General features: G+C 68.6%; 54 protein-coding genes, 4 tRNA genes and 1 pseudogene (1 of these 59 cut by a window edge). 33 read left to right on the top strand and 26 right to left on the bottom strand.

Annotated elements, in window-relative coordinates; translation table 11 throughout:
- Positions 1–155 precede the first annotated feature (155 nt).
- Genes mtnC through KBY95_RS03255 form a run of 3 tightly spaced genes read right to left on the bottom strand, consistent with a single transcriptional unit; the run spans position 156 to position 2642 of the window.
- Positions 156–1511, bottom strand: a complete 1356-nt coding sequence (mtnC, locus tag KBY95_RS16360; protein WP_315858885.1) for an acireductone synthase — start codon at positions 1509–1511, stop codon at positions 156–158.
- A gap of 45 nt (positions 1512–1556) precedes the next feature.
- A complete protein-coding gene (locus tag KBY95_RS03250) occupies positions 1557–2405 on the bottom strand; it encodes a DNA-formamidopyrimidine glycosylase (RefSeq protein ID WP_254963293.1) in 849 nt (282 codons plus the stop codon).
- A 27-nt stretch (positions 2406–2432) separates the two neighbouring features.
- Positions 2433–2642, bottom strand: coding sequence for a photosystem I reaction center subunit IV (locus tag KBY95_RS03255; protein ID WP_254963294.1), 210 nt, complete (start codon positions 2640–2642; stop codon positions 2433–2435).
- Positions 2643–2782: 140 nt separating this feature from the next.
- Here KBY95_RS03255 and KBY95_RS03260 point away from each other — a divergent pair, with 140 nt between their 5' ends.
- Entirely contained in the window at positions 2783–3814 is a 1032-nt protein-coding gene (locus KBY95_RS03260) for a hypothetical protein (RefSeq protein ID WP_254963296.1), read from the top strand.
- Positions 3815–3889: 75 nt separating this feature from the next.
- Complete coding sequence (locus KBY95_RS03265) at positions 3890–5386, top strand: ATP-dependent DNA helicase RecQ (protein WP_254963297.1); 1497 nt, start codon at positions 3890–3892, stop codon at positions 5384–5386.
- A gap of 22 nt (positions 5387–5408) precedes the next feature.
- On the opposite strand, the gene KBY95_RS03270 is transcribed toward KBY95_RS03265, so the two are convergent.
- From KBY95_RS03270 to KBY95_RS03295, 6 genes are all read right to left on the bottom strand, one after another.
- Entirely contained in the window at positions 5409–6440 is a 1032-nt protein-coding gene (locus tag KBY95_RS03270; protein WP_254963298.1) for a LysM peptidoglycan-binding domain-containing protein, read from the bottom strand.
- An 83-nt stretch (positions 6441–6523) separates the two neighbouring features.
- Complete coding sequence (locus KBY95_RS03275) at positions 6524–7948, bottom strand: aldehyde dehydrogenase family protein (RefSeq protein WP_254963299.1); 1425 nt, start codon at positions 7946–7948, stop codon at positions 6524–6526.
- Positions 7949–8006: 58 nt separating this feature from the next.
- Complete coding sequence (locus tag KBY95_RS03280) at positions 8007–8588, bottom strand: hypothetical protein (protein WP_254963300.1); 582 nt, start codon at positions 8586–8588, stop codon at positions 8007–8009.
- Between the two features lie 50 nt (positions 8589–8638).
- Positions 8639–9376, bottom strand: a complete 738-nt coding sequence (locus KBY95_RS03285; protein WP_254963301.1) for a GAP family protein — start codon at positions 9374–9376, stop codon at positions 8639–8641.
- Positions 9377–9490: 114 nt separating this feature from the next.
- A tRNA-Thr gene (locus KBY95_RS03290) sits at positions 9491–9562 on the bottom strand.
- An 11-nt stretch (positions 9563–9573) separates the two neighbouring features.
- Positions 9574–9655: transfer RNA gene (locus KBY95_RS03295), tRNA-Tyr, on the bottom strand.
- Between the two features lie 42 nt (positions 9656–9697).
- Between KBY95_RS03295 and aroQ the strand changes: the two genes are divergently transcribed.
- Entirely contained in the window at positions 9698–10135 is a 438-nt protein-coding gene (gene aroQ, locus KBY95_RS03300) for a type II 3-dehydroquinate dehydratase (protein ID WP_254963302.1), read from the top strand.
- Positions 10132–10728 (top strand): tRNA-(ms[2]io[6]A)-hydroxylase, encoded by a 597-nt coding sequence (locus tag KBY95_RS03305; protein WP_254963303.1) that lies wholly within the window; start codon positions 10132–10134, stop codon positions 10726–10728. Before aroQ ends, KBY95_RS03305 begins: the two co-directional genes overlap by 4 nt.
- Before the next feature lie 9 nt (positions 10729–10737).
- On the opposite strand, the gene KBY95_RS03310 is transcribed toward KBY95_RS03305, so the two are convergent.
- Positions 10738–11307 carry an acireductone dioxygenase gene (locus KBY95_RS03310; RefSeq protein ID WP_254963304.1) on the bottom strand — a complete coding sequence of 190 codons (570 nt, stop codon included), beginning with the start codon at positions 11305–11307 and terminating at the stop codon, positions 10738–10740.
- A gap of 100 nt (positions 11308–11407) precedes the next feature.
- On the opposite strand from KBY95_RS03310, the gene cobI reads away from it, so the two are divergent.
- Both cobI and KBY95_RS03320 read left to right on the top strand, forming a co-directional pair.
- Positions 11408–12118 carry a precorrin-2 C(20)-methyltransferase gene (cobI, locus tag KBY95_RS03315; protein ID WP_254963305.1) on the top strand — a complete coding sequence of 237 codons (711 nt, stop codon included), beginning with the start codon at positions 11408–11410 and terminating at the stop codon, positions 12116–12118.
- A 43-nt stretch (positions 12119–12161) separates the two neighbouring features.
- Complete coding sequence (locus tag KBY95_RS03320) at positions 12162–12800, top strand: DUF4079 domain-containing protein (RefSeq protein ID WP_254963306.1); 639 nt, start codon at positions 12162–12164, stop codon at positions 12798–12800.
- Here KBY95_RS03320 and dusB read toward each other — a convergent pair.
- Positions 12760–13809, bottom strand: a complete 1050-nt coding sequence (gene dusB / locus KBY95_RS03325) for a tRNA dihydrouridine synthase DusB (RefSeq protein WP_254963307.1) — start codon at positions 13807–13809, stop codon at positions 12760–12762. The genes KBY95_RS03320 and dusB overlap by 41 nt on opposite strands.
- A 17-nt stretch (positions 13810–13826) precedes the next feature.
- On the opposite strand from dusB, the gene KBY95_RS03330 reads away from it, so the two are divergent.
- From KBY95_RS03330 to proC, 7 genes are all read left to right on the top strand, one after another.
- Positions 13827–14375, top strand: a complete 549-nt coding sequence (locus tag KBY95_RS03330; RefSeq protein WP_254963308.1) for a DUF1823 family protein — start codon at positions 13827–13829, stop codon at positions 14373–14375.
- A 27-nt stretch (positions 14376–14402) separates the two neighbouring features.
- Complete coding sequence (gene der / locus KBY95_RS03335; protein ID WP_254963309.1) at positions 14403–15767, top strand: ribosome biogenesis GTPase Der; 1365 nt, start codon at positions 14403–14405, stop codon at positions 15765–15767.
- 26 nt (positions 15768–15793) lie between these two features.
- Positions 15794–16747, top strand: a complete 954-nt coding sequence (locus KBY95_RS03340) for an energy-coupling factor transporter transmembrane protein EcfT (RefSeq protein ID WP_254963310.1) — start codon at positions 15794–15796, stop codon at positions 16745–16747.
- A 22-nt stretch (positions 16748–16769) separates the two neighbouring features.
- Positions 16770–17036, top strand: coding sequence for a PipX family protein (locus KBY95_RS03345; protein WP_190545283.1), 267 nt, complete (start codon positions 16770–16772; stop codon positions 17034–17036).
- Positions 17036–17722 carry a YggS family pyridoxal phosphate-dependent enzyme gene (locus tag KBY95_RS03350; protein WP_254963311.1) on the top strand — a complete coding sequence of 229 codons (687 nt, stop codon included), beginning with the start codon at positions 17036–17038 and terminating at the stop codon, positions 17720–17722. Before KBY95_RS03345 ends, KBY95_RS03350 begins: the two co-directional genes overlap by 1 nt.
- Before the next feature lie 74 nt (positions 17723–17796).
- On the top strand, positions 17797–18366 hold the full coding sequence (locus KBY95_RS03355; RefSeq protein ID WP_254963312.1) for a cell division protein SepF: 570 nt from the start codon (positions 17797–17799) through the stop codon (positions 18364–18366).
- Positions 18353–19162 carry a pyrroline-5-carboxylate reductase gene (gene proC, locus KBY95_RS03360; RefSeq protein WP_254963313.1) on the top strand — a complete coding sequence of 270 codons (810 nt, stop codon included), beginning with the start codon at positions 18353–18355 and terminating at the stop codon, positions 19160–19162. Before KBY95_RS03355 ends, proC begins: the two co-directional genes overlap by 14 nt.
- A gap of 33 nt (positions 19163–19195) precedes the next feature.
- Here proC and plsY read toward each other — a convergent pair whose 3' ends face one another.
- Genes plsY through KBY95_RS03385 form a run of 5 tightly spaced genes read right to left on the bottom strand, consistent with a single transcriptional unit; the run spans position 19196 to position 23469 of the window.
- Complete coding sequence (plsY, locus tag KBY95_RS03365) at positions 19196–19834, bottom strand: glycerol-3-phosphate 1-O-acyltransferase PlsY (protein WP_254963314.1); 639 nt, start codon at positions 19832–19834, stop codon at positions 19196–19198.
- Positions 19835–19879: 45 nt separating this feature from the next.
- Positions 19880–20818 (bottom strand): DUF3086 domain-containing protein, encoded by a 939-nt coding sequence (locus KBY95_RS03370; protein WP_254963315.1) that lies wholly within the window; start codon positions 20816–20818, stop codon positions 19880–19882.
- Positions 20819–20849: 31 nt separating this feature from the next.
- Positions 20850–21287: a DUF3119 family protein gene (locus KBY95_RS03375; protein WP_254963316.1), complete on the bottom strand. Its 438-nt coding sequence runs from the start codon at positions 21285–21287 to the stop codon at positions 20850–20852.
- Complete coding sequence (locus tag KBY95_RS03380; RefSeq protein WP_254963317.1) at positions 21284–22033, bottom strand: ABC transporter permease; 750 nt, start codon at positions 22031–22033, stop codon at positions 21284–21286. The genes KBY95_RS03375 and KBY95_RS03380 overlap by 4 nt, the downstream gene beginning before the upstream one ends.
- Entirely contained in the window at positions 22030–23469 is a 1440-nt protein-coding gene (locus KBY95_RS03385) for an MFS transporter (protein ID WP_254963318.1), read from the bottom strand. Before KBY95_RS03385 ends, KBY95_RS03380 begins: the two co-directional genes overlap by 4 nt.
- 104 nt (positions 23470–23573) lie before the next feature.
- On the opposite strand from KBY95_RS03385, the gene KBY95_RS03390 reads away from it, so the two are divergent.
- A tRNA-Gly gene (locus tag KBY95_RS03390) sits at positions 23574–23644 on the top strand.
- Here the strand turns inward: KBY95_RS03390 and KBY95_RS03395 are convergent.
- Positions 23599–25773, bottom strand: coding sequence for a glycogen-debranching protein (locus KBY95_RS03395; RefSeq protein WP_254963701.1), 2175 nt, complete (start codon positions 25771–25773; stop codon positions 23599–23601). The two genes, KBY95_RS03390 and KBY95_RS03395, sit on opposite strands and share 46 nt — an antisense overlap.
- 77 nt (positions 25774–25850) lie before the next feature.
- Between KBY95_RS03395 and KBY95_RS03400 the strand changes: the two genes are divergently transcribed.
- The 6 genes from KBY95_RS03400 (at position 25851) to KBY95_RS03425 (ending at position 29667) form a co-directional block, all read left to right on the top strand.
- On the top strand, positions 25851–26603 hold the full coding sequence (locus KBY95_RS03400; RefSeq protein ID WP_396094871.1) for an MBL fold metallo-hydrolase: 753 nt from the start codon (positions 25851–25853) through the stop codon (positions 26601–26603).
- A gap of 147 nt (positions 26604–26750) precedes the next feature.
- Entirely contained in the window at positions 26751–27026 is a 276-nt protein-coding gene (locus KBY95_RS03405) for an HU family DNA-binding protein (RefSeq protein WP_254963320.1), read from the top strand.
- A 23-nt stretch (positions 27027–27049) separates the two neighbouring features.
- Positions 27050–28054, top strand: coding sequence for a tRNA glutamyl-Q(34) synthetase GluQRS (gluQRS, locus tag KBY95_RS03410; RefSeq protein ID WP_254963321.1), 1005 nt, complete (start codon positions 27050–27052; stop codon positions 28052–28054).
- A gap of 508 nt (positions 28055–28562) precedes the next feature.
- Positions 28563–28778: a hypothetical protein gene (locus tag KBY95_RS03415; RefSeq protein WP_254963322.1), complete on the top strand. Its 216-nt coding sequence runs from the start codon at positions 28563–28565 to the stop codon at positions 28776–28778.
- A gap of 93 nt (positions 28779–28871) precedes the next feature.
- Positions 28872–29120, top strand: a complete 249-nt coding sequence (locus KBY95_RS03420; protein WP_254963323.1) for a hypothetical protein — start codon at positions 28872–28874, stop codon at positions 29118–29120.
- A 178-nt stretch (positions 29121–29298) separates the two neighbouring features.
- Positions 29299–29667 (top strand): AbrB family transcriptional regulator, encoded by a 369-nt coding sequence (locus KBY95_RS03425; protein WP_254963324.1) that lies wholly within the window; start codon positions 29299–29301, stop codon positions 29665–29667.
- A gap of 60 nt (positions 29668–29727) precedes the next feature.
- Here the strand turns inward: KBY95_RS03425 and KBY95_RS03430 are convergent, their stop codons facing one another.
- A complete protein-coding gene (locus tag KBY95_RS03430) occupies positions 29728–30201 on the bottom strand; it encodes a hypothetical protein (protein WP_254963326.1) in 474 nt (157 codons plus the stop codon).
- Positions 30202–30274: 73 nt separating this feature from the next.
- Positions 30275–30346 (bottom strand) — tRNA-Thr (locus KBY95_RS03435).
- Positions 30347–30398: 52 nt separating this feature from the next.
- Between KBY95_RS03435 and KBY95_RS03440 the strand changes: the two genes are divergently transcribed.
- On the top strand, positions 30399–30656 hold the full coding sequence (locus KBY95_RS03440) for a DUF3493 domain-containing protein (RefSeq protein WP_254954086.1): 258 nt from the start codon (positions 30399–30401) through the stop codon (positions 30654–30656).
- On the opposite strand, the gene KBY95_RS03445 is transcribed toward KBY95_RS03440, so the two are convergent.
- The 6 genes and pseudogenes from KBY95_RS03445 to KBY95_RS03470 form a co-directional block, all read right to left on the bottom strand.
- Positions 30573–31250: a low-complexity tail membrane protein gene (locus KBY95_RS03445; protein WP_254963328.1), complete on the bottom strand. Its 678-nt coding sequence runs from the start codon at positions 31248–31250 to the stop codon at positions 30573–30575. The genes KBY95_RS03440 and KBY95_RS03445 overlap by 84 nt on opposite strands.
- A gap of 4 nt (positions 31251–31254) precedes the next feature.
- The gene (gene infB / locus KBY95_RS03450) at positions 31255–34626 is read right to left on the bottom strand and encodes a translation initiation factor IF-2 (RefSeq protein ID WP_254963329.1); all 3372 of its coding nucleotides are present in this window, start codon (positions 34624–34626) and stop codon (positions 31255–31257) included.
- Positions 34627–34727: 101 nt separating this feature from the next.
- Positions 34728–34979 (bottom strand): annotated as a pseudogene (locus KBY95_RS03455) (YlxR family protein); the annotation flags it as partial.
- A complete protein-coding gene (gene nusA, locus KBY95_RS03460; RefSeq protein ID WP_254963333.1) occupies positions 34976–36421 on the bottom strand; it encodes a transcription termination factor NusA in 1446 nt (481 codons plus the stop codon). The pseudogene KBY95_RS03455 and the gene nusA, both read right to left, overlap by 4 nt.
- Before the next feature lie 69 nt (positions 36422–36490).
- Entirely contained in the window at positions 36491–36964 is a 474-nt protein-coding gene (locus tag KBY95_RS03465; RefSeq protein WP_254963335.1) for a ribosome assembly cofactor RimP, read from the bottom strand.
- Positions 36965–37088: 124 nt separating this feature from the next.
- Complete coding sequence (locus tag KBY95_RS03470; protein WP_254963337.1) at positions 37089–37373, bottom strand: hypothetical protein; 285 nt, start codon at positions 37371–37373, stop codon at positions 37089–37091.
- 80 nt (positions 37374–37453) lie between these two features.
- Here KBY95_RS03470 and KBY95_RS03475 point away from each other — a divergent pair, with 80 nt between their 5' ends.
- From KBY95_RS03475 to KBY95_RS03490, 4 genes are all read left to right on the top strand, one after another.
- Positions 37454–38281 carry a metallophosphoesterase gene (locus KBY95_RS03475; protein ID WP_254963338.1) on the top strand — a complete coding sequence of 276 codons (828 nt, stop codon included), beginning with the start codon at positions 37454–37456 and terminating at the stop codon, positions 38279–38281.
- Positions 38251–39399, top strand: a complete 1149-nt coding sequence (locus KBY95_RS03480) for a trypsin-like peptidase domain-containing protein (protein WP_254963340.1) — start codon at positions 38251–38253, stop codon at positions 39397–39399. Before KBY95_RS03475 ends, KBY95_RS03480 begins: the two co-directional genes overlap by 31 nt.
- Before the next feature lie 45 nt (positions 39400–39444).
- The gene (gene rpiA, locus KBY95_RS03485) at positions 39445–40158 is read left to right on the top strand and encodes a ribose-5-phosphate isomerase RpiA (protein WP_254963342.1); all 714 of its coding nucleotides are present in this window, start codon (positions 39445–39447) and stop codon (positions 40156–40158) included.
- A gap of 71 nt (positions 40159–40229) precedes the next feature.
- Positions 40230–42077, top strand: a complete 1848-nt coding sequence (locus tag KBY95_RS03490) for an EAL domain-containing protein (RefSeq protein ID WP_254963344.1) — start codon at positions 40230–40232, stop codon at positions 42075–42077.
- Positions 42078–42089: 12 nt separating this feature from the next.
- Here the strand turns inward: KBY95_RS03490 and hisD are convergent, their stop codons facing one another.
- Positions 42090–43454: a histidinol dehydrogenase gene (gene hisD / locus KBY95_RS03495; RefSeq protein WP_254963346.1), complete on the bottom strand. Its 1365-nt coding sequence runs from the start codon at positions 43452–43454 to the stop codon at positions 42090–42092.
- A 103-nt stretch (positions 43455–43557) separates the two neighbouring features.
- Here hisD and rpsT point away from each other — a divergent pair, with 103 nt between their 5' ends.
- From rpsT to KBY95_RS03535, 8 genes are all read left to right on the top strand, one after another.
- Positions 43558–43872 (top strand): 30S ribosomal protein S20, encoded by a 315-nt coding sequence (gene rpsT, locus KBY95_RS03500; RefSeq protein ID WP_254963348.1) that lies wholly within the window; start codon positions 43558–43560, stop codon positions 43870–43872.
- Between the two features lie 10 nt (positions 43873–43882).
- Positions 43883–44695 carry a TatD family hydrolase gene (locus KBY95_RS03505; RefSeq protein WP_254963350.1) on the top strand — a complete coding sequence of 271 codons (813 nt, stop codon included), beginning with the start codon at positions 43883–43885 and terminating at the stop codon, positions 44693–44695.
- A gap of 258 nt (positions 44696–44953) precedes the next feature.
- Entirely contained in the window at positions 44954–48244 is a 3291-nt protein-coding gene (gene rpoB / locus KBY95_RS03510; RefSeq protein ID WP_254963352.1) for a DNA-directed RNA polymerase subunit beta, read from the top strand.
- Between the two features lie 58 nt (positions 48245–48302).
- Positions 48303–50207 (top strand): DNA-directed RNA polymerase subunit gamma, encoded by a 1905-nt coding sequence (locus KBY95_RS03515; protein WP_254963353.1) that lies wholly within the window; start codon positions 48303–48305, stop codon positions 50205–50207.
- 73 nt (positions 50208–50280) lie between these two features.
- Complete coding sequence (locus KBY95_RS03520) at positions 50281–54390, top strand: DNA-directed RNA polymerase subunit beta' (RefSeq protein ID WP_254963355.1); 4110 nt, start codon at positions 50281–50283, stop codon at positions 54388–54390.
- On the top strand, positions 54383–54571 hold the full coding sequence (locus tag KBY95_RS03525) for a high light inducible protein (RefSeq protein WP_254963357.1): 189 nt from the start codon (positions 54383–54385) through the stop codon (positions 54569–54571). The genes KBY95_RS03520 and KBY95_RS03525 overlap by 8 nt, the downstream gene beginning before the upstream one ends.
- The gene (gene rlmN / locus KBY95_RS03530) at positions 54571–55629 is read left to right on the top strand and encodes a 23S rRNA (adenine(2503)-C(2))-methyltransferase RlmN (protein ID WP_254963358.1); all 1059 of its coding nucleotides are present in this window, start codon (positions 54571–54573) and stop codon (positions 55627–55629) included. The genes KBY95_RS03525 and rlmN overlap by 1 nt, the downstream gene beginning before the upstream one ends.
- A gap of 11 nt (positions 55630–55640) precedes the next feature.
- Positions 55641–55822, top strand: partial view of an alpha/beta fold hydrolase gene (locus tag KBY95_RS03535; protein ID WP_254963359.1) — the start only. It continues 625 nt past the right edge of the window; only the first 182 of its 807 coding nucleotides appear in the window; its start codon is at positions 55641–55643; the stop codon falls past the right edge of the window.

The following is a 55822-nucleotide window of genomic DNA, read 5'->3' on the forward strand; positions in this document are numbered from 1 at the left end:
CGAAAATAGCTCGATGCCAGGTAAAACTTCTTCTCTGCAGCAGCCGTCAGGCGTTGTGTGAGTCAGCGGCTCATCTGTGAGCTGCAGGAAAGGCCACCCGAGCAGGGTGGCTTTTCTATTGGCTGTCCTTTGGGATGGCGTGTGGACAATCGAACTCAAAGCACGATTTGTTCCAGGCTCGTGATCGCTTCAAACGGACCGGGATCCTTGGCGGGATTCTCCTGGCGCACACTGAAGCGGGTGTCCATCCCGGCGGCCTGGGCGGCTTCCAGTTCGCTCCTGGAATCGCTCACAAAAAGAATCGACGCTGGTGCCATCCCCAGCTCCTTGGCAATGGCGCCGTAGCTGGTGGCTTCGCCTTTGGGGCCCGTGCTGGTATCAAACCAATGGCTGAACAAACTCCGGAGATCACCGTCCGTGCTGTGTCGATAGAGCAGTTTCTGCGCTTTCACTGATCCCGAGGAATAGACAGCCAGCTGAAGCCCATCGGATCGCCAGGCGCGCAGGGATGGGGCCACATCGTCAAACAATGGACACCGCAGGGCGCCGCTGGCATACCCCTGGTCCCAGATCAGCCCCTGCAGTTCCTTCAACGCGGGAAGTTTGCGGTCGTGATCGATCAGCGACTGAAGGAAACGCAGCCGTTCCTCGTGGGTTGGCGCCCTTCGCGATGACTCTGGATCGCCTGCGTCTTCTGCGGCCATGGCCCCATCAATGGCCTGGAGCAAGGGAGCAAGCGCAAGCTTGTGAGCTTCGCTACGCAGAAAGCCATCCAGGTGCTGCCGGGCATAGGGGAAGAGCACCTGGCTCACGAAGGGCACCGGACAGGTGGTGCCTTCGATGTCGAGCAGGACAGCCCTGATCTCTTGCCTCTGGGGCTTCATCTGTCCCAGGCTCTCCAGGAGCAGGCGCCGCCATCGTTGCTCCAACAGCCACTCCAGGATCTCCAGATGCCGACGCGCCTGGGCAAGATCGCTTCCCCAGGAGTAGAGGCCGTGCCCGCCGATCAGCAGTCCCTGGGGAGCCGCTGCGAGCAGGGGGCCGGCGGTGGCGCTGAGTCGGGCCAGGTCCTGATCGTTGGCCAGCACCGGCAGCTTCACCCGGCTGCAATGGCTGCCGATGCCCTCCAGCCCCTTGAGCATTTCCAGGCCCTGCAGCAGCAAAGATCCCGATGGCTCCTGGTCCCCCAGGCACCAGTCGGAGAGCAAGGTGGCGGACTGGGAGTGGGTATGCAGCACGGCGCCGGCGCCGGTGCGGGCCACGATCTCCAGATGCAGCAGGGTTTCGGCGCTGGCCCGGCCTTCGCCCGCCACCACAGTCCCAACAGCGTCCACCGTGATCAGTTCTTCCGGCAGAACGGAGCCCTTGTCGACGCCGCTGGGGGCCATCAGCAGGGTCAGGGGGTCACGGGCCAGTACGCAGCTGAAGTTGCCTCCGGTGCCATCGCACCAGCCGCGGGCGTGGAGGTCCGCCATGGTGCGGCTCAGCTGGTCGGCAAGGGCGCTGGTCACGCGGGTTGGGGAATAAGGGGATGGATGGGGGCTGGGCGCTGGCCGTCAGTTCTGGCAGCTGGGACACCAGTGGCTACTGCGCCCCCCCAGCTTCTCGCGCAGGATCTCCGTGCCGCAACGGCGGCAGGGTGATCCGCTACGGCGATAGACCCAGGCCTGCCCGCCGTAGTTGCCGTTGGTGCCCTGCAGGTCACGGAAGTCGCTGAAGGTTGTGCCCCCGGCGCCGATGCTGGTTTCCAGGACATCCACGAGGGACGAGCGCAGCCGTTCCAGGTCGTTCCGCCCGAGGCGGCCGCTGGGGGTCTGGGGCCGGATCCCTGCTGTGAACAGGGATTCATCGGCATAGATGTTTCCCACCCCCGCCACCAGCGATTGGTCGAGAAGGGCGTTCTTGATCGGTCGCCGTGAGCCCTTCAGGCGCTCACGCAGGTAAGCGCCCGTGAAGTCCTCCCCGAACGGTTCAGGGCCCAGACGCTGCAGCCCGGTGATCACGGCTTTGTCGGCGACCCCAGGCGGGATCCACCACATCTGGCCGAAGCTGCGGGTGTCGACGAAGCGCAGCTCCTCGCCGGCTCCGTTCCAGACGCGCACCCGGGTGTGGGGGCAGGGGGGGCGCTCCTCGGCCAGCCAGAGGAACTGGCCGGTCATGCGCAGGTGCACACCCCAGCGGCCGGCTGCGCTGCCGCCTGGCGTTTCGAGATCGGCCAGCAGATACTTGCCCCGGCGGTGCCATTGGCCCACACGAAGGCCCCGAAGGGCCCTGCAGAAGGCAGCAGGGTCTTCGGGGCTTGCGATGGCACGGGCCCTGAGCACTTCGACGCGGTCGATCAGGAAACCGTGTGTCTGTTGCTCAAGGCCCCGTCGAACGGTTTCGACTTCCGGGAGCTCGGGCATGCCCGGATCGTAGGGCTGGCGCGAAACTCAGGCCTTGACGAGTTCGCTCTCGGCGAAGTTGTTGGTGTTGATGCCGCCGTCGGAGCCGCTGTAACCGTTGTAGTTCACCTTGTCGAAGCGAACGACAACGGGATAGCGGATGCCGGAGGTGTCAACCGATGCCACGGTTCCGACTTCGTTGAACCAGTAGGACTCCGGACGCTTGATCCGTACTTTGTCGCCGCGGGAGATGGCCATCGCTGGGCTGGAAGATCGGGTGGTCTGCGCAGCGACACTACCGGTGAACCGGGGCCGGCGCCCAGGCGATGTCACGGTTCGTTGCCGGCCCCGTGGCAGCATCCCCGAACCCACCGCCGGCCTCGCCGATGGTTCCGTCCATGGCCTTACCCGAGGCCCCCCTGTTGAGCCTGGATCTGCCCGATCCGGAGAGCGACAGCCTCAGCACGATGGAGTTCCTGGCCCGGCTTGAAGAGGCTTGGGCCGTCTGCGATCGCTTCGATCTGCAAACCGAAATCTGGCGCGGCCGCATCCTGCGCTCGGTGCGTGACCGGGAACGGCGCGGCGGCGAGGGGCGTGGCACCGGCTTCCTGCAGTGGCTGCGGGAGCGGGAGATCAGCAAGACCCGCGCCTACACCCTGATCCAGCTGGCGGAGTCGGCCGATGGTCTGGTGGGCGAGGGGCTGCTCGATGAGGGCAGCGTCAACAACTTCTCCAAGCGGGCCTTCCTGGAAACGGCCCAGGCGGATCCTGAGGTCCAGCAGATGATCAGTGAGGCGGCCAACGAGGGCCAGCAGATCACCCGCAAGCAGGTGCGCCGCCTCACCGACGAGTTCACCGCCGCCACCAGCCCCCTGCTGCCGGAGGAGATCCGCCAGCGCACCGCCGACAACCTCCTGCCTCCCCGGGCCGTGGCGCCCCTGGTGCGGGAACTGGCCAAGCTCCCCGAGGAACAGCAGAACGACCTGCGCCGTGTCCTGCGGGAGGAACCTGAGCTGGAGCGGGTGAAGGATGTGACCCTGACCGCCCGCTGGCTCAGCAAGGCGGCCGAGGCGGGGCTGGCGGTGAGAGCGTTCCAGCAGGGCAATCTCGACCTGGAGAAGGCCCTGCAGGAAGCCCAGCGCCTTGATGCCCTCGGCCTCCTGGCCGACGCGGTGGGCCAGGCCCAGGCGCTCGAGAGCGCCGTGCTCAAGCTGCACACCAGCTGGCGCCGGCTGGGGGGGCTGCAGGAACGTCTCTGGGTGGAGAGCGGCAGCAGCACCCCCCATCTGCGGGAGCTGCTCACGGTGTTGCAGAGCCTCAGCGGCACCACCATGCGGGTCTCCCTGGGGGAACTGGCCGGTGGCAAGCGGGTGCGTCTGCAGCTGGTGGAGGAATCCCCCGACCAGATGGAGCCGCCCCCACTGCCCTGAAGTCTGCTGCCCTGAGGTGGCAGCCACCACATCTGGTGGGAGCTAGGGTCTGGCGGTACCAGCGCTGGAGTCAGCTTGGGGTCTGATCCCCTCGGCGAGAGCCTGCGGCGCCACTTCGGCTGGGAGAGCTTCCGGCCTGGGCAGCGGCCGGTGGTGGAGGCGTTGCTCTCTGGCCGCGACTGTCTGGCGGTGTTGCCCACCGGAGCGGGCAAGTCGCTCTGCTTCCAGCTCCCCGCCCTGGTGCGGGATGGCCTGGTGGTGGTGATTTCTCCCCTGGTGGCCCTGATGCAGGACCAGGTGAGTCAGCTCCAGGCCCGGGGCATTCCGGCGGCCTGCCTGCATCGGGGGCTGGAGCTGGGCGAGCGGCGCCAGCTGCAGCAGCGCCTGGCGGCCAACCGTCTGCGGCTGCTTTATCTGGCGCCCGAGAGGGTCCAGGCGGAGGCCACCCGCCAGTTGCTTGAGGAGGCCCTTGAAACAGGCCGGCTGGTGGCCCTGGCGGTGGACGAGGCCCATTGCATCAGTGCCTGGGGCCACGATTTCCGCCCCGACTACCGGCGGCTTGGGCAGCTGAGGGCGCTGTGTCCGGGCGTGCCGCTGGTGGCCCTGAGCGCCACCGCCGCGCCCCAGGTGCGGGCCGACATCATCCGCCTGCTGCAGCTGCGGCGGCCCCTGGTGCAGGTCCGCTCGGCCCGCCGGGCCAACCTCGCTTACACCATGCGGCGGCGGCCGGCGGACCCCCTGGACGAGGTGGTGGGGGCGATCGGCCAGGCCAGTGGGGCGGTGCTCATCTATGCCCGCACCCGTCGCTCGGTGGAGCAGTGGGCCACGCGGCTGACCGCGGCCGGGGTGGAAGCGATCGCTTATCACGCCGGCATGGACCCCGAGAGCCGCCAGCTGGCCCTGCGCCATTTCCAGGAGCATCCCTCACCGGTGCTGGTGGCCACCGTCGCCTTCGGCATGGGAGTTGACCGGCCGGATGTGGGGCTGGTGCTGCACCTCGACCTGCCGGCCAGTGCCGAGGGCTATCTGCAGGAATCGGGGCGGGCCGGCCGCGATGGCCAGCCCGCCCGTTGCCTGGTGCTCTTCGATCCTGCCGACCGCACCAGCCTCGGCTGGGCGATGCGCTCCGCCGGCCAGCAGCTGCCGCCGGATCAGCGGCTGCTGGAGCGCCACAGGCTCGAACTGGCCCAGCAGCAACTGCGGCGCATCGAAGCGGTGGCCGAAGGCGAGGGGTGCCGGGAGCAGGCCCTGCTGCTGGCGGTGGGGGAGCTCTCTCCCCCCTGTGGCCGTTGCGACAACTGCCAGTCGACACCACGCGCCAACGACTGGGCCCACCAGGCCGCCGTGCTGCTCTCGGCCGTGGAGGAACGCAGCGGCCGCGACCTGCGCAGCCTGGCCGAGGACCTGGCCGGTGGCCACGCCAGTGAGGAACCCTCCTGGGCCTGGCTGGCCCGCCGGCTGGTGCAGGAGGAGCTGATCAGCGAAAGCGACGATGGTGCCCAGCGCCTCTACCTGCGGCCGGTGGGCCGTAGCTACCTGAAGGACCCCTGGCCCCTGCGCTGGTCGGCCTGAGGGGAGGCGTCATGTCCCCCGTTCAGCTGCCCCGCGACTTGCAGAGGTCGGCGACCAGCTGCTGCTCGAAATCGGCCTGGGGATCATCCCAGCTCTTCCACTGGCCCGCCTGGCTGGTGGCATTGAGCTTGCGGGCACTGCAGTTGACGGCCAGGTAAAGCGACTCCCCCTGGGAATTGAGGGTGGGCGCCACCATGCTTCCGCCCATGGGCTGCCAGTTGGCCCAGTCCACCTGCAGGGGGCCATAGTTGCGCCAATCGGGCTTGCCGGGGGTGGCCGTGGTGGCCGGCCGGGGGGCTGCCGCCACCACGGCCGGCTGGGGTTTCGCGGCCGGTGCCGGGGTGGCACGGGCGACGGTGGGGGCCGGCTGGCTGGCGGGAGTTGGTCGGGCCGCCGGCTTGGCCGCCGCCGGTGCTGGCTTGGCGGCTGGTTTGGCGGCAGGAGTGGGCTTAGCGGCAGCGGCGGGTCTGGCGGCCGGCTTCACGCTCGGGGCGGCAGCCGGTTTGAGCCGCAGGCGGGTGCCGGACTCGACGAAGTTGGGATTGCTGATGCGGTTGATCGCGATCAGCTGCTGCATGGGGACGCCGTAGCCGTCGGCGATCTGCGACAGGCTTTCGCCGCTGCGGACCACATGCTCGGAGGCCTTGCGGTTGAAGCCGGAGGCTGGGCTGGAGCCGCGGGAGGTGGACGGCACCACCAGCTTCTGGCCGGCTTCAATGTGGTCGGCCTTGCTGAGACCGTTGAGCTGCATCAGGCGGCTGACGGTGATGCCATGGCGGTCGGCGATTTCGGAGAGGGTTTCCCCCGGGGCCACCGTGAGGTTGCCACCGGCGGCCCGGGGGCGAACGGCGCCGCCCGGCAAGGTCAGGGTCCGGCCGGCTTCGACCAGATCGGGATCGCTGATCCCGTTCACCTTCATCAGCGTGGACACGCTCACCCTGTGGCGGGCGGCGATGTCGGAGAGGGTCTCACCGGGCTTGACGGTGACCTGGGCGGCCAGAGCCGGCAGCGGCAACACCATGGCTAGAGCCAAGGCGAAGAGGGGGCGGCGCATGGGCACTAGGGATAGCTGCTCGCACGTTAAGGTCCATAGCCCGGCCCGCCCAGCCCCCCCTGACGATTGGCGGATGCTGGTCCTCAGCCCATCAGGCGCCGGATCAGGCCGAGCTTGCCGGCGTAGGGGGGATAGCGGATCGGGGGATCGGGCCGTAATGGCCGGGTGATCACACCCCGCTGGTGGGAGAAGGTGAGGAAGCCAGCTTCCCCGTGGTAGGCCCCCATGCCGCTGGGGCCGATGCCGCCGAAGGGCAGGCTGGCCATGCCCCCCTGAATCACCACGTCATTGACCACAACGCTGCCGGAACTGGTGCCCGCCAGCACCCGTTCCCGCTCCGCTGCGCCGCCGCCGAACAGGTAGAGGGCCAGGGGCTTGGGGTTTCGGCGCACCAGCGCCAGGGCTTCCTCCAGGCTGCCCACCGACAGCAGCGGCAGGATCGGGGCGAACAGCTCCTCCTGCATCAGCGGGTCGCTGTGGGGCTCGTTCACCGCCACCAGGGTGGGTTCGATCGTCCGATTGGCTGCATCGGAGCGACCGCCCAGCAGCACCTGGCCCCTGTCCCTGGCCTGGGCCAGAAGCGCTTCGAGGCGCTCGAAGCGCCCGGCGCCCACGATCTGCCCCAGGTCAGGGCTGGCGAGGGGATCCTGGCCATAGAGAGCCTGCACTTGCCCATGGAAGGCTGCCACCAGGGCGTCCCGCACCCCTGGCAGCACCAGCACGTGGTTAGGAGCGAGGCAGGTCTGGCCGGCGTTGAGGCAGCGTCCCCACAGCAACCGGCGGGTCGTGATGGCCGGATCCGCGTCGTCCAGCACGATCACCGGGTTCTGGCCCCCCAGCTCCAGGGTGACGGGGGTGAGATGGCGGGCGGCGGCGGCCATCACCAGCCGCCCCACCCGCTCGCCACCGGTGAAGAGGATGTGGTCGAAGCGTTCCTCCTCCAGCAACCGATTGGCCACGGCCCCATCGCCGCAGACCACCTGGACCACCTCGGGTGGGAAGTGGCTGGCCAGGAGCTCCGCCAGCAGGTCCGCCGAAGCCGGGCTCTGCTCGGAGGGTTTGAGCACGGCGGTGTTGCCGGCGGCCAGGGCATGCAGCAGGGGGTGGAGGCAGAGATCGAAGGGATAGTTCCAGGCGCCGATGATCAGAACGCAGCCCAGGGGCTCGGCCCGCACTACCCCCTGGCCAGGCCAGGCCCACAGGGGCAGCGAGCGTCGGCGGGGACGCATCCAGCCGGCCAGGTGGCGCCGGGTGTGGCGCAACTCCTGGCGCAGGGGCGCCAGCTCGAACGTGGCCTCCACCTCGGGACGACCCAGATCGCTGGCGAGGGCTTCCACCATCCTTGGGGCCGCCGTCTCCAGCAGGCGATCGAGGCGCTGGAGTTGCGCCAGCCGCCAGGCCAGGGGGCGGCTGGAGCCCCCCTCCACCAGCTGCCGCATGGCTGCCACCGGCAAGGGCAGGAGCGAGGGGCTGGTGTCTGGGCTGGTGGGAGCGGCCGGAGTGGTCATGGCTTGGGCCCTTTCCACCCAGGCTGGCAAACTCCGCCCCGGGCGCGTCCGGGGCTGTTCAGCCGTTGCCGCTGCCGCAGCCGGCCAGGAACACCGCCCGCCTGAGGTTGTCGATCCTGGGCGAACCGGGTCCTTCGAAGGCGTAGAGCAGGGCCAGTCCCAGGCTGAGGTCGTCGCGATCGAACGCCAACTGAATCGCGGCCCACCAGGCGACGGGATCGCTTCCCAGGCTGTCCAGATCCTTCTGGGCCCGGTCCATCCGGCTTGCTGGATCCCCCTCCAGCACGATGAGGGCGTAATCGTCGGCCTGAACGCCCTGGGGCCGCAGCAGCAGCACCAGCCGCTGACCCGGGCGCATCGGGGCCAGGGGCCAGGGGATCGGGCCCTCAATGGGTTCCCCCGGCAAAGCACGCCGCTGCCACAGCAGCTCGCCCTCCCGTTCGATCCTGACCTCCTCCAGGGGTTCGGTGCTGAGGATCGTGGGTGAGGCGATGGCCACGGCGGCCACCGCTTCCCCCTGGGTGTTGAGCGCAAGCCGGGGGGTCAGCACGCAGACCGTGCTGGCCCGAAGCGGGGCTCCGCAGGAGACCAGGGCCAGACCGAGGCCGATCGCCAGGCAGGTCCGGCGGACGGCGGACAACAACGGAATACAGGGGAACAGGGATCTGTGACGCTAACGGCCGCCGCCGCTCACCCGGCCAGGGTCATCAGGTTCAGCCCATGCAGCCCCTCGACCAGCAGGTAGGCCCCCAGCACCAGGGCCAGCACACCCACGAGCCATTCGGCCTTGTGCTGCAGCCAGTCCTCAAGACGCGTGATCGGCTCGCGGATCGCCCCGCCGCTCAGCAACCAGGCCAGGGGAGGCAGGAGCAGCAGGGAGCTGGCCATCAAGGTGAACAGCCCCGTCACCTCGGCATCGGCGGTGAGGCCGGGGTCGTTGAGCAGCAACAGGCCGGCTTCTTTGAGATAGAAGACCAGATTCTCCGGAGTCAGCAGGGCGCTGGTGGCACCGATCAGCACCAGGGTGAAGGTGCTGAAGTCGGGCAGCTGGTTCATCAGCCGCAGGGCCATGCCTTCTTCGCCGATGTTGGCCTGGGGAGTCAGCTGGTAGAGCCCCAGGCCAACCAGAGCGCCGGCCCCGAGCAGGTCGATCAGCACCTGCTCCCGTTCCCCATGGCTGAGGCTGATGGAGAACGCTTCGCCCAGCACCATCAGGAGCACAATGGCCAGGGCATTGGCGGCGGCCCAGCCCGTCACGTAGGCCATGGCCCGCTGCAGCGGCGAGCGGCCCAGCAGCAGCAGGGTGACCACCGCAATGTGCAGGGGGCTGAAGGCGATGCCGATCCCGAACAGGGACGACTGGGTGATCAGGGTCGGAGAGAGGAGCGCGGGGACGCCGAGGCAGGAGAGGGACAGGAGGGGCGGCAAGCAGACCGTCCGGAAAGCTGGGGCCCTGCATTCTGGGCCTGCTAGAGGCCCGGCGCGACGGAACGTTCAGCCCAGGTGGGTGACCATCTCGAAGGGAAGGGGGCTGGAGGAAAAAGCCCTTGACGAGATTTGAACTCGTGACCTCTCCCTTACCAAGGGAGTGCTCTACCACTGAGCTACAAGGGCATGTGGAAAGGTGGGCCGGGTTGGATTTGAACCAACGTAGGCAGAGCCAGCGGATTTACAGTCCGCCCCCATTAACCACTCGGGCACCGACCCGAACCACACCTTCAGAACTTACCAGCCGACCTTCCACCCCCCATGCGCCTGCTCGTGCTCCATGGCCCCAACCTCAACCTGCTTGGCCAGCGGGAGCCAGGCCTTTACGGCAGCAGCAGCCTGGCGGCGATCGATGCCGCCCTGGAGCAGCAGGCCGCGGACCTGGGGGTGGAGCTCGCCTGCTTCCAGAGCAACCATGAGGGGGCCCTGGTGGACCGCATCCAGCAGGCCGGCGCCTGCGACGGGATCCTGATCAACGCCGCTGCCTACACCCACACCTCGGTGGCGATCCGCGATGCCCTGCTGGCCGTGTCCCTGCCCTTCGTGGAGGTGCATCTGAGCAACACCCACGCCCGCGAGAACTTCCGCCATCGCTCGCTGCTGGCCGATCGGGCCCTGGGGGTCATCTGCGGCTTCGGCCCCACCAGCTATCGCCTCGGCCTGGAGGGCCTGGTGGCTTACCTGCGGGCGGCGGCATGAACGGCACCATGCCCCGGGTGAAGTGGCTGGCCGCCCCCAGCAGTGCCGCCTGGCTGGAGCAGGCCCTGGCCCACCCCGAACTGCTGCTGATTGACCATGCCCACTGTGAGCGCAAGGCGGCTGGCGCCGCCCTGCAGCTGATGTTCCGCTATCCCTCCGATGGGGAGCTGGCGGCCGTGCTCAGCCCCCTGGCCCGGGAGGAACTGGAGCACTTCGAGCGGGTGCAGGCCCTGCTGGAGCGGCGGGGCCTCGCCCTGCGGGCCCTGGCCGCCCCGCCCTACGGCGCCGCCCTGGCGGCCCTGGTGCGACGCAAGGAGCCGGAGCGCCGGCTCGACAGCTTTCTGGTGGCGGGGCTGATCGAAGCCCGCAGCCATGAGCGCATGGCCCTGCTGGCCGCCCACAGCCCCGTCCCGGAACTGCGGGACCTTTACGGCGACCTGCTGGCCAGTGAGGCGCGTCATTTCGGCCTGTACTGGGTGCTGTGCGAACGGGGCTGGCCCCGGGCGGAGGTCATCGATCGGCTCGCAACGCTGGCCCACCACGAAGCGGCCATCCTCGCCACCCTCCATCCCCAGCCGCGCATGCACAGCTGAGGCGGGCCCTCAGGCTGCGGCAGCGAGCACCTGCTCCAGCAGGGGGAAGCGTGTCGCGATCGGATCGCCGGTAAAGCTGGCCACCCAGCCCTCGCTGTTGTTGAAGAAGCGCAGGGCGCAGAAGCTGGGGCGCTCGCCGGTGTCGAACCAGTGGGGGGTGCCGGCGGGCACGCCGATCCAGTCACCCTGCTCGCAGACCACCTGCACCACGTCGCCGGCGAGGTGCAGGCAGAACAACCCACAGCCCTCGACGAAGAAGCGCACCTCGTCTTCGGCGTGGGTGTGCTCGGAGAGGAATTTCGCCCGCAGGGCAAGCCGGTCCGGGTGGTCGGGGCCGAGGCGGATGGCATCCACCGTCCGGTAGCCCCCTTCGGCCTGGACCCGGGCGATCTCAGCGGCATAGGCGGCCAGGATCGCCGCCTGGTCGGCGTCGGCCGACAGGTCCACCGGTGTGGCCCAGCGCTCGAAGCGCACGCCCCTGGACCCCAGTTCGCGCGCAATCGTCTCTGCGTCGCTGCTTTGCACCAGCGGAGCGTCGTGGCCGCCGCCTGTGGCGGCGCGGATCACCAGGTGGGTCATCGGAGCGCTCCAGGGCGTTCAGGGAAACTGCAGCCTAGAAAGACACGACGCCGAGCTCACCGCCATCGCTGACCGTGCCCCCAGCGCCGGCCTCACCCTGGTGGGGGTGGGTCCCGGTGATCCCGATCTGCTCACCATCGCCGCGGTGCGTGCCATCGAATCCGCCCACACCGTGGCCTACCCGGTGGCCCGCGAAGGGGCCGTGGGCATGGCGGCCAGTGTGGCCGAACCCTGGCTCGCCCCAGGGCAGCGCCGTTTGCCCCTGGTGTTTCCGATGGTGGCGGCGGCCGAGCCCCGCCGGCAGGCCTGGCATGACGCCGCCGACCGGCTGGCCGCCGAGGTGGCGGACGAGCGGGCGGTGGTGTTGCTGTGCGAGGGCGACGTGTCTCTCTTCGCCAGCAGCAGCTATGTGTTGCTGGCCCTGCGGGATCGCCATCCCGCCCTGCCGGTGCGTCTGATTCCCGGCATCAGCGCCGTGGCGGCGGCGGCGGCAGCCGGGGCCTGGCCCCTGGCGCTGCAGCAGGAGGGACTGCTGATCCGGCCCACCCCGGAGCAGCCCGCTGCGCTGGAGGCGTTGCTGGCCCAGGCGGCGGCCGGGGGTTGGGTGCTGGCCCTGCTCAAGCTGGGGGGCCGCTGGCCCTGGGTGCGCCCCCTGCTGGCCGAGCGGGGTCTGCTGGCGGAGGCGCTGTTTGCCCAGCGGGTGGGCTGGCCCGATCAGCAGCTGTGCCCGGCGGCCCAGGTGCCGGCCACTGAGGCGCCCTACTTCTCCCTGCTGCTGGTCCGGCAAGGGTGGCCGTCGGTGCTTCCATGACCGTTCGCGTTTTGCCCCGCCCTTGCCGATGCCTACTGCCGGGATGACCGCCTCCGGGATGGGCGCCACTGACTGGTTCGCCCTGCTTCACCCGGTGCTGATCATCCTGTTCGTCTATCCGGTGGTGGGCGCCACCATCCGGCTGGGGATTCTGGCGCGGGAGCGCCGCCTCGACATCAATCCCCTGCCGCCGACGGTGGGGGTGGAGCACACCGACCACGGCCGCTGGGTGACCTCGGGTGTGGTGGTAGCCGTGCTGATCGCCATGGCCGCCACCTACGCCAGGGGGGGCGCCGCCGGCAGCGGCAGTTCGGCTGCGGCGCTGCTGCTGGCCGGGGTGGGCTGCCTGGTGAGTTGCGTGGCCCTGTGGCGGGCCAAGGGTGCCTGGCTGCGGGCCGGATTTGCTCTGATCTGCTGGCTCGGGCTGCTGACCCTGGGAAGCCAGCCCGCCCTGTGGCACCTGGGCCGCAGTCCCTTTGACGGCCCGGTGTGGGGCTCCCACTACTGGAGTGGGGTGCTGCTGTGCGGCCTGCTGCTGTTCGCCATGGCGGCCGCCCCCGAGACCCTGCGCTCCCCCCGGATGCGGCGGCTGCACGTCAGCGCCGCTTTCCTGACGGCCCTGCTGCTGGCCGTGCAGGCCATCAGCGGCAGCCGGGACCTGCTGGGCATGGCCCTGGGGTAGAGATGTCCAGTTCCGCCCGGTGCAGCAGTTCGAGGGCGCTCTCCAGGCTGGGGGTCACCATCAGCTCCCGGCGCAGCTGGGCCGCGCCGGCGAAGCCCTGGCAGGTCCAGCCCAGGTGCTTGCGGGCGATCAGCAGCCCCTGATCGCCCCGGGCGGCCACCAGCGCCTCCAGGTGCTCCCTGGCCAGGGCGATCCGGGCGTGGCTGTCGGGCTCTGGGGGCAGGGGCCGGCCGGCGAGGGCCGCGGCGATGCGCCCCACCAGCCAGGGCTGCCCCAGGCTGCCCCGTCCCACCATCACCCCGTCGGCGCCGGTGACGGCCAGGCAGCGCAGGGCCTCCTCCGGGTTGGTGATGTCGCCGTTGGCGATCAGCGGTATCCGCAGGGCCGCCTTCACCTGGCCGATCGCCCCCCAATCGGCCCGGCCGGAGAAGCCCTGCTCCCGGGTGCGGCCGTGCAGGGTCAGGGCGCTGGCGCCGGCGTTCTGCAGGGCCAGCGCGAAGCCCACCGGATCGGCACTGGCCCCGCACCAGCCCAGCCGGGTCTTCACCGTCACCGGCAGGCGCACCGCCGCCACCACGGCCGCGACGATCCGCAGGGCCAGGTCGGGCTGGCGCAGCAGGCCGCTGCCGCCGCCCTTGCGGGCGATCTTGCGCACCGGACAGCCCATGTTGATGTCGATCAGCCAGGCCCCGGCGGCCTCGGCCCGGCGGGCCGCCTCCGCCATGGCCTCGGGCCGGTGGTCGAACAGCTGGACCCCGACAGGGCCGGGGTCCTGGTCGAGGGCCTCCATCTTGGCGCCGCCGTGGCCCAGCTCCAGGGCCGTGGCGTTCACCATCTCGGTGAACAGGAGCGCCTCGGGGGCCCAGCGGCGCACCAGTCCGCGGAAGATGCCGTCGCTCACCCCCGCCAGAGGCGACTGCAGCACCCGGCAGGTGAGCAGCCTGTTGGTGCCGTTGCCGTCCAGGCGCAGGGGGCCGGTGGGGCAGGGATGGCTGACGGGCGTGGGCATGCTGGGGCCAGTCTCGGATGCCAGCTGCCGCCTTGGACTCCTCCGCCGCCCCCGCCTTCCCCCCCGAGCCCGACGCCGCCCCTGGGCCGTTTCCGCTCAGTCGCGCCTTGCTGGAGGCGGTGCTGGATGACCGCACCAGCGATCACTTCGTGTGCCGGTTGATCTGGCCGCGGCTGGGCTACGGCCCCGACGCCGAGGGCCACCGCTGGCGGGCCGGACCCGACACCCCGCCGGCCTGGGCCGAGGCCTTTCCCCTGGCGCCGGAGCTGATCGCCGAACGCCCGGCAAGCGTGCGGCTCACCCGCTCGATTCCTCCCGAGCACAAGCAACTGCTCAAGCAGCAGCTGGGTTTCGCCGGATACCGCATCGGCGGGCTCTACCCCCGCCGCACCCGGCGGGCCACGGCGGTGAACTGGTTGCTGGCCCACCTGGCCGTGCGGGGGGAACCGCTGCCGGACACAGGGCCGCTGCCGGAGCTCCTGGATCCGCCCGGCGATCCGGTGGCTGGCCACCCTGGGGATCTGCCGGTGGGTGGAGTCGACGGTCCCTCTGTAGGGTCTATGTAACGCATCCGTCGTAAGGAATAAGTCAGATTGGCGCTACCCGTCGTCGCCGTGATCGGCCGCCCCAACGTGGGCAAGTCCACCCTGGTCAACAGGCTCTGCCGCAGCCGTGAGGCCATCGTTCACGATCAGCCCGGTGTGACCCGGGACCGCACTTATCAGGAGGGCTTCTGGGGCGACCGCACCTTCCGGGTGGTGGACACCGGCGGTCTGGTGTTCGATGACGACAGCGAATTCCTGCCCGAGATCCGGGAGCAGGCCAACCTGGCCCTGGCCGAGGCGTCGGTGGCCGTGGTGATCGTGGACGGCCAGCAGGGAGTCACCGCTGCCGATGAATCCATCGCCGAGTGGCTGCGGGGCCAGTCGGTGCCGGTGCTGCTGGGGGTGAACAAGTGCGAATCCCCCGACCAGGGCCTGGCGATGGCGGCCGACTTCTGGGGCCTGGGCCTGGGCGAACCCCACCCCATCTCCGCCATCCACGGCGCCGGCACCGGCGACCTGCTCGACCGGGTGATCAGCTTCCTGCCGGCCACCAACGAGACGGAGGGGCCCGAACCGATCCAGCTGGCGATCATCGGCCGCCCCAACGTGGGCAAGTCGAGCCTGCTGAATGCCATCTGCGGCGAGAACCGGGCCATCGTCAGCCCGATCCGCGGCACCACCCGCGACACCATCGACACCACTCTTGAGCGAGAGGGTCTCCCCTGGAAGCTGATCGATACTGCCGGCATCCGGCGCCGGCGCAGTGTCGACTACGGCCCGGAGTACTTCGGCATCACCCGCAGCTTCAAGGCGATCGAGCGCAGCGATGTCTGCGTGCTGGTGATCGACGCCCTCGACGGCGTCACCGAGCAGGACCAGCGACTGGCGGGCCGGATCGAGGAGGACGGTCGCGCCTGCGCGGTGGTCGTCAACAAGTGGGACGCCATCGACAAGGACAGCCACACCATGAGTGCCATGGAAAAGGAGCTGCGCGCCAAGCTCTATTTCCTCGACTGGGCGCCGATGCTGTTCACGTCCGCCCTCACCGGCCAGCGGGTGGAGAGCATCTTCGCCATTGCTGCGGTGGCCGTGGAGCAGCACCGCCGCAGGGTGAGCACCTCGGTGGTGAACGAAGTGCTGCAGGAGGCCCTGCGCTGGCGTTCGCCCCCCACCACCCGCGGCGGCCGCCAGGGCCGGCTCTACTACGGCACCCAGGTGGCGACACGCCCCCCCAGCTTCACCCTGTTCGTCAACGACCCCAAGCTCTTCGGCGACACCTATCGCCGCTACGTCGAGCGCCAGATCCGCGAGGCCCTGGGCTTTGAGGGATCGCCGGTGCGTCTGTTCTGGCGCGGCAAGCAGCAGCGCGACGCTGAGAAGGAGCAGGCTCGCCATCAGAGCAGGGGCGGCTGAGGTAGATGGTCGGGGACTTGGCCTGAATGGACTGGTTGCGGCAATTGCCGATCGGGCAGTACGTCGATGACGGCGATGCCCGTGGCGAGGGTGGCGGCAGCTGGCTGAAGCGGCTTGATCCGCGGGTGAAGCTGGTCTGGACGGTGGCGTTCCTGGTGACGCCGATCCTGGCCGGACCGTTTTGGCGCCTGGCTCTGGTGGGACTGCTGTTGCTGATCACCGCTGTCAGTGGCCTGCCCTGGCGCCTCTGGCGGCAGAGCTTGCCGCTGCTGATCGCCCTGGCGCTGGTGGTGGGTCTGCTGAGCGCCCTGTTGCCTGCCGGAGGGGGGGCGCCGGCCAGCCTCCAGCGTCCCCCCGGCGAGCTGCGATTGGTCCCCGGATCTCCCGGTGCTGCGGCCCCGTCGCGGGCCGGCCTGCCCTGGGAGCTGGTGCGCTGGGGCCCCGTGAGGGCCGGCTCCCTGGAGCTGGGCCCCCTGGTGGTGACACGCCGCTCCGCCGAACTCGGCATCAACGGCGCCACCCTGCTGTTCACCGTCATTCACAGCGCCAACCTGCTGCTGCTCTCCACCCCGCCCGAGGAACTGGTGTGGACCATCTCCTGGTGGCTGGGTCCCCTGAAGGCGCTGGGCTGGCCCGTGGAGCGCCTCGGTTTCACCTTGTTACTCTCCTTGCGCTTCCTGCCCTTGGTGCAGGAGGAGCTGCAGAACCTGCTGCGCTCAATCGCCACCCGGGCGGTGAATCTGCGCCGATTGGGATGGAAGGCCAGTCTGGGACTGGTGCTGGCCGTGGGAGAGCGGCTGCTGGCCAATGTGCTGTTGCGCTCCGAGCAGGGGGCCGAGGCCCTGATGGCACGGGGCGGACTGTGGCTCCCCCCCGACCGCCTGCATCAGCCGGCGGCCACCCCCAGTGGCGCCAGCCTGGCGGCGGTGCTGGCCCTGGTGGGCCTGCTGGCGCTGCGCTGGAAAGTCGGTGCCCTTTAATGGCCCCAGCCTGCAGGGAGACGTGAGCACGGAGCGCTATCTGAACCACCCCACCTTTGGGATGCTTTATCGGGTAGCGCCGGTGGCAGAGAGCCGCGACCTCTATGCCACCCTTTACGCCCAGCGCATCTTCTTCCTGGTCACGCTCCAGGAGCGGGGGGCCCATTTCGAGGTGATCCCCCTGATGGATGCCCGTCACTTCGCCGAACAGAACCTGGCCCGCTGCCGCCGCGAGGGTCCCGAGGTCCAGGCGCGCTGGCGCCAGCTCTTCGACCAGACCTTCATCTGATGGCAGAGGCGTCGCCGGCGGCGGCGGAAATGGTGGGCTCCACCCTGGAGCAGCGGCTGCAGGCCTTCCGGACGGCGCTACCCGCCACCACCCGGCTCCTGGCGGTGTCCAAGGGCCATCCAGCCGATCTGGTGCGTCAGGCGGCCGCCCTGGGCCAGCGCAGCTTCGGGGAAAGCCGGCTGCAGGAGGCCACCGCCAAGCAGGAGGTCCTGGCCGACCTGCCGGATCTCGACTGGCATTTCATCGGCCGGCTGCAGGCCAACAAGGCCCGCGCCGTGCTGCGCCGCTTCAGCACGATCCATTCCGTCGACAGCCTGGAGCTGGCCCAGCGGCTGCAGCGGATCGCCGCCGAGGAAGGGCGCTCCCCGGGGATCCTGCTGCAGGTGAAGTTCCGCCCCGACCCGGCGAAGACCGGGTTCGACCCTGCCGAGGTGCGTGCCCTGGGGGCCGACCTTGAGCGCCTGCAGCCCCTGCGTTGTCTTGGACTGATGACCATCGCCCCGGTGGGTCTCACCCCTGAGGCCCGCCTGGCCTTGTTCCAGGAATGTCGCGATCTGGCCGACGGGCTGGGCCTCCACGACTGCTCGATGGGGATGAGCGGCGACTGGCGTGAGGCCGTGGCAGCCGGCAGCACCTGGGTGCGCCTCGGCAGTGTTCTTTTTGGAAGTCGCCCAATCCAGTCATGAATGGGCCTTCGGATCTTGCCGGCTTGGATGTGGGACGCTATTCAAGGCCAAGCATCCCTCCCGAGGTCGACTCCGTGTCGTTGTTCTCCCGCCTGCGTGCCGTCGTCTCCGGTGACGACTATCTCGATGGCGACTTCGACGACGAACTGGACTACGACCCCGGCGATAGCGCCACCACCACCGCCGCCTCCACGGCCACCAGAAACCCCGGAGCCCTGGCGCTGAGCACGGATTTTTCCACCGACGATCCCTTCGCCGGAACCAACGTCATCGGCATGCCTGGGATCACCAGTGCCGTGGCTGAGGTGTGTCTGATGGAGCCGCGCAGCTTCGACGAAATGCCCCGCGCGATTCAGGCCCTGAGGGAGCGCAAGACCGTCATCCTCAATCTCACGATGATGGAGCCGGATCAGGCGCAGCGCGCTGTCGATTTCGTGGCTGGTGGCACCTTCGCCATCGACGGTCACCAGGAACGGGTGGGCGAAAGCATTTTCCTGTTCGCCCCCAGCTGCGTCACGGTCACCACCGCCGGTGGTGAGGATGCCGCCTCCCCCACCGTGGTCTCCGGGCGCACCGGCCCGGTCGACGACCAGCAAGACGCTGCCCCGAGCCCCGCCTGGGGCCGTTCGGATGCCATGGTCTGACACCTTCGGGATCGTGGGCCTGGGCCGCATGGCCCGGGCCCTGCTCCTGCCCCTGCTCGACAGCGGTCTGGTCGCGCCCGCCACGGTCCGGGCGGCGGTGGCCACCGAGGCCTCAGCTCAGCAGCTGACCGACGAGCTCGGCGTCCAGGTCTCCACCGATGCTGCCCAGGCCTGGTCGGCCTCCATCGTGCTGCTGGCGGTCAAACCCCAGCAGATCGAAGCGGTGGCCCCAGCAGCGGCTGTGGCGGCCCCGCCCGGCCGCGAGCCCCTGCTGATCTCCGTGCTGGCGGGGGTGCCGCTGCGACGGCTTGAGGCCCTGTTCCCGGGGCGGGCCTGCGTGCGGGCCGTTCCCAATACCCCGGCCTTGGTGCGGTCCGGCCTCACCGGTCTGAGCTGGGGTGAGGGAGTGAGCGAGGGTCGCCGCCAGGAGGTGCGCCAGCTGTTCGCCCAGGTGGGGGAGGTGCTTGACCTTCCCGAGCCCCAACTCGATCCCTTCCTGGCCCTCACCTCCTCCGGCCCCGCTTTCCTGGCCCTGGTGGCCGAATCCATGGCCGATGGGGCGGTGGCGGCGGGCTTGCCCCGGTCGCTGGCCAGCCATCTGGCCCACCGCACGATGGCGGGCACGGCGGCTCTCCTTCAAGGCCAGGAGCTGCACCCCGGCGCGCTCAAGGACATGGTGACCAGCCCCGCCGGCACCACGGCCGCCGGCCTGCGGGAGCTGGAGCGGGCCGGGCTGCGTTCCGCCCTGATCGAAGCCGTGCTGGCGGCGGCGGAGCGCAGCCGTCAACTGGCCTGAACCCTTTCAAGGCAGCGCCCCAACCCAGCCCGTTCAGCTGCGGCCGGCCCCCAGCTTCGGTTCGGTGCCGGCCATCAGCCGTTGCAGGTTGCTGCGGTGGCGCCAGAGCACCAGCGCTGTGGTGAGCAGGGCCAGGCTGAGGTAGGCCGGCCGCAGTCCGGAGGCGCCGAAGGAGCCGAGCATCAGCAGCGGCAGGGACAGGGCCGCCACCACGCTGGAAAGCGACACGATCCGGGTCAGGCTCAAGGTGGTGAGAAAAATGCCGAAACAGGCCAGTCCCACCGGCCAGGTCAGGCCCAGCAGCATGCCCAGGCCGGTGGCCACCGCCTTGCCGCCTTTCCAGCCCAGCCACAGCGGCCAGATGTGGCCCGCCAGGGCCGCCAGGCCCGCCGCTACCACCCCCCAGTCGCTTGTGGTGCTGAAGTCCCCGAGGGGTTGCAGCACCGCCTTGGCCAGCAGCACGGCCGCGGTGCCCTTCAGCACGTCGAGCAGGAACACCGCCAGCGCTGGACCTTTGCCCAGCACCCGCAGCACGTTGGTGGCACCGGTGGAGCCAGAGCCCTCCTGGCGCAGGTCAATGCCGGCGAGCCAGCGGCCCGCCAGCCAGCCGAAGGGAATCGAGCCCAGCAGGTAGCCCGCCGGCAGCAGGAGGAGATCGGGGAGGAAGGCCATGGGGGAAGGAAAGGGGTGCGCGCCGGGCCCACCGGTTTTGAAGGGTCAGTAAAGATCGGCTTCGGCGTCGATCTCACCGGGACTGGCCGCGAAGGCCAGCCACAGGGGGAACTGCAGGATCGGAATCTCGATCACCTGCTCGGCGGCATCGATCACGATGAAGGGCAGCTCGCCCCGTTCCTCGAGCCGGTCGGCCCGCTCGATCAGGGCATCGGGGCGCTCGAACAGCACGATGCCGCTGGCGGGGCCGAAGTCGTCACGGCTGAGCCCCAGGCAGTCCTGCAGCCCCCGGCGCCATTCCCCCAGCCGCTCCGGCTGGCTGGCCAGGACCAGGGTCTGGAAACGCTCGCCGTAGAGCTCCCCCAGGATGGCGATCGCCGCCGCCGCCGCCAGGGCGTTGCGGCTGCGGCTGCCGCCACTGGCCTGGGCGCCCCTCCCCCCCTGGGAAAGGAACCAGTCCTCCAGCCTGGTGGCGGCCGAAGGCTCCAGGGTGCGGCGCAGCTTCCAGGGATCGGCGTAGAAATCGGGCTGGCCGCCGAACTGCCCTAACCGCTCCCGGATCAGGTCAGCATCGTCGCTGAACAGGCCGGCAGCGGCGGGGGCCACGGCGGCCTCCCGGGCGTCGCCGCTCTCCAGGCCGCCCGGTGCCTGATCGAGGGGGGAGGGCTGAACCACCAGCGGTTGGACCACCAGCTCCATCTGCTCGGCCGCGGCGGCCAGATCCTGCAGGGCCCCCACCAGGTACTCCTGGAAGCCCTTGAGCCGCCGGGCGATGGCATCCGACTGGCCGGCGAAACTGCCAGCGATCTCCTGGTTGATCAGCTGCCGACGGGTTTCCAGCTGGCTGATCTCCCCCAGGAGTTCGTCACGGCGCTGCCTCAGCTCCGTCAGGGCCAGGTCGATCAGAACCCCATCACCGGTGGCGGGGTCCTGGGGGGTGGGTTCCGCTGGGTTGGAGGCGGGCGGTTCGGGTTGGTCGCTCATGGCAGGAAGGGATGCAAGGCAGCGGGGGGATTCAGGAGGGGGCGTGGGGAGCGGGGTTGGCGGATGGCAGGCGGAGCTCCAGCTGCTGCCGCAGGGCCGTGGCGTCGAACAGCATCGGCAGCAGATGGAGGCTCTTCTCCTCCCGGAAATAGAACAGCACCGGCAGGGCCGGCCACCAGACCCGCCAACCGATCCAGGCGTCGTAGGGGAAGCGGCGGATCACGGTGTCGCGGCGGGCCACCAGCAGGGCCTCCGGCGCGAAGCGCAACCGCAGCAGGGCTGTCTGCAGCAGCAGGAACAGCCCCATCACGCCCGTCCCCAGGGCCAGCCAGACAACGCCACCCCAGAGCGGCCGCAGGCCCAGCGAGGCGGCCGCCAGCAGCAGCACTCCAAGCGGTACCCAGAAGCGGGGCCGGAGAACCACCTCGTCAGCGGTGCTGTCCGGGGGGGAGGAGGGGGCGGTGGTCATTGGCCGAAGAGCAACTGGGTGAGCAGCACGTCGACGAGGGCGACGCTGACGAGAATCATGACCACGGCGCCAGTGGTGCTGGTGCCCACCTCCTTGGGTCCGCCCCGGGTGGTGAGCCCCCAGCCGCAGGCGATGACGGCGATCATCAGGCCGAACACCACCGCCTTGAGCAGCATTGAGGGGAGGTCGTCGGGCTTCATCCAGATCCTCACCGAGTTCCAGAAGACCGTCGGTGGAATGCTGTAGAGCAGCGTGCTGCTCACCTGGCCCGACCAGATCGCCATCCAGAAGAACAGCAGGCACTGCACGGGCGCCATCACCACCATGGCCAGCACCCGTGGCACCACCAGGTACTCCACCGGGTCGGTGCGCAGCATCGTGATGGCGTCGATCTGCTCGGTCACCTTCATGGTGCCCAGCTGGGCGGCATAGGCCGTGGCCACCTTGCCGGTGAGCAGGGTGGCGGTGAGCAGCGGCGCGATCTCCCGCGACAGGCCCAGGGCCAGAAGCCCTCCCACGGCGGAGCTGGCCCCTTGCTTGGAGAGTTCCGCCGCCACCTGGATGTTGAACACCGTGCCGGCGGCCAGGGCCGTGATCAGCACGATCAGGAAGCTGCCCGGCCCGGCTTCCAGCAGTTCCTGGATCAGATCAACCATGCCGATGCGGCCGCGGGCGATGGCGCTCACGGCCTGACCGCCGATCATCAGGCTGGCGCCCAGTCGCTGAAGCCACCGGGGTGGCTTCATGGTGTGGAGGCCGTCAGGGTCTCCGGGTGGGGGCCCCGCTCAGGCCAGCGCCGCATTACCACCAGACCCAGCACCACCAGCAGCGCCGGGATCAGGCCCATGCACATCCTGATCGCCAGCAGGGCGCTGTCGGGTTGGAGGATGCCCCGGGCCGCCTGGTAACCGCTGAGGCTCATCAGGTTGCCGAAGAAGAACAGGGCCAGGCTGATGCAGATCTTCTGGGTGAACACCATCCAGGCGCTGTAGAGCCCGGCGGGCTTCTCAGGATCGGCATCGATGGCGTCCGGCAGCAGGGCCCAGGGGATCAGGTAGGCGGTGGAGGCCCCCAGACCCACGATCAGGATCGTCACCACCAGGGCACAGAGCCGCAGCAGATTCCCTGCCGAGGCGGTTGGCCCGATCGTGGCATCAAGCGGCACCAGCAGCATGGCCATCAGGCAGGCGGCGATCCAGAGGGCGGCGCCCCAGTACAGGGCCGTGAGCCGACCGCGCTGCCGGGCGATGCCGGTCCAGAGCTGGAGCCCGATCAGGGTGCTGACCTGGAAGGGCAGCAGGATCCAGTTGCTCCAGCCGTCCGGCAGCCGCATCACCACCGGCAGAAAGATCAGCGCCGCCGTCTGCATGATCTGCAGGGCGCACCAGAGCAGCAGGTACAGACCCAGCACCATCTGGAAGCGTCCGTTGCTGCCGACCCGGGCGAGGAGCCGCCGTGTCGTTCCCCGCTGGCTCGTGGGCCGCTGGCAGTTTCGCGCCGCCGGGGCGATGCCCCAGCCACAGAGCAGGGTGGAGCAGGTGATCAGCACCCCCGAGATGATCCCCACCTGCAGGTAGCTGTCGGGGTTCTGGAGATCCTTCAGGAGCACCCCCCCCAGCACGATGCCCACCAGGCCGGCGATGATCGATCCGGTGAAGCGGGCGCTGTTGAGGCGGGTGCGCAGGTTGACGTTGGTGGTGAGTTCGGCGGCGAGGGCGGAATAGGGAAGGTTGACGCAGGTGTAAAGGCTGTTGGCCACCACGGAGATGGCCACGAAAAGGGCGAACTTGACCCATAGCCCCCCTGGTGGCAGCCACCACATCAGGGCCATGGCGAAGCCGAGGGGCACGGCACTGCCGAGGATCCAGGGCAGCCGGGGGCCCCAGGAGCTGCGCGTCTTATCACTCAGCCAGCCCACGATCGGGTCGTTGATGGCATCCCAGAGCCGCGACACCATCAGCACCAGGCCGGCCATCCAGGCCGGCAGACCGGCCGCTGAGGTGTAGAAGATGAACAGATAGAAGCCGATCAGGGAGGCGGCCATCCCCGTGCCAGCGTCACCCATGCCGTAGGCCAGCAGCACCCGGCGGCGTTCACCGGCAGGCAGGTCCGCCGTATCCACCACAGCCATCGGCAAGTCCGGCGCTGTCGGCGGCGGGGTGGACGGTGTGGGGGGGGTCAAACCTGGAGACGCTCAGGAGGGGATCTTCCGGTGTCGGTGATCCGGTGCAGGTCATAATGCTGCAGCCGGTTTCAGGCAACCAGCTCCAGTACGTCTGTACTGACGCGGGCGTAGTTTAGTGGTAAAACCTCAGCCTTCCAAGCTGATGATGCGGGTTCGATTCCCGCCGCCCGCTTTCTTCTTTGCCGCAGCGGACTTGGCCACGGAGCTCCTGGCCCTGCTCGTCGAGCCCGCGAGTGTCTCCTCGAGCAGGGGTGTCGCCACGAGCAGCATCAGGCTGCGGCTCTCCAGGGGCGCGGTCGCCGGCAGCCAGGGTTCGGGGGTTGCCGGCAAGTCGTGGTCGCCGGGGATGGCCGTGTCAATGACCCGCCGCCAGCCGGCAGGTTGGGGAGGCAGAGCGAACTGCATCGGCTGGTAGTAGGCGTTCATGCCACACCAGATCAAGGGGCCGATGTTGACGTCGTGGAGGCTCCAGGCCAGGCAGTGGGACCAGCTGGCCCAGTCCGGCTTGCCCAGTTCGAGCCCGTGCCATTCCCGCCAGAGGGGCAGGCTTCCAGCTCCCCTGACCTGCCCGCTGGGGGTGGGGGGCAGCTCCTGGTTGAGCAGGGGGGCCAGCCGCTGTCGCAGGTGGATCAGGCGCCTCAGGAAGCGGCGCAGGGCCAGGTCCCCCTCGTCCGGCTGCCAGTGCATCCAGCCCAGGGGGTTGTTCTGACACCAGGTGTTGTTGTTCCCCCCCTGGCTGCGCCGCACCTCATCCCCCATCAGCAGCATGGGCACCCCGGGGGCCAGCAGCAGGGAGGCCAGCAGGTTGCGCAGCTGCCGGTCGCGCAGGGATTGCACCTCCGGGTCGGTGCAGGGACCCTCGATGCCGTGGTTCCAGCTGTTGTTGTGGTTGTCCCCGTCGCGGTCGTTCTCACCGTTGGCCAGGTTGTGCTTGCGGTCGAAGCTCACCAGATCCGCCAGGGTGAAGCCGTCGTGGGCGGTGAGGAAATTGATCGTGCCCCCCACCGGGGATGGCTGACCGTTGAACAGGTCCGGGTTGCCGGACAGCCGCTGACTCAGGGTCCAGGTGCTGCGGTCGTCCCCCTTCCAGAAGCGGCGCACATCGTCGCGGAAACGGCCGTTCCAACTGGCCACCCGCCGGGCAGGGAAGTCGGCGAGCCGGTAGAGGCCGCCGCAGTCCCAGGGCTCGCTCACCACCTTCAGATCGCTCAGATCAGGATCCGCCTCCAGCTCCTCGAACAGGGGGGGGGCATCCAGGGGAGCCAGCCCCTCGCCTCGGGTCAGGGCGATGCCCAGGTCGAAACGGAAGCCGTCAATGCCCAGCTCCGTGCTCCAGCACCTCAGGGACTCCAGGATCAGGCGCCGCACCAAGGGGCGGTTGGCGGCGATCGTGTTGCCGCAGCCGCTGACATCGAGGTAGTCGCCCCTGGCGGTCTGGTGGTAGTAGAGGGCGTCGCCGAACCCCCGCCAGCTCAGAGTGGGGCCCTGCTGGTTGCCTTCGCTGGTGTGGTTGTACACCACATCCAGAATCACCTCCAGGCCGGCCTGATGGCAGGCGGTCACCAGTTGGCGCACCTCCTGCCGGCCCTGCAACGGATCGCTGTCGACCAGGTAGGTCGGGTGGGGAGCCATCCAGCTGACGGGGCTGTAACCCCAGTGGTTGAAGCGTCCGTTGGGGGCGTCCTGGGGATCGAAGGCCATCACCGGCAACAGCTCGATGGCCGTCACCCCCATCTCCTGCAGGTAGGGCAGGGTGTCGATCAGCCCCAGGAGGGTTCCCTGCCGTTCCGCCGGCACCGGGCAGCCGTTGCCGCGGGTGAAGCCGCCCACGTGCAGTTCATAGATGACGCTCTTCTGCCAGGAATGGCGTGGCCGGGGGGCGGCGTCGAAGTCAAACTTGTCCCGCTCGGTGACCACCCCCTTGAGGCAGGCGGAGGCATTGGGGACGGCGCCGACGGCGGCGCCCCGCTGGTAGACGTCCCAGCCGGTGATCGCCCTGGCGCAGGGGTCGACCAGCACCTTGGAGGGATTGAAGCCGTGGCTGCCAGGCTGGATCGGGCCAAAGACGCGGTAGCCGTAACAGCAGCCCAGGCCCAGGCCCTCCACCTCCACATGCCAGTGCTCGCCTGAGCGGTGGCAGGGGTCGAGTTCAATGACCTCCAGGGGCTCCCGGGCCTCACCATCGGCAAAGATCAGCAGCTCGATGCGCGTGGCCAGAGGGGCCACCACAGAGAAATTGACGCCCCGGCGCGTGACGGAGGCCCCCAGTGGCCAGGGATGTCCGATCCGGGTCGCCGACAAATCACTGGCCTGGGTTGCCACCCACGGTACGTCGGGCCTCCGGAAGCTGCAGCCGGGGGTTCAATGGAGCCATGACCATGGCCAATTCCTCCCTGTTGCCGTCCGAAGAGGGCCGACCGCCCCAGCGGGTGCGGCCGGGGTTGTGGCTGTTCGCCCCCAGCCGGGAGAGCCAGGGGGGCAGTGCCTGGCTGCTCGAGGCGTCCAGTGCCGATCTGCTCATCGACTGCCCCGCCTTCACCCGGGCCAACCTGCAGTTCCTGGCCGACCGCCCGCGCCAGCCGCAGGGCTCGAGCGGGGAGTCCCGGGCCTGGATCCTGCTCACCGGCCGCGGCGGCCATGGCCGCTGCCGTCGCCTGCAGCAGGCCCTGGGATGGCCGGTTGTGGTGCAGGAGCAGGAGGCCTACCTCCTGCCCGGTGTGGATCCCCTGCATACCTTTGCCGATGCGTACCAGCTTGGCGAGGACGTGCGCTTGCTCTGGACCCCCGGACCCTCCCCTGGGGCCTGTGTCGTGCATGTCTCCCCATTGGCGGGCCTGGGCCAGGACGGACTGTTCTGCGGCCGACTGCTGGTGCCCCTGGCGCCGGGCCGCGTGGCCCCCCTGCGCCAGGGGGGCACTTTTCACTGGGGACGCCAGCTCCGAAGCCTGGAACGCCTGCGCCAGTGGCTGCCGGCCGGGTCCCCCGACTGGATCGCCAGCGGCGCCGGACTGGGGGCCCTGAGGGGGGCGAAGTTGGTGGAGCAGGGTGCCTCCCAGCTATGGGACCTGGATCTGGAGGCCCTGGTTCTCCAGCCCCCCGGCGGGCCCATGACCCCCAAACCGCTGTCATGAGTGGACTTTTCTGGTTGCGGCCCCGCCGCAAGACCCATACGATTGGCGCGCTGAGCGCATCGGGCGGTCGGGGACTTCCGATTCGCCTCCATCACTCGACGTCCCGAACCCCGCCATCGCCACCTATCCGGAGGCTCCCCCAGAACAATGAACAAAGCTGATCTCGTCAACATCGTGGCTGCCCGCACGGAGCTCACCAAGACCGACGTCTCCCTCGTGGTGGATGCCGCCATCGAAACCATCGTTGATTCGGTGGTCGAAGGGAAGAAGGTGTCCATTCTCGGTTTCGGTTCCTTTGAGCTACGGGAGCGTTCCGCCCGCCAGGGTCTGAACCCAAAAACCGGCGAGAAGATCAAGATTCCCGCCAAGCGCGTGCCCGCCTTCACCGCCGGAAAGCTGTTCAAGGACAAGGTTCAGGGCTGATCCGCTCCAGCGTTCCTTTGGCCATGGCAGCGGCCGCCGGGGCTTCGACCCCGGCGCTGCGGCTCCCCCTCCATCTCCAAGTCAAGATTGAGGCGGGTCTGCGACGGCGGCAACAGGGGTACAGAAGCCGCTTCGCCCCCTCCCCCACCGGCCCTCTGCATCGGGGCAACCTCCGCACCGCGCTCCTCAGCTGGCTTGAAGCCCGGCTCAGGGGAGGGGAGTGGTTGCTGCGCATCGACGATCTCGACGGCCCCCGTAACCGCCCGGGTGCCGAGGCCGCGATCCTCGACGACCTGCGCTGGCTCGGCCTCGACTGGGACGGCCCAGTGCGGCGTCAGAGCGACCATCGCGGTCTTTACGCCACGGTCCTCTCGGCCCTGCGCCAGGCCGACTGTCTCTACCCCTGCCGCTGCAGCCGGCGACTTCTGGCCGACGTTTCGGCGCCCCACGGGGCCCTGGCGGTCTACCCGGGCTATTGCCGGGATCGCCCGCCCTTGTGGGGGCACCAGTCAGGGCGCCTGCCGAGCTGGCGCCTGCGCCTGGAGCCCGGTGTCCTCCTCTGGGAGGAGCGGGGCGGTCCCTGCGGCCGCCAGGACGGCCCCGCCGCCGTCGGGGATGTGGTGGTGCGGCGGGCTGATGGCGTGGTGGCCTACCACCTGGCCACCGCCGTCGACGAACTGCTGATGGGCATCAGCGAGGTCGTGCGCGGGGATGACCTCTGGGCCTCCACCGGGGCCCAGGTGGCGGTGATGGCCGCCCTCGGTGTTACCCCGCCGGTCTATGCCCATGTGCCCCTCTGGCGGGACGCCAGGGGCGAGCGACTCAGCAAACGCGAGGGGGCCGAGGGGCTGGCCGGTCTGCGCAGCCGTGGCCTGGACGCCCCGGCGGTGATCGGCCAGCTGGCGGCCAGTCTGGGGCTGGTGCGGTCGGGCAGCCGTCTCAGTGCCCGTGAGCTGGCGGCCAGCCTCTCCCCGGAGGTTCTGGCCGCCTGCATGCACCCGGAGCGGGACAAGGGGAAAAAGGTTTAAGGAAGGTTTCGGGATTCAAGGGGTCTGGGTCGACCACAGTGAGGAGATCAGAACAATCCCTCGCCAGCCGGCCATGTCCATCCAGGTTCCCTCCGCCGATTCGAGGAGCCATCCCCAGGCCCCGTGCCGATGTCCCCAGTGCGGCGGCAGCGGCCTCCTGAGGATTGACGATCAGCGTTACCGCACCTGTCTCGATTGCCTGGGCCAAGGGCACTCCCGGGCGATGGGCGGTGACGGACTGTTCTTCCGGATCGTCAACGCTGCGTCCGCTTCCGCCGCCAGATGAAGAAGGCGGTGGTGGCCACCACCGCCGCCAGGGGCGCCGCCGTGAGCAGCAGCAGGATCACGGCGGTCCAGTCGGTGTACATGGGTGCGTGTGTTGAAGCGGTGCCATCATCCCAGTAGAGGCTCCCCGGTGATGGCGAACAAACAGCAACCCCGACAGGCATCTGCGCTGTCCCCAACACGCCGAGCCATCTCCCTGGTCAGTGGATTGTTGCTGTCTCTGATGGGGGGGGCTGGACAAGCCCTGGCGAACGTGCAGTTCGAGAATTGCGTCACTGGCGCCGATGGCTCCATCACCTGCGACACGGTGCCCACCGGCAACACCCTGATGAACGATGTCGATGCCCGCTATGGACTGCTCCAGAACGCGAGTCCCGGCTGGAATGAATTCGAGCCTTACCAGGGCTACGACGACGATTTCGGCGGCAATGAGACGTGATCACCTGGTGTCGGCAGGTTGCAACGACATGTGGCGCCTGCTGGCGAGAGGTCGGTTCTCTGGAGTAGCTCAGAGGAGCCACTCACAGGGGTCGTGATGCATTTCTGGGCACCCGAAATTGATCCGGCCCATCCCCTGGAGTGCACCCAGGCTGAGCGCTATGTGCTGCAGCGCCTCTCCGACGGCTCCTACGTCTCCATCCGTCCCGAAGACCAGGGTCTCGGGGACGTCAGCGATCCGGCGACGGCCTATCTGTTCCGCACCCATGAGGCAGCTCTGCGCGCTGCCGGAGAACTGAATCGCCTCGGGAGCGACGGTTTCGACGTCATCAAGGTGGAGTGACCCTTCGCGCTGGGTTGCACCCCTGCCTGGGGACCGGGCCCTAGCCCTGGGCCACCGCCTTGAACAGAACAGATGGTCCAGGGGCGAGTTCCGACCCTGGCGAGTATCGGCAGTTCGCCTAATGACGACACGCCGATAAACCTTTATAGTTCGCCTTGTAAGGTCTTTTTTGTTCCCCATGCTCACCGGATCTGATCTCCTGGCCAAGGTCAAGGAGTTGGGCGATGTCTCGAAATCCGATCTGGTGCGTGGTTGCGGCTACGTCAGCACCAAGAAGGATGGGGCTGAACGTCTGAATTTCACGGCTTTTTATGAGGCCCTGCTGGAAGCCAAGGGCGTCAGCCTCGGTGAAGGTGGTGGCAAGAGTGCGTCCAAAGGTGGTCGCAAGCTCAGCTATGTGGCCACCGTCCAGGGCAACGGCAATCTTCTGGTGGGGAAGGCCTACACCGCCATGCTTGATCTGCAGCCCGGCGATGAATTCGAGATCAAGCTGGGCCGCAAGCAGATCCGCCTGATTCCCGCCGGATCCTCCGAAGACGACGAATGATCGGAGAGTCGCCCGTCGGGAGTCACGTCCTTGCGAGGTGCTTGCCTAGGCCGGAGAAGATTATTTCTGCCGCTTGACGCGATCACAGGACACCAGGAACGCCGTCACCTGGCCGCCCCAGTTGACCACCACAAGCAGGTTTCGGGGTGTTCTGGAGAATCCCTGCTGGGACAGCACGGCGAAGTGGTTGAGATCATCGTGACTCACCAGTGGATGCTTCCCCTGCAGGGCCTGCCAGGCGAGCAGAAAGGCGTCCCCCTCCAGCTCGCGGCATTGGCCGTAGGCCGCTTCGGTCCCCATCCCTTGGCGCCGCAGCCTCACGAAGCTGTCCAGGTCCGGCCCCAGATGGTCGATCCAGCGGCCGAGATCCCCCACCGCCACCACCCGGCTGCGGTCCGGATCGTCGGCCGTCAGCAACAGGGCCGTGGCAGCCAGCGACCAGGTCGCTTCAGCCAGCAGCCGTTGGGCGGCCTCGCGCAGAGCCGTGTGGTGGCTCTCCAGTAGTCGCTCGTGGCGCGCCCTGAGTTCATCCATGGCCCGAGTATCGCCACCAAAGCCGCCTCAGGGGAACGGATCGGAAAGGGTATCGGTGCGGGCTGAGCCGAGAAGCCGGTGATCGGATTTGAACCGACGACCTACTGATTACGAATCAGTTGCTCTACCCCTGAGCTACACCGGCATCGGCCAAGAAATTAGCATTCGTCGGATCGACACCCGCTGCGTGCCATTCCATGGGATCCGACCCGAAGAGTTCCCTGGATCCGGAGCTGCGTCGTCGCCTGTTGGCGGAAGCCAGGACACCCTGGCGGGGCTTGCGGCGGGCGCTGTGGTTCGCTCTGGTGGCTTCCGCCGGGCTGGGTCTGGCGACCATGGCGCTGCGGGCCTCCGCCGGCTCGGAGGTGGCCTCAGGGGACCTGCTGATCCAGGTCGGAGCCCTCAGCCTCTTTGGTGCCTTGCTCTGGTTCGACCGCAACCGGGACGACGACTGAGGGCTCGGGCAGCAGGAGGGGCTCCGGCAGCAGCAGCGGCAGGCCCAGGCAAAGGCGTTGCTTCTCCAGCTCCGCCAGGCTGAGCGGCGGAGTCCCGGCCACGGTTTCGGCCTTGCGGCTGAGCAGCCACAACGACTGGACCAGCTGCTGCCACTGCCACAGCATCAGCGCCAGCAGCAGGGCCGCCAGCAGCAGGGCTACCAGGCGCGGACTGGAGCTGAAGGGTGAGAAGGGGGAGGCCACGGCCGCATGGCGGTCGATCCACCACAGCAGGGGCAGGCCCATGGCGGCACCGCCGGCCGTGGCCAGCGCCAGAGCCGGGGTGGCTTGAAGGCGACTGAGCCGGCGCTGCAGCTCCCTGCGGCCGCGCAGGGGGGTCTGCAGCAGCAGCAACGACCAGACGTCGGCCGGGCGCCTCACCAGCAGCAGCGCCGGCGCCAGGGCGCCGATCGCCCAGCAGAACAGCCTCTCCAGCCCCGGCAGGGGGCCGGGGTCGCTGCCGGCCAGCACCAGCAGCAGCAGCAGGGCCTCGAGCGGCAACACCCCGAAGGAGATCAGCTGGAGCCAGAGCAGGGGCTCGCTGCGGGGCGTCACGGGATCAGGTGCTGAGGGTGCGGCGCTGGGTGACCAGCTTGAAGGCCTCGACCCGATCCTTCTCCTGCCAGCCGGTGAACCGGTCGCAGCCGATGCCGCACTCGAAGCCGGTGGCCACCTCCTTGACGTCGTCCTTGTTGCGACGCAACGAATCGAGATCGCCTTCGTAGACGAGCTCCTTGCCACGGTGCACGCGGATGCGGCAATTGCGCTGCAGTTTGCCATTGGTGATGTAGCAGCCGGCGACAGCGCTCTTGCCGATGGTGAACACGGCCCGCACTTCCGCCTCGCCCAGGTTCTCCTCCACCAGCTCCGGTTCCAGCAGGCCCTCCATGGCCATCTGGATGTCCTCCAGCAGCTTGTAGATGACGTCGTAATCGCGCACGTCGACGCCGGTGGCATCGGCGGCACGCTTGGCACCGGAGGCCATCGAGGTGTTGAAGCCCACGATCACGGCGCCCGAGGCCGCGGCCAGATCGACGTCTGTTTCGGTGATCTCGCCAGGTGCCGACAGCAGCACCCGCACCTGAACCTCCTCCTGGGGCAATTGCTCGAGGGATCCGAGGATCGCCTCCACACTGCCCTGGACATCGGCCTTGAGGATGAGGTTGAGCTCCTTGAGCTCGCCCTCGCTGGCCTGGCCCGACATCGAGGCCAGGGACACCCTCCTGGAGGCCATCTGCTGGGCCAGGCGGGTGGCCCGGGCCTCGTTGGCCCGGTCGCCCACCACCGCCCGGGCGCTCTTCTCGTCGGTGTAGACCTCGAACTCGTCGCCCGCGGTGGGCACCTCGCTGAAACCGAGGGCCTCCACGGCGCTGGAGGGGCCGGCCTGCTTGACCCTCTTGCCGGTGTCATCGACCATGGCGCGCACCTTGCCGAGAATCGGCCCCGCCGCCAGCACGTCGCCGGCTTTGAGGGTGCCGTTCTGGATCAGCAGCGTGGCCACCGGACCCTTGGCCTTGTCGAGGTGGGCCTCGATCACGGTGCCACGGGCCATCCGGTCGGGGTTGGCCTGCAGGTCCTCCACTTCGGTGACCAGCAGGATCATCTCCAGCAGCTTGTCGATGTTTTCGCCCTTGATGGCGCTGACGGGGACCATCACGGTGGTGCCGCCCCAGTCCTCGGCCACCAGATCGAGGCCGGAGAGCTCCTGTTTGACCCGCTCGGGCTGGGCCCCTTCCTTGTCGATCTTGTTGATGGCCACCACGATCGGCACCTCGGCGGCCCGGGCGTGGCTGATCGCCTCCAGGGTCTGGGGGCGGACGCCGTCATCGGCGGCCACCACCAGCACGGCCACGTCGGTGACCTTGGTGCCACGGGCCCGCATGGCGGTGAACGCCTCGTGGCCCGGGGTGTCGAGGAAGGTGATCTTGCGGGTTTCATCGCCGTGGGGCACATCCACCTGGTAGGCGCCAATGTGCTGGGTGATGCCGCCGGCTTCGCCCGCCGCCACCCGTGTCTTGCGGATGGCATCGAGCAGGCTCGTTTTGCCGTGGTCGACGTGACCCATCACGGTCACCACCGGGGGCCGGCGGATCAGGTGGGCCAGGTCGCTGGCCTCAATCATCTCCACGGTCTTCTTGGCCGCAGCTTCGACGTCGTCCTGGAGGACGGGCACGCCGAACTCGTCCGACACCGTCTCGATCGTGTGCAGGTCGAGGGTCTGGGTGACGGTGGCGATGATCCCTTTGAAGAACAGGGATTTGATGATTTCGGAGCTCTCCACCCCGAGTCGGTCGGCCAGCTCCTGCACCGTGAGGTTGCCCTCGGGCACGATCAGCATCTCGGGACGCTGGGCCTTGGCTTCGCGGGAGGCCCGCAGCTCCATGGCACGGCGGCGCTGACGCTGGCGGGTGGTTTCTTTCTTGCGCTTGCGCACAGCCACCGTGGGCTTGGCCTGGGCGCCGCCCGCGGTGCGGGGCTTGGCCGGCCGGGCCAGGCTGGCCTGGAGCACTAGGGCTTCCTGCTCGCCGGCGTAGCCACCGGTTTCGGCGGTGAGGGCATCATCGTTTTCGCCGATGATGTGGACCTTCTGGCGCTGTTTCTGGGGGGTGCGGCTGCGCAGAGCCTCGAGTTTGGCGCTGTCGTCCCAGTCGGGTCTCCGTGCACCAGGGGCGCGGGCGCCGGCTCCGGCCGGTGTGGGCGGGCGGAACCCAGGGCGACGGGGGGCCGCCGGCGGGGTGGCGGTGGGGCGCGTCACGCCCTCGGTGTCTCCTCCGGTTTCGCTGCCGCCCTCGCTCCGGTCGGGGCGGCGCGGTGGCGGGGCGGTGGGACGGCCGGTGGGTTTCTGGAGCTGCATCAGCTCGCCGGGGGCCATCGGCTTGCGCATGCCGGCCGGGATGCCCGGGCGGCCGGGGGCTGCCGGACGCCCGGCAGCGGTGGTGCCTGGACCCGCCGAGTCGCGGCGGATCGGCTTGCCGACCAGCTCAAGCGGCGTGGGGCCGGGCCGGCCCGGCGTCGTGCCGGCCCTGGAGCCGGCGCTGCCAGGTCGAATCGGTGCGGGGGTGCCGGGACGCTGGGGGCGGGCCGATGGTGGTGCCGGTCGCCTGCTGGTGGCGCCCTGGCCGGGCTGCGGACGTCCGACCAGCTGGGGCCGGGTGGCCGGGGGTCTGGTGGGTGCGGCGCCCGTGGCGCCCTGCACCGGTCGGCCAGGAGCCGGCGTGGGAGGCCGCTGGGGGGAGCCGACGCGCACGGGCGGCTGGGAGGTGCGGTTCACCGGAGCCGGACTGGTGGGCTTGGGTGCTGCCAGGGGTTTGGCCGGTGGGGCCACGGAAACGGGGCGGGCCGGGGCCGCCGGCAGCGGGCGGGCCGGCAGGCCGCCGGCAGCGGGCGCTGTGGGGGCCGGGGCCGTGGGGGCCGGGGTGGCAGCAGCCGGTTTGCCCATGATTGTGGGCGGACGAACGGCCGGTTTGCCGGCTTCCACCGGTCGCGGCCGGGCCGGGGATGGTGCCGGGGCACCGGGGGGCCTGGGGCGTGCCGCCGGAGGCTCGGGACGGGAGGGAGCGGGGGCGGAGGCCGGCGCCGCAGGACGCGGTGCGGGGGGGCGGCTCGCGGGCGGGGCCGGGGTGGCGGGTGCCGTCGCGGCGGGCGGAGTGTTGGCCCGGGGAGCCGCCACGGGTGCCGGCGCGGCCTTCTTCACCGCCAGGATCGCCTTGGCCGGGGGGGCGGGCGCCGCAGGTTCGGGCCGCGACGGGGCCTGGCTGCCGACGTTGACGCCGATCAGCGAACGGATGCGGGTCGCCTCGTCATCACTGATCGAGCTGCTGTGACTCTTGGCCGCAATGGAGAGTTTCTCGGCGGCATCGAGCACGTCCTTGTTGTCCAGGCCCAGGTCCTTCGACAGCTCGTAGATTCTCACTTTGCCGCTGCTGGTCATTAAGAAAGGTCTCCGTACGGTGGGGCCGAAAGGACCCCGGGGTCGCACACACGTGGCGACCATGGTTCATCTTGCCTCAGAGGTTGCGGGGCCGATCGCTCGAGACGTGCCTCGAGGCTGGCGATGATGGCATCGCTGACGGCGCAGCGGAGGCCGCGCTGGAGGCGGCGGCGGCGACGGGCTTCCTCCACGCAGCTCGGTTCGGGGCAGAGGTACGCCGAGCGACCCATGCCCCGATCCAGGCTCACCGTCCCGTCGGCCTGACGCACCACACGCCAGAGCTGGCTGCGGTCGCAGAGGCGGCGACAGGAGACGCAGCGGCGCAACACCGGGCGCCTCGCGGGCGACGTCACCGGACGTCCTCGCCGGTGACGGCCTCGGCCGGGTCTTCGTTCGGGGCCTCGTTCAAAGCCTCGGTCAGGGTCTCGGTCTCGGTCTGCTCGTCGATGGGCTCTTGGGCTGGAACGCCGTCTTCGCCCTCCTCGCGTTCGTAGGACTCTTCGTCCTCGGGCAGGGGGTAGAGCTCACGCAGGCGGGCATCTTCCTCGGCCCGGGTGGCCTGCTCGGCCTCCAGACGGGCCTCGGCTTCGGCCTGCAGGGCCTCCTCCTCCTGGCGCTGGGCGATCAGGGTCGCCACCGTCTGGTCCTCGCTGACCTGGTCGTACTCCTGGGCATTCTTGATGTCGATCTTCCAGCCGGTGAGCCGGGCCGCCAGGCGCACGTTCTGACCCTCCCGGCCAATGGCCAGGCTCAGCTGGTCGTGGGGCACGAGCACGTGGGCGTGGTGCCCTTCGGGATCCACCAGGCGGACCATCTCCACCCGCGCCGGGCTGAGGGAGTTGGCCAGGTACTGGGCCGGATCCGGAGACCAGCGGATCACGTCGATCTTCTCGCCCCGCAATTCGTTCACCACCTGCTGGATGCGGGAGCCGCGGGCGCCGATGCAGGCCCCCACCGGATCCACTTCCCGCTCCACACTGTCGACAGCGACCTTGGTGCGGGGGCCGACGGCGCGGGAGGGGGGATTGGCTTCCCTGGCCACGGCGACGATTCGCACCGAGCCCTCCTGGATCTCAGGCACCTCGTTCTCAAACAGATAAACCACCAGGCCTGCATTGGCCCGGGAGACGAACAGCTGCGGGCCGCGACGGGGGACCTCGCTGACCTCCTTGAGGAACACCTTGAAGGTGGCGTTGGCGCGGTAGTTGTCGTTGGGAAGTTGGTCGCGGCGGGGGAGCTCCGCCTCCACCTCCGGCCGGCCCAGGCCGCTGCTGACGGCCATGATCACGCTCTGGCGCTCGAAACGGATCACCCGGGCGGTGAGCACGGGATCCTCCAGGTCGGCGAATTCCTCCTGGATCATGCGGCGTTGCTGGTCCCGCAGCTTCTGGGCCAACACCTGCTTGGTGGTGGCGGCGGCCATGCGGCCGAAATCATCCTTCTCCGGTGTCACGTCCAGCACCACCGTGTCGCCGATCTGGGCGTCTTCCGCCACCTGGCGCACCTCTTCGATGGCGATCTGGTGGTCGTCGCTCTCCACCTCCTCCACGATGATCTTGCTGGCCAGCACCCGATAGCCCTCTTCCTCAAGATCGAGCGCCACGTCGAAGTTGCTGAAGTAGTCCTCCTCGAACGGGTCCTCGCTGATGCCCAGGTAGAGGGTGCGGCGGTAACGCTCGTAGCCCTTCAGCAGCGCCTCCCGCAGGGCCGCCTCCACCACCTGAGGAGCGAGCTTCTTCTCGTCGCTGATGTCCTCGATCAGGTTGTTGAGACCGGGGAGCAGAACCAGGGCCATGAACTCGGAGGCAGATGGGATGAATGGGAAGAAGGATGAACCGGAGCGGCTCAGGTGAACCGGAGCGGATCAGGAATCAGGCGGAGCTTCGCTGAGCCGCACCCGCAGCACCTCGTCGCGGGGGATGCGCAGGATGCGGCCCCGCTCATTGAGCTGCACCACCTGGTCATCCCGACCCAGCAACAGGCCGGTGCGGCGCACCTCGGCAGCGCCAGCTTCCTGGCGGATCAGCTCCACCGGAAAACCACGGAAGCTGACGAAGTCCCGGTCGGTGAGGAGTTCTTCCCCGATGCCGGGGCTGCTCACCTCCAGCACGTAGGCCATGGTCAGCAGACCCGACGCTTCGATGGCTTCAGCAAGGGGACTGCTCACGGCGGCGCACTCGTCGAGGTTCACGTCGGTGCCATCGGAGCGCTGCACCCGCACGACAACCGTGAGGGGGATGCGGTGAGCCAGCACCTCCACCGATTGCACCGTGAGGTGCGCTTCCTGGACCACCGGCCGGGCCAATGTCTCCAGGTCGTCGGTAAGGGGATCGGTCAAGGACAGGCGACGCGGGCGGGATGGTCCGCCGTGCGCTGCAGTGTTCACTGCCCCCGACCAGAGGCGAAGCCCCTGTCAAGGGGAACGTCATCCTGGAAAAGGGTGATGCCCGGCGGGCACGGTTTCACCCTAAGGGATTGCCCCCCGGGGGGCTGGGCAGCTCCAGGACAGGGGCCTCGGCGTAGTAGTCGTTGGCGCTGACCTCGCCCCGCTGGCTGAGGTCCTGGTTGAGGCATTGGCCGCACTGCTCAGGGGTGCGCAGGAACTGGCAGACCCGGGCCCAGAGCTTGGCGCGGCTGCCGGGAGCCCCCTGGCTGAAGAGGACCAGGTCGTTGCCGCCGGCCATTCCCTGGATCTCCACCTTGCAGAGGGTGCAGCGCTGCCGGGTGCCGGGAGGGATCGTGGCCATGGCCTCGGGGAGGACTGGGGGCAAAGTTAAGCCGATTCAGGTTGAGCGGTCCTGCCAGGGGCCTGCCGGAGAAGTCTCCCATGCGAATTCTTCAACTGAGCGATCCCCATCTGCTCGCCGATCCCGCCGGCCGCTGCCATGGCCGGCCGGCGCTGGCGCTGCTGCGCCATGGGCTCCAGCAGGCCCTCGGCCAGCTTCAGGCCGTTGGGGAGATCCCCGATCTGCTGCTGATCAGCGGCGACCTCTGCGATGACGAGAGCTGGGGCGGTTACGTCCGCCTGGGGGAACTGCTGCAAGCACTGCCGCTGCCGGTGGCGTTGCTGGCTGGCAACCACGACCAACCCGCCCTGCTGCGCGCCGCCCTGGGGCGCCGGGCCGTGATCGCCCCGGCCCTGGTGCGCTGCGGCCAGGGCTGGCTGCTGCTGCTCGACAGCCACCGCAGTGGAGACACCGGCGGCGCGCTGGGCCCGCTCCAGCTGGACTGGCTGAAGCGCCAACTGTCCGCCGCCGCGCCGGCCGCGGGCCAACCCCTGCTGGTGGCCGTCCACCATCCCCCGGTGCCGATCGGCGATGCCGGCATGGATGCCATCCGGCTGCGGGATGGCGAGGCCCTGCTGAACGGGTTGTGGCCGCTGCCCGGTCTGCGGGGGTTGGTCTTTGGTCATGTCCACCAGCATTGGCAAGGGGAACTGCCCGGCCGGCCGGAAGTGCCCCTGCTGGGCTGTCCCTCCACTCTGCGCAGCTTCCCTGCGGTGCAGCCCTGTCCCCTGGAACGCCCGGACGATCCAGGCGGGCGCTGGCTTCAGATCGGCGAGGACGGCGTCCTGCGGCAGCGGTTGCTGCGCTGGGCGCCGCTCGACGGCCCTAGCCTCGGCGGATGCAACGCTCTCACCCCCTGTCTTCTCTGAGCCGGCGGCTGCGGGGCCTGGCGCTGCTGGCCCTGCTGCTGGCGTTCGCCGCCCTTCCCCTGCCCACGGCGGCCCTTGAGACGGCCCCCCCGGTCCTGAGCCCCCACAGTTTCGTGGCCGATGCCGCCCGGCGGGTGGCTCCCGCAGTGGTGCGGATCGACACCGAGCGCAACGTGGCCAGGCCCGCCTTCGATCCCGCCCTGCTCGATCCTCTGCTGCGGGATCTGTTCGGCGACCCCTCCAGCAGCACGCGGGAACGGGGCCAGGGTTCGGGGGTGGTCATCGATGAGCGCCGCGCCCTGGTGCTCACCAATGCCCATGTCGTCGACAAGGTGGACGGGGTGACCGTGACCCTGGCGGATGGCCGCCAGTTGGATGGCGCGGTGGTCGGCAGCGACCCGGTCACCGATCTGGCGGTGGTGCGCATCACCGGAAAGGCCCCTCTGAGCGCCGCTCCCTTGGGCGATTCCGAGGCCCTCGAGGTGGGCGACTGGGCCATCGCCCTGGGAAGTCCCTATGGCCTGGAGCGCACCGTCACCCTGGGGATCGTCAGCAGCCTGCACCGCGATATCAACAGTCTCGGCTTCGCCGACAAGCGCCTCGACCTGATCCAGACGGACGCGGCCATCAATCCCGGCAATTCCGGCGGCCCCCTGATCAATGCCGCCGGTGAGGTGATCGGCATCAACACCCTGGTGCGTTCCGGGCCTGGGGCTGGTCTGGGCTTCGCCATCCCCATCAACCTGGCCAAACGGGTGGCCGACCAGCTCGGCGAGGGGGGCACGGTGGTGCATCCCTATCTCGGCCTCCAGCTGGTGCCGCTCACGGCTCGGATGGCCCGGGACAACAACAAGGACCCCGATGCCCTGTTGCAGCTGCCCGAGCGGGACGGGGCCCTGGTGCAGCGGGTGCTGCCGGAAAGTCCGGCCGAGGTGGCCGGGCTCCACCGTGGTGATCTGGTGGTGGCGATTGCCGACCAACCGGTGAACACCCCTTCGGCGCTGTTGCAGCAGGTGGAGCAGGCCCAGGTGGGTCAACCCCTGCCGCTGCGGGTGGTCCGGGGCCAGCGGGAGCTGCAGCTCTCGATCCGGCCTGCGGCCCTGCCCCAGGCGGGTTAGGGAAAGCTCCCTTGCTACGGTCTGGCCCGATTCCGGCAGACCTCGATGTCCGATCTTCAGGACCGCATGAAGGAGGCCGTGGCGACGGCGGCGGTGGATCAGATCCGTGACGGCATGGTGGTGGGGCTGGGTTCCGGTTCCACGGCCGCCCTGATGATCCGTGCCCTCGGCCATAAGCTGCACCAGGGCGAACTGAGCGGCATCGTCGGCGTCACCACCTCCTTCCAGGGGGAGGTGCTGGCAGCCGAGCTGGGCATTCCGCTGATGGCCCTCAACGCTGTGAACAGCATCGATCTGGCCATCGACGGCGCCGATGAGGTGGATCCCTCCTTTCAGCTGATCAAGGGGGGTGGCGCCTGTCACGTGCAGGAGAAGCTGGTGGCCCGCCGGGCCGATCGCTTCGTGATCGTGGTGGATGCCACTAAGCTGGTGGAGCGCCTCAACCTCGGTTTCCTGTTGCCGGTGGAGGTGCTGCCCAGTGCCTGGCGTCAGGTGCGGGATGAACTCACCGCCATGGGGAGTTCCGTCACGCTGCGTATGGCCGTGCGCAAGGCCGGTCCAGTGGTCACCGACCAAGGCAATCTGGTGCTGGATGTGGCCTTCTCGGGGGGCATCGACGACCCCGCCGCCCTGGAGGCGACGATCAACAACATCCCCGGCGTGCTCGAGAACGGCCTGTTCGTCAACCTCGTCGATCAGGTGCTGGTGGGTGAGGTCGTGGACGGTGAGGCCGGGGTGCGCGACCTGGCGAGGCGCTGAGCCCCGCTTCGGCAGCACGACCTGGCGGCTGGCCTCCAGAATGGGACGATTCTCTATGGGCTAGTCGAACGGTGCCTCACGGCGACCTCAGCAAGCTGCTGCTCCAGCTGCTGGCGGAGACGGCCGAGGCGTTCATCGTCGAGCCCACGAGTGAACTGGACGCCACCATCGATCGCACCCTGGCGTCCATCGGCGGCCTGTTCGATGTGGATCGGGCCTATGTGTTCTCCCTGACGCGCCATCCGGGTTTCGCCAGCAACACCCACGAGTGGTGCGCGTCCGGGGTGGAACCGCAGATCGACCAGCTCCAGCACGTGTCGGATGTGTCCATCGGCTGGTTGATGGGGGAAATGCGGGCCGGGCGGGCGATCAATCTCGAGTCTCTGGTCGATCTCCCCGTCGGTGCCGATGCCGAGCGGGCCCATCTCAGTTCGCAGGGGATTCAGTCGCTGCTGGTTCTCCCCCTGGTGCGGCGGGGCCAGCTGGAGGGGTTTGCCGGCTTTGACCACATCCGTGGCGGCCGGCGCTGGAGCGAGCAGGAGGTGGCCGTGCTCTCGATCGTGGTGAGCGGCTTCGCCCAGGGATTCGAACGTCGGCTGATTGACCAGCAACTGCGTCAGCTGGCCTACGAGGATCCGCTCACCCGCCTGCCCAATCGCTCCCTGCTGAGTCAGCGTCTGGGCGAGGAACTGGAGCGGGCCAGGCGCAACGGCACTTACCTGGCGGTGGGCTACCTCGACCTGGACAACTTCAAGCCCATCAATGACTGCCACGGCCATGCCGTGGGCGACGAGCTGCTGGTGGCCGTGGCCGAGCGCCTCTGCCGGTGCCTGCGACCGGGCGACACGGTGGGCCGGCTGGGTGGGGACGAATTCGTGGTGATCCTTCCCGGCCTCAGCAGCCTGGCGGAGCTGGAATCGCTGGGTGAACGGCTGCTTGGCGCCGTGGCCCAGCCCACCCTCCTGGGCGAGACGCTCTGCGTGGCCTTGAGCACCAGCATCGGCTTCCGCTTGGTGCCTCCCGACGCTGCCGATCCGGATACCTTGCTGCGCCAGGCCGACCAGGCCATGTACGCCGCCAAGCGAGACGGCCCGGGGCGGATGCACCACTTCGACGTGGAGCTGGAACGGCGCCAGCTGCTGCAGCGCTCCCGGCTGGAGCAGGTGCGCCAGGCCATCGAAGAGCAGCAGCTGCGCCTGTTCGTACAGCCGGTGATCGATCTGGCCACCGGGCAGCTGCGCTTTGCCGAAGCCCTGGTGCGCTGGCAGCACCCCGAGCAGGGGCTGCTGTTGCCGGAGGCCTGGCTGGGCTGGATCGAGGATCAACCGGAAATCAGCCGCCTTGGCGACTGGGTGCTGCAGCAGGCCCTGCGCCACTGCTCGGCCTGGATGCGGGCAGGAAAGTGTGCGGCCGTGAGTGTGAACATGTCGGCCCGGGAGCTGCGCGATCCAGGCTTCGCGGAGCGGATCCGCGCGGCCCTGGCCCGCCATCCCGACTTGCCTGCCTCGGCACTGAGACTGGAGGTGCTGGAAACAGCCGCTCTGGAGGACCTGGAGCAGGTAGCCCAGAACATCGCGCGCTGCCGCGACCTGGGTGTGAGCTTTGCCCTCGACGACTTCGGCACCGGCTATTCCTCGCTCACCTACTTGCGGAGGCTGCCGATCTCCACGATCAAGATCGACCGCTCGTTCGTGGCCAGGATGCTGGTGGATCCCGCCGATCAGGCCATCGTCAAGGCCGTGGTGGATCTTGCCCACGCCTTCGGCCGCACCTGCGTGGCCGAAGGCGTGGAGACGCCTGAGCACCTGCAGGCGTTGAGGGCGATGGGTTGTGAACTGGCCCAGGGGTTCGCCATCGCTCGGCCGATGCCGGCGGAGGACCTGCCCGGCTGGAACCCCCCGCCCTCTCCAGGCGGATGAGCAGCGGTCCGCTCAGTTGTCCTGGGCCCCGAGCCGCTGACGCACCGACTCCGCATGGCTGTGCAGCCCCTCGCTCTCGGCCAGGGTGATGACGGCGTCCGCGGTGGCCTCCAGAGCCGCCCGATTGAACTGGATCAGGCTGGTGTGACGCAGGAAGGTTTCGACGCTCAGGGCGCCGGCGAAGCGGGCGGTACCTGAGGTGGGCAGGGTGTGGTTGGGGCCGGCCAGGTAGTCGCCCACGGCCTCGGGCGACCAGGGGCCGAGGAAGATGGCGCCGGCATGGCGGATCCGATCGGCCAGGGCCTCGGGATCTGCCACCAGCAGCTCGAGGTGCTCCGGAGCGAACCGGTCGCTGAGGGCCGCCGCCTCGGCCAGGTCGCCGCAGACCACGATCAGTCCCCAGTCGTTGAGCGCCTGCAGGGTGATGGCGGCCCGTGGGTGCCCCGCCAGCTGGGCATCGATGGCGGCCGGCAGGGCGGCGGCCAGCTCCTCGCTGGTGGTGATCAGGATCGCGGCCGCCAGGGGATCGTGCTCGGCCTGGGCCATCAGATCGGCGGCCACCTGGGCGGGTTTGGCGGTGTGGTCGGCGATCACCAGCACCTCGCTGGGGCCGGCCAGGGAATCGATGCCCACCCTGCCGTAGACCGCCTTCTTGGCCAGGGTCACGTAGAGGTTGCCGGGGCCGCTGATCACATCGACGGCGGGGATCGTTTCGGTGCCGTAGGCCAGGGCCGCGATCGCCTGGGCGCCCCCCACCCGGTACACCTCCTCCACCCCGGCCCGGTGGGCGGCCGCCAGCACGGTGGCGTTCGGCTCGCCGCCGGGGCCGGGCGGGGTGACCATCACCAGCCGTTCCACACCGGCCACCCGGGCGGGAATCGCATTCATCAGCACCGTGCTGGGGTAGGAGGCCCGGCCGCCGGGGACGTAGATCCCCGCCCGCTGCACCGGGCGCCAGCGGCGTCCCAGCCGTTCGCCATGGGGGCCAACCACGCCCAGATCCGCGGGCCTCTGGCGGCGGTGGAAATCGAGGATCCGCTCGTGGGCGAGGTCGAGGGCCCGGCGCAAGGGCTCGGGACAGGCCTGCCAGGCCTGGGCCAGTCGCTCCGGCGGCACCCTGAGGGGATCGGGCCGCAGGCCATCGAAGCGCTCGCTGAACGCCAGCAGGGCGGCATCGCCGCCCTGGCGCACCGCCGCCAGGATCGCCGCGACCTTGTCCTCCTCCTGCTGCATCCGGGCGCCCTCGGTGCGGGCGGCGATCGCTTCGAGCCGCTCACCGGCCAGTCGCCCATCCCGCAGGCAGGCGATCCGCAGCGGCGGCAGCGCCGCGGGGGCGGCAGCGCCGCTGCTGCTGCTGGTCGGGGTGGAAGCAACCACGGGTCGGTGCCGAAGGCGAAGGGCCACCACAAAATTAGGGCCAAGGACCCGCCAGGCTCCAGGAGGTAGGATCCGCGTTTGCCGAGTCAGCGCCCTTACGCCTGTGGCCAATAACAAGTCTTCGAAGAAACGCATCGAGATCGCTGAACGCAATCGCCTGCGCAACCGCACCTACAAGTCCGCCCTGCGCACCCTGATGAAGCGCTGCCTGACGGCCTGCAGCTCCTACGGCCAGCAGCCCGGAGAGGAGGCCAAGGCCGCCGTTCAGGCCAGCATGAGCGCCGCCTTCAGCAAGATCGACAAGGCGGTCAAAGTCGGGGTCGTGCACCGCAACACCGGCGCCAACCAGAAGTCTCGGCTCAGCGTGGCGGTGAAGCAGGTGCTTGAGCCCTCGGCCGCCGGCAGCACCGGCGCCTGAGCGCCACCCCATGGCCGTCAGCTCCGAGGCCGCTCCATCCCTGGTGGACAGCCATTGCCACATCGTGTTCCGCAACTTTGAGGCGGATCTCGACGAGGTGGCTCAGCGCTGGCGGGAGGCGGGGGTCAAGGCCCTCGTCCATGCCTGTGTGGAGCCGGCGGAGATCGCGGCGATCCGGGCCCTGGCCGACCGCTTTCCGGAGCTGCGTTACGCGGTCGGGGTCCATCCCCTCGACACCCAGCACTGGCACAGCGACACCGCTGCCGTGCTGGAAGCCGCGGCCCGCGCCGACGAGCGCGTCGTGGCGATCGGTGAGTTGGGTCTGGATCTGTTCCGCGCCACGAATCTTGAGGAGCAGCTGGCGGCCCTGGGGCCCCAGTTGGATCTGGCTGTAGCCCTGGATCTGCCGGTGATCATCCACTGCCGGGATGCGGCCGAACCGATGCTGGCCGAGCTGCGCCGGCGGGAGCGCCAAGGCGCTTGCCCCCGTGGGGTGATGCACTGCTGGGGAGGCACCCCCGAGGAGATGGAAGGCTTCCTGGCGCTTGGCCTTTACATCAGTTTCAGCGGCACGGTCACCTTCGCCAAGGCCGAGCCGATCCACGCCTGTGCCCGCTTGGTGCCAGCCGATCGCTACCTCGTCGAAACCGACTGTCCCTTCCTGGCACCGGTGCCCCGCCGCGGCAAGCGCAATGAGCCCGCCTACGTGGCAGCCGTGGCGGCCAGGGTGGCCGACCTGCGCGGCGAGACGCTTGAGCAGGTGGCGCTGGCGACCACGGCTAACGCCACCCGTCTGTTCCGGCTGCCCCACCAGGTTGTATGATGTCTTATTGGCCTGGAAGCGGAAGCGCTCTTTTTGTCCACGACGGCATCCATTGAGTCGGCAACTGAGTCGGCAATATCGCAGCGAGCCCTGTAAGCGCTTCAGCTGGATCGTTCGTTCCATTCCCATGGGCGAACGCCACAGCTAGGCGCCTGTTGGCATGGCCCGTCACCGGGCACTCCACCAGGCAGGTCTCAGCGTGATCGCCTTTCCCCGTCCAGGTCCGCCCTACCACCACCGTTCCTGCAGGTTCACCGCATGAGCAGCGCGATCCAGGTCGCCAAGACCGTCACTTACCTTCCCGATCTCGTGGAGGTACAGCGGGCGAGCTTCAAATGGTTCCTGGAGAAGGGCCTGATCGAAGAGCTGGACAGCTTTTCTCCGATCACCGACTACACCGGCAAGCTGGAACTGCACTTCATTGGTGATCAGTATCGCCTGAAACGCCCCCGCCACGATGTGGAAGAGGCCAAGCGTCGCGATGCGACCTTCGCCTCCCAGATGTATGTCACCTGTCGTCTGGTCAACAAGGAGACCGGCGAGATCAAGGAGCAGGAAGTCTTCATCGGGGAGCTCCCCCTGATGACCGAACGCGGTACCTTCATCATTAACGGCGCCGAGCGGGTGATCGTCAACCAGATCGTGCGCAGCCCTGGCGTCTATTTCAAAGACGAACAGGACAAGAACGGCCGCAAGACTTTCAACGCCAGCCTGATCCCCAACCGCGGCGCCTGGCTGAAGTTCGAGACCGACAAGAACGATCTGCTGCACGTGCGCGTCGACAAGACCCGCAAGATCAATGCCCACGTGCTGATGCGGGCCATCGGCCTGTCCGACAATGACGTTCTCGACAAGCTGCGTCACCCGGAGTACTACCAGAAGTCGATCGAGGCCTCCAACGAAGAGGGCATCAGCTCCGAAGACCAGGCTTTGCTGGAGCTCTACAAGAAGCTGCGTCCGGGTGAACCGCCTTCGGTCAGTGGTGGTCAGCAATTGCTTCACAGCCGTTTCTTCGATCCCAAGCGTTACGACCTGGGCCGGGTGGGTCGCTACAAGATCAACAAGAAGCTGCGTCTCACCATCCCCGATGCGGTGCGCACCCTCACCGCTGAAGACGTTCTTTCCACGATCGACTACCTGATCAACCTCGAGCTCGATGTGGGTGGCGCCTGCCTCGATGACATCGACCACCTCGGCAACCGCCGGGTGCGTTCGGTGGGCGAGCTGCTGCAGAACCAGGTGCGCGTGGGTCTGAATCGCCTCGAGCGGATCATCAAGGAACGGATGACCGTCGGCGAGACCGAATCGCTCACCCCCGCCCAGTTGGTGAACCCGAAGCCCCTGGTGGCGGCGGTGAAGGAGTTCTTCGGCTCCAGCCAGCTGAGCCAGTTCATGGACCAGACCAACCCCCTGGCCGAGCTGACCCACAAGCGCCGCATCAGTGCCCTCGGCCCAGGCGGCCTCACCCGGGAGCGGGCCGGCTTCGCCGTGCGCGACATCCACCCCTCCCACTACGGCCGCATCTGCCCGATCGAGACGCCGGAGGGCCCTAACGCCGGTCTGATCGGTTCGCTCGCCACCCACGCCCGGGTGAACGAGTACGGCTTCATCGAAACCCCCTTCTGGCGGGTGGAAGACGGCATCGTCCTGAAGCAGGGCGATCCCCTCTACCTCTCCGCCGACCTGGAGGATGAATGCCGGGTGGCCCCCGGCGACGTGCCCACTGACGCCACCGGACGCATCACCGTTGACCTGGTGCCGGTCCGCTACCGCCAGGACTTCGAGAAGGTTCCCCCCGAGCAGGTGGACTATGTCCAGCTGTCGCCGGTTCAGGTGATCTCGGTGGCCACCTCCTTGATCCCCTTTCTGGAGCACGACGACGCCAACCGGGCCCTGATGGGCTCGAACATGCAGCGCCAGGCCGTGCCCCTGCTGCGGCCCGAGCGGCCCCTGGTGGGCACCGGTCTGGAAACCCAGGTGGCCCGCGACTCCGGCATGGTGCCCATCACCAAGGTGAATGGCACCGTCTCCTTCGTCGATGCCACCGCCATCGTCATCCGTGACGACCAGGGCCGGGATCACACCCACTTCCTCCAGAAGTACCAGCGCTCCAACCAGGACACCTGTCTCAACCAGCGGCCGATCGTGCGTCAGGGCGATCCGGTGATCGCCGGCCAGGTGCTGGCCAATGGCTCGGCCTGCGAAGGCGGCGAGATCGCCCTCGGCCAGAACGTTCTGATCGCCTACATGCCCTGGGAGGGTTACAACTACGAGGACGCCATCCTCGTCAGCGACCGGCTGGTGCAGGAAGACCTCTACACCTCGGTGCACATCGAGAAGTACGAGATCGAAGCCCGCCAGACCAAACTCGGCCCCGAGGAGATCACGCGGGAAATCCCCAACGTGGCCGAGGAGAGCCTGGGCCACCTCGATGAGATGGGCATCATCCGCATCGGCGCCTACGTCGAATCCGGCGACATCCTGGTGGGCAAGGTGACCCCGAAAGGCGAATCCGACCAGCCGCCGGAAGAGAAGCTGCTGCGCGCCATCTTCGGTGAAAAGGCCCGCGACGTGCGCGACAACTCCCTGCGGGTGCCCAGCACCGAACGGGGCCGGGTCGTCGACGTGCGCATCTACACCCGTGAGCAGGGCGACGAACTGCCGCCGGGGGCGAACATGGTCGTGCGGGTCTATGTGGCCCAGCGCCGCAAGATCCAGGTCGGCGACAAGATGGCCGGCCGCCATGGCAACAAGGGCATCATCAGCCGCATCCTTCCGCGGGAGGACATGCCCTACCTGCCCGACGGCACCCCCATCGACATCGTGCTCAACCCCCTGGGTGTGCCGAGCCGCATGAACGTCGGTCAGGTGTTCGAGTGCCTGATGGGCTGGGCCTCCTCCCACCTCGACTGCCGGGTCAAGGTGGTGCCGTTCGATGAGATGTACGGCCCCGAGAAGTCGAAGCAGACGGTGCAGGCCTACCTCGAGGAAGCCGCCAAGCTGCCCGGCAAGGCGTGGGTCTACGACCCCACCAACCCCGGCAAGATCCAGCTGATTGATGGCCGCAGCGGCGAACCCTTCGACCAGCCGGTGACGGTGGGTTACGCCCACATCCTCAAGCTGGTGCACCTCGTCGACGACAAGATCCACGCTCGCTCCACGGGCCCCTACTCCCTGGTGACCCAGCAGCCCCTGGGCGGCAAGGCCCAGCAGGGCGGCCAGCGACTCGGGGAAATGGAGGTGTGGGCTCTGGAGGCCTATGGCGCCGCCTACACCCTGCAGGAGCTGCTCACCGTCAAGTCCGACGACATGCAGGGCCGCAACGAGGCCCTCAACGCCATCGTCAAGGGCAAGCCCATCCCCAGGCCGGGCACCCCCGAGTCCTTCAAGGTGCTGATGCGGGAGCTGCAGTCCCTCGGCCTCGATATCGCCGTCTACACCGACGCCGGTGAGGAAGTCGACCTGATGCAGGACGTCAATCCTCGCCGCAGCACCCCCAGCCGTCCCACCTACGAGTCCCTCGGTGTCGCGGATTACGACGATGACTGATCGCTTGATTCACCGGCTCTGATTTCTCCGCTTCTCTCGATCACCCTGCGTTTCCGCCATGTCCAACAGCAACCTCCGCACCGAAAACCACTTCGACTACGTGAAGATCACGCTCGCTTCCCCCGAGCGGATCATGCAGTGGGGGCAGCGCACGCTGCCCAATGGTCAGGTGGTGGGTGAGGTCACCAAGCCGGAAACGATCAACTACCGCACCCTCAAGCCCGAGATGGACGGGCTCTTCTGCGAGAAGATCTTCGGCCCCTCCAAGGATTGGGAATGCCATTGCGGCAAGTACAAGCGGGTGCGGCACCGCGGCATCGTCTGCGAGCGCTGCGGCGTGGAAGTCACCGAGAGCCGGGTGCGGCGCCACCGCATGGGCTTCATCAAGCTGGCGGCCCCCGTGTCCCACGTCTGGTACCTCAAGGGGATCCCCAGCTATGTGGCGATCCTGCTCGACATGCCCCTGCGGGACGTGGAGCAGATCGTCTACTTCAACTGCTACGTGGTGCTCGACAAGGGTGACCACAAGGATCTCACCTACAAGCAGCTGCTGACCGAAGACGAGTGGCTGGAGATCGAGGACCAGATCTTCGCCGAGGATTCCGAGATCGAGAACGAGCCCATCGTGGGCATCGGTGCCGAGGCCCTCAAGCAGCTTCTTGAAGACATCGACCTCGAGAAGGAAGCCGAGCAGCTGCGGGAGGACATCAACAACTCCAAGGGCCAGAAGCGGGCCAAGCTGATCAAGCGCCTGCGCGTGATCGACAACTTCATCGCCACCAACGCCCGTCCCGACTGGATGGTGCTGGATGTGATCCCGGTGATCCCCCCCGATCTGCGCCCCATGGTGCAGCTCGACGGCGGCCGTTTCGCCACCAGCGATCTCAACGACCTCTACCGGCGGGTGATCAACCGCAACAACCGCCTGGCGCGTCTGCAGGAGATCCTCGCCCCCGAGATCATCGTCCGCAACGAGAAGCGGATGCTGCAGGAGGCCGTCGATGCCCTGATCGACAACGGCCGCCGCGGCCGCACCGTGGTCGGGGTCAACAATCGGGCCCTGAAGTCGCTCAGCGACATCATCGAAGGCAAGCAGGGTCGCTTCCGCCAGAACCTGCTTGGCAAACGTGTCGACTATTCCGGCCGTTCCGTGATTGTGGTGGGCCCCAAGCTCAAGATGCACCAGTGCGGTCTACCCAAGGAGATGGCGATCGAGCTGTTCCAGCCGTTCGTGATCCATCGCCTCATCCGCCAGAACATCGTCAACAACATCAAAGCGGCCAAGAAGCTGATCCAGCGCGCCGACGACGAGGTGATGCAGGTGTTGCAGGAAGTGATCGAAGGGCACCCGATCCTGCTCAACCGGGCCCCCACGCTGCACCGTCTGGGCATCCAGGCCTTCGAGCCCAAGCTGGTCGATGGCCGGGCCATCCAGCTCCATCCCCTGGTCTGCCCCGCCTTCAACGCCGACTTTGACGGTGACCAGATGGCCGTGCACGTGCCCCTGGCGATCGAGGCCCAGACAGAGGCCCGCATGTTGATGCTGGCCAGCAACAACGTGCTCTCCCCCGCCACCGGCGAGCCGATCATCACCCCGTCCCAGGACATGGTGCTTGGCGCCTATTACCTCACCGCCGTCGATCGGGACAAGGTGCAGCCCGCCTTCGGCGACCGGGCGCGCACCTTCGCCGACCTCGAGGACGTGATCGCCGCCTTCGAGGAGAAGCACCTCACCCTGCACGACTGGGTCTGGGTTCGCTTCAACGGCGAAGTGGAGAGTGACGATGAGGACAACGAGCCCGCCCAGCAGGGCACCCTCTCGGACGGCACCCGCTTCGAGCAGTGGAAGTTCCGCCGCGACCGCTTCGATGAGGACGGTGCGCTGATCAGCCGCTACCTGCTGACCACCGTGGGTCGGGTCGTGATGAACCACACCATCATCGACGCCGTGGCCGCCACCTGAGTTCCACCGGCCGGGCCCAGCCCCGCGCCCCGTGTCTTCCGTTCCCCTCCAGCCTTTTCCAACGCGCGCTGCCATGACCGCCACCCCCGCCAAGAAGATCAGCAAGAAGAGCGCCAAGGCCGCCGCCGAACTGGCGGCCGCCGAGGCCGCCGCGGCAGCGGCCGCTTCGGCCCTCAGCAAGCAGGCGCCGCCGTTCCGCAACCGGATCATCGACAAGAAGGCGCTGCGCAACCTGGTGTCCTGGGCCTACAAGCACCACGGCACCGCCGCCACCGCCGCGATGGCCGACGAGCTGAAGGATCTGGGCTTCCACTACGCCACCCAGGCGGCGGTGTCGATCTCGGTCGACGACCTGCGCATCCCCGGCGATAAGGCGGTTCTGCTGGAAGAGGCCGAGGAGCAGATCACGGCCACCGAGGAGCGTTACCGGCTCGGTGAGATCACCGAGGTGGAGCGCCACACCAAGGTGATCGACACCTGGACCGAAACCAACGAGCGGCTGGTGGCGGCCGTGCGCCGCAACTTCAACGACAACGATCCACTCAATTCGGTGTGGATGATGGCCAACTCCGGCGCCCGGGGGAACATGTCCCAGGTGCGTCAGCTGGTGGGCATGCGCGGTCTGATGGCCAACCCCCAGGGGGAGATCATCGACCTGCCGATCCGCACCAACTTCCGTGAGGGCCTCACGGTCACCGAGTACGTGATCTCCTCCTACGGCGCGCGTAAGGGCCTGGTGGACACGGCCCTGCGTACCGCCGACTCCGGCTACCTCACCCGCCGTCTGGTGGACGTGGCCCAGGACGTGATCGTGCGGGAGGAGGACTGCGGCACCCATCGCTTCATCCCCATCAACGCCGACGAGCGCGGCCGTTTCGGCACCAAGCTGGTGGGCCGTCTGGCGGCCCAGCCCGTCATCGACAGCGAGGGCGTTGTCATCGTCGATCGTAACGGCGAGATCGATCCGGCCCTGGCGGCGGCGATCGAGAAGGCGGCGATCGCCACCGTGATGGTGCGCTCACCGCTCACCTGCGAAGCCTCCCGTTCCGTCTGCCGCAAGTGCTACGGCTGGGCCCTGGCCCACAACGAACTGGTCGACCTGGGCGAAGCCGTCGGCATCATCGCCGCCCAGTCCATCGGTGAGCCGGGCACCCAGCTCACCATGCGGACCTTCCACACCGGTGGTGTGTCCACGGCCGAAACCGGCGTGGTGCGCTCCCTGGTGGACGGGATCGTGGAATTCGGTGCCAAGGCCCGTGTGCGCGACCACCGCACCCCCCATGGGGTGGAGGCCAAGCTGGCCGAAACCGATTTCACCCTCACCCTCAAGCCTTCGGGCAAGGGCAAGGTGCAGAAGATCGACATCACCAACGGCTCGATCCTGTTCGTGGCCGATGGTGATCCCGTCGCCCACGACATCATCCTGGCCCAGATCTCCTCGGGTTCGGCGGTCAAGAAGAGCGTGGAGAAGGCCACCAAGGATGTCATCTGCGACCTGGCGGGCCAGGTGCGCTTTGAGGATGTGATCCAGCCCAGGGAAGTCACCGACCGCCAGGGCAACATCACCCACAAGGCCCAGCGTCTCGGGCGCCTGTGGGTGTTCAGCGGTGACGTCTACAACCTTCCCCCCAATGCCTTGCCGGCGGTCGAGACCGACAAGCCGGTGACCACTGGCAACGTGCTGGCCGAGAGCCGGCTGCAGAGCGAGTATGGCGGGGCTGTGCGGCTGCGGGAGTCCACCGGCGACTCCCGCGAGGTGCAGATCGTCACCGCCAGCCTCACCCTCAAGGACTGCAAGTTGGTGGGCGAATCCAGCCACACCGGCGAAAGCTGGCACCTGGAGGGCAAGGACAACAGCCGCTATCTGGTCAAGACCCAACCCGGCACCAAGATCGGCGCGGGCGAGGTGATCGCCGAACTCACCGACGATCGCTTCCGCACCCAGACCGGCGGCATGGTGAAGTTCGCCCCCGGCCTCTCGATCAAGAAGGCCCGCTCCGCCAAGCACGGCTTTGAGGTGAGCAAGGGCGGCACCCTGCTGTGGATTCCCCAGGAAACCCACGAGATCAACAAGGACATCTCCCTGCTGATGATCGAGGACGGCCAGTGGATCGAGGCTGGCACCGAAGTCGTCAAGGACATCTTCAGCCAGACCGCGGGCATCGTCACCGTCACCCAGAAGAACGACATCCTGCGGGAGATCATCGTGCGCTCCGGTGAACTGCACCTGGTCTCCGACGCCAAGGTGCTCGGCCGCTACGGTGAGGACGGCAAGATGGTCAACCCCGGCGAGGAGATCGCCCCTGGCCTGAAGGCCGAGGCGATGAAGTTCGTCGAGAAAGTCGACACCCCCGAGGGCGGCGCCTTGCTGCTGCGGCCCGTCGAGGAGTACGCCATCCCCGATGCCGCCCACCTGCCGGAACTCTCCACGGTCAAGCAGACCGGCGGACCTTCCCTGGGGCTGAAGGCCACCCAGCGGCTCACCTTCAAGGACGGCGAGTTGATCAAGTCGGTGGAAGGGGTGGAGCTGCTGCGTACCCAGCTGATCCTGGAAACCTTCGACACCACTCCCCAGATGACGGTGGATGTGGAAGCCGTGGCCGACAAACGGGCCAAGACCATCGAGCGGCTGCAGCTGGTGATCCTGGAAACCCTGCTGGTGCGACGCGACACCCTCTCCGATGCCAGCCATGGCTCCACCCACACCGAACTGCAGGTGGAGGACGGCATCAGCGTCAAGCGCGGTGATGTGGTGGCCACCACCCAGATCCTCTGCAAGGAGAACGGCGTGGTGCAACTGCCCGAACCGACTGTCGGCGAACCGATCCGGCGCCTGATCGTCGAGCGGGCCGAGGACACTCGCAGCCTGGATCTGGGCGGAGCCGCCCCGAAGGTGGCGGTGGGCGACCGCATCGTGGACGGTGACGTCCTCGCCGACGGGTTGCTTTCCCCCTGCTGTGGCCAGGTGGAGGCCATCGACGGCAAGACCCTCACCATCCGTCTGGGCCGGCCCTACATGGTGTCGCCCGATTCGGTGCTGCACGTCCGTGACGGCGAGCTCGTGCAGCGCGGCGATAGCCTGGCCTTGCTGGTGTTCGAGCGTCAGAAGACCGGCGACATCGTGCAGGGTCTGCCCCGTATCGAAGAACTGCTGGAGGCCCGCCGGCCGCGGGAATCGGCCGTGCTCTGCCGCAAGAGCGGCACCGTGCAGATCAAGCAGGGCGAAGACGACGACTCGATCACAGTTTCGGTGATCGAGACCGACGACATCATCACCGAGTACCCGATCCTGCTAGGCCGGAACGTGATGGTCTCCGATGGCCAGCAGGTGAGCGCCGGTGAGATGCTCACCGACGGCCCGATCAATCCCCACGAGCTGCTCGAGTGCTTCTTCGAGGACCTGCGCAGCCGTAAGCCCACCATGGAGGCGGCCCAGGAGGCGATCTCCAAGCTGCAATTCCGCATGGTGACGGAAGTGCAGAACGTCTACAAGTCGCAGGGGGTTGCGATCAGCGACAAGCACATTGAGGTCATCGTGCGCCAGATGACCAGCAAGGTCCGCATCGAGGATGCCGGTGACACCACCCTGCTGCCCGGTGAGTTGATCGAGCTGCGTCAGGTGGAGCAGGTGAATTCCGCCATGGCCATCACCGGTGGGGCCCCTGCCGAGTTCACCCCCGTGCTGCTGGGCATCACCAAGGCCTCCCTCAACACCGATTCGTTCATCTCGGCGGCCTCCTTCCAGGAGACCACCCGGGTCCTCACCGAAGCGGCGATCGAGGGCAAGAGCGACTGGCTGCGGGGCCTCAAGGAGAACGTGATCATTGGCCGCCTGATCCCCGCCGGCACTGGCTTCGGGGGCTTCGAAGAGGAGCTTCGTGCCGAGGCCGGACCCCACCCCGACATCCTCGAGGAGGAGGCCGCCGGCTACCGCCGCAACCAGAACCTGCGTCCCGACTACACCGTCGAGATGCCCGCACCGGCGGTCACCGCCGCTGTTCTGGATGACCCCTCCGAGGAGGATCTGGAGGCCACCCGCAGCCGCCACGGCATCGAGGCGGCCACCAGCGGCTTCGCCGCCTTCGCCCGTCCCACGGCGGATGAGGGGCTGGAAGAGGAGCTGATCGCCGATCCGGCCGCCCTTGAGGGCCTGCAGGAGGAGGGACTGCTCAGCGATGACTGATCCCGCCGTCGCCACCCCACCGGCCCCCTCCCGCCCCACCCCGGTTCCGGTGCGCCGGGTGCCGCGCTTCGGCTTCCACACCCACACCGAGCGCTTCAACGGCCGGCTGGCCATGCTCGGCTTCATCGCCCTGGTGGCGGTGGAGTGGAAGCTGGGTCATGGCCTGCTGATCTGGCCCTGATGGCGGAGCCCGTTCCCCTGCTGGGGATGGGCCTGGCGGCCCTCCAGGAGTGGGCGGGCCTGCAGGGCCAGCCCACTTTTCGCGGCAAGCAGCTGCACGACTGGATGTATGCCAAGGGGGCCCGCAGCCTCGAGGAGATCACGGTGCTGCCGAAGGCCTGGCGTGAGCAGCTGGCGGCCGCCGGCACCGGCCTCGGACGCTCGGCCCTGTTGCACCGCAGCGACGCCCGCGACGGCACCACCAAGCTGCTGCTGGCCACTGCTGATGGCCTCAGCATCGAGACCGTGGGGATTCCCAGCGGTGATCGGCTCACGGTCTGCGTCAGCAGCCAGGTGGGCTGCCCCATGGGCTGCCGTTTCTGCGCCACCGGCAAAGGCGGGCTGCAGCGCTCCCTGGCGGTGCATGAAATCGTCGATCAGGTGCTCAGTGTTCGTGAGGCGATGGACCGACGCCCCAGCCACGTGGTGTTCATGGGCATGGGCGAACCCCTGTTGAACACCGAGGCGGTGCTGGAAGCCATTGCCTGTCTCTGCACCGATCTGGGCATGGCCCAGCGCCAGATCACGGTGAGCACGGTGGGGGTGCCCCGCAGCCTGCCCACCCTGGCCGAACGTGCCCTGGAGCGGCTGGGTCGGGCCCAGTTCACCCTGGCCGTGAGCCTGCATGCCCCCGACCAGCGCCTGCGGGAGGAGCTGATTCCCACCGCCCACGCCTACCCGCTGGAGGCGTTGCTCGACGACTGCCGCCACTACGTGGCCCTTACCGGTCGGCGCGTGAGCTTCGAATACATCCTGCTGGGCGGCCTCAACGACCATCCCCGCCAGGCCGACGCCCTGGCCCGCCTGCTGCGGGGCTTCCAGAGCCACGTCAATCTGATCGCCTACAACCCGATCGCCGAGGAGGACTTCCGGCGCCCCGCCCCCGAGGCGGTGGAGGCCTTCCGCGCCCAGCTGGAGCGACGCCACATCGCCGTGAGCGTGCGGGCCAGCCGCGGCCTGGACCAGGATGCGGCCTGCGGCCAGCTGCGCCGCCGCCTGCTCACCGCCCCGGGGGTTTGATCGCCTTGGCCGTGGCCCAGCGACCCGGCGTCATGGTCGCCTTCGCCGTCCTGCTGGTGGCGCTGGCCTATCTGGGCCTCTGCGGCGCCCTGTTCCTGGGCCAGGGCGCCCTGCTCTACTTCCCCCAGCCCCCCTCGGGTGAGGCGGACGGCGAGCTTCTCGCCCTGCCCATGGCCGGCGGCCCACCGGGAAG

The sequence above is a fragment of the Cyanobium sp. Aljojuca 7A6 genome (genome assembly GCF_024346455.1).
Taxonomy (GTDB): Bacteria; Cyanobacteriota; Cyanobacteriia; order PCC-6307; family Cyanobiaceae; genus Cyanobium.

Coding starts and splice junctions, on each gene's coding strand:
- KBY95_RS03275 (WP_254963299.1), bottom strand. CDS start 7,948: ATGACCACTCCGGCCGCTCCCACCAGCCCAGACACCAGCCCCTCGCTC.
- rlmN (WP_254963358.1), top strand. CDS start 54,571: ATGGCGGAGCCCGTTCCCCTGCTGGGGATGGGCCTGGCGGCCCTCCAG.
- KBY95_RS03430 (WP_254963326.1), bottom strand. CDS start 30,201: ATGGATGAACTCAGGGCGCGCCACGAGCGACTACTGGAGAGCCACCAC.
- KBY95_RS03405 (WP_254963320.1), top strand. CDS start 26,751: ATGAACAAAGCTGATCTCGTCAACATCGTGGCTGCCCGCACGGAGCTC.
- KBY95_RS03470 (WP_254963337.1), bottom strand. CDS start 37,373: ATGGCCACGATCCCTCCCGGCACCCGGCAGCGCTGCACCCTCTGCAAG.
- dusB (WP_254963307.1), bottom strand. CDS start 13,809: ATGCCCACGCCCGTCAGCCATCCCTGCCCCACCGGCCCCCTGCGCCTG.
- KBY95_RS03520 (WP_254963355.1), top strand. CDS start 50,281: ATGACCGCCACCCCCGCCAAGAAGATCAGCAAGAAGAGCGCCAAGGCC.
- KBY95_RS03525 (WP_254963357.1), top strand. CDS start 54,383: ATGACTGATCCCGCCGTCGCCACCCCACCGGCCCCCTCCCGCCCCACC.
- KBY95_RS03310 (WP_254963304.1), bottom strand. CDS start 11,307: ATGACCCACCTGGTGATCCGCGCCGCCACAGGCGGCGGCCACGACGCT.
- proC (WP_254963313.1), top strand. CDS start 18,353: ATGCCATGGTCTGACACCTTCGGGATCGTGGGCCTGGGCCGCATGGCC.
- rpoB (WP_254963352.1), top strand. CDS start 44,954: ATGAGCAGCGCGATCCAGGTCGCCAAGACCGTCACTTACCTTCCCGAT.
- KBY95_RS03305 (WP_254963303.1), top strand. CDS start 10,132: ATGAACGGCACCATGCCCCGGGTGAAGTGGCTGGCCGCCCCCAGCAGT.
- plsY (WP_254963314.1), bottom strand. CDS start 19,834: ATGGCCTTCCTCCCCGATCTCCTCCTGCTGCCGGCGGGCTACCTGCTG.
- KBY95_RS03415 (WP_254963322.1), top strand. CDS start 28,563: ATGGGGGGGGCTGGACAAGCCCTGGCGAACGTGCAGTTCGAGAATTGC.
- KBY95_RS03505 (WP_254963350.1), top strand. CDS start 43,883: ATGGCCGTCAGCTCCGAGGCCGCTCCATCCCTGGTGGACAGCCATTGC.
- KBY95_RS03425 (WP_254963324.1), top strand. CDS start 29,299: ATGCTCACCGGATCTGATCTCCTGGCCAAGGTCAAGGAGTTGGGCGAT.
- KBY95_RS03440 (WP_254954086.1), top strand. CDS start 30,399: ATGGGATCCGACCCGAAGAGTTCCCTGGATCCGGAGCTGCGTCGTCGC.
- gluQRS (WP_254963321.1), top strand. CDS start 27,050: ATGGCAGCGGCCGCCGGGGCTTCGACCCCGGCGCTGCGGCTCCCCCTC.
- KBY95_RS03270 (WP_254963298.1), bottom strand. CDS start 6,440: ATGCGCCGCCCCCTCTTCGCCTTGGCTCTAGCCATGGTGTTGCCGCTG.
- KBY95_RS03250 (WP_254963293.1), bottom strand. CDS start 2,405: ATGCCCGAGCTCCCGGAAGTCGAAACCGTTCGACGGGGCCTTGAGCAA.
- KBY95_RS03350 (WP_254963311.1), top strand. CDS start 17,036: ATGGCAGAGGCGTCGCCGGCGGCGGCGGAAATGGTGGGCTCCACCCTG.
- KBY95_RS03375 (WP_254963316.1), bottom strand. CDS start 21,287: ATGACCACCGCCCCCTCCTCCCCCCCGGACAGCACCGCTGACGAGGTG.
- KBY95_RS03340 (WP_254963310.1), top strand. CDS start 15,794: ATGGACTGGTTGCGGCAATTGCCGATCGGGCAGTACGTCGATGACGGC.
- KBY95_RS03255 (WP_254963294.1), bottom strand. CDS start 2,642: ATGGCCATCTCCCGCGGCGACAAAGTACGGATCAAGCGTCCGGAGTCC.
- KBY95_RS03330 (WP_254963308.1), top strand. CDS start 13,827: ATGCCAGCTGCCGCCTTGGACTCCTCCGCCGCCCCCGCCTTCCCCCCC.
- KBY95_RS03320 (WP_254963306.1), top strand. CDS start 12,162: ATGACCGCCTCCGGGATGGGCGCCACTGACTGGTTCGCCCTGCTTCAC.
- KBY95_RS03515 (WP_254963353.1), top strand. CDS start 48,303: ATGTCCAACAGCAACCTCCGCACCGAAAACCACTTCGACTACGTGAAG.
- infB (WP_254963329.1), bottom strand. CDS start 34,626: ATGACCAGCAGCGGCAAAGTGAGAATCTACGAGCTGTCGAAGGACCTG.
- KBY95_RS03260 (WP_254963296.1), top strand. CDS start 2,783: ATGGCCTTACCCGAGGCCCCCCTGTTGAGCCTGGATCTGCCCGATCCG.
- KBY95_RS03370 (WP_254963315.1), bottom strand. CDS start 20,818: ATGAGCGACCAACCCGAACCGCCCGCCTCCAACCCAGCGGAACCCACC.
- rpiA (WP_254963342.1), top strand. CDS start 39,445: ATGTCCGATCTTCAGGACCGCATGAAGGAGGCCGTGGCGACGGCGGCG.
- KBY95_RS03380 (WP_254963317.1), bottom strand. CDS start 22,033: ATGAAGCCACCCCGGTGGCTTCAGCGACTGGGCGCCAGCCTGATGATC.
- nusA (WP_254963333.1), bottom strand. CDS start 36,421: ATGGCCCTGGTTCTGCTCCCCGGTCTCAACAACCTGATCGAGGACATC.
- KBY95_RS03400 (WP_396094871.1), top strand. CDS start 25,851: ATGGCCAATTCCTCCCTGTTGCCGTCCGAAGAGGGCCGACCGCCCCAG.
- KBY95_RS03475 (WP_254963338.1), top strand. CDS start 37,454: ATGCGAATTCTTCAACTGAGCGATCCCCATCTGCTCGCCGATCCCGCC.
- KBY95_RS03480 (WP_254963340.1), top strand. CDS start 38,251: ATGCAACGCTCTCACCCCCTGTCTTCTCTGAGCCGGCGGCTGCGGGGC.
- aroQ (WP_254963302.1), top strand. CDS start 9,698: ATGCGCCTGCTCGTGCTCCATGGCCCCAACCTCAACCTGCTTGGCCAG.